This window comes from Curtobacterium sp. DN_7.5 (assembly GCF_022655355.1).
Lineage (GTDB): Bacteria > Actinomycetota > Actinomycetes > Actinomycetales > Microbacteriaceae > Curtobacterium > Curtobacterium luteum.
Map to the genome: position 1 here is coordinate 1,485,569 of NZ_CP093378.1, position 54,297 is coordinate 1,539,865.

Sequence of the window (54,297 nt, forward strand, 5' to 3'; positions counted from 1 at the left end):
GCACGGTCGTGGTCGCGGGCGTCCACGAGGAGAGCACGAGCACCACCAGGACGACGCCGAACGCCGCTCCGGCGACCCCGGCACCGATGAGCCGGAGGCGACCCGCCTCGTCGATCATCCCGATGCCCTGCACGGAGTCGACCGTACCCGTCGTCGCCGAGCCCCACCAGGACGCGCGCAGGGCCCAGATGCTGCGACCGACGCGCGTGGGGCGTACCGTGCCGGCATGGAGTGCTTCGCGAGCTGGCGTACCCGCCGCTGAGACGACGGCCCCGGTCGACTGCATCAGGCCGACCGTGCATGGCCGTCGCACCACTCCCGACCGCGGACGTCGCCGTCGGGAACCCTCAGCACGCGTACGGACCCGAAGGAACCCCATGCTCATCCGCGACTGCACCCCGGCAGACCTGCCTGCCCTGACCGACCTCACCATCGAGGTGTTCCGCCCGCTCTTCACGGAGTCGCTGCCGACTGCCCGCCCCGCCGTCACCGCGCACGACCACGGCCGGTGGGAGGACGACTACCGTGCCGAGGTGCCCGCCCTGCTCGCCCCGGCGGAGGACCGCTTCATCACCCTCGCCGAGGGGGACGGACTCCTGCTCGGCTACGTCGGCTGGACCGTGACGGGCGGCACCTCGGGCCGACTCGAGATGGTCGCCGTCCACCCCGGCGCACGACGTCGCGGGGTCGGACGAGCGCTCTGCACCTCCGTCGTCGACCGGCTCCGCGCCCGCGGCGTCCGCGTCGTCCACATCGGCACGGGCGGCGACGCATTCCACGCGTCCGCCCGCGCGCTCTACGAGTCGCTCGGCTTCGTCGGCTACCCGACGGTCGACTACGCCCGCGCGCTCTGACGCGAGTGATGCTCGGACGCGACCACGGGTCGCAGGTCCGCACAGGTCGGACGGGAGGCACGGTGCAAGCCCGCACCGTACCTCCCGTCCGGCGCGTGCGCGCGTCCCGGCGACACAACGCGCCCCGCCACGGACGTCGCGCCCCGACATGACGGGGCGCGACGTCCTCCGCGGGGTGCGATCCTGCGCTGCGCAGGATCTGTCAGGCTGCTCACGTGCGCGAACTGACGGAAGTCGCTCCCGGGGTCTTGGTCGCGACGAGCCGGACGATGTCGACGACGTCCACGGTGTTCCACGACGGAGGTCGTGCGTTCCTCGTCGACCCCGCGTGGCTGCCCGACGAACTCGCCGCGCTCGCGGCCACCCTCGGCGGTCGTGGGTTGTCGGTGACGGGCGGCTTCGCGACGCACGCGCACCACGACCACCTCCTCTGGCACCCGGGGTTCGGGGACGTGCCGCGGTTCGCCTCTCCGGCGACCGCTGCGCTCGCGGTGATCGAGCGGCCGGCGTTGGTGGCAGCGCTCGGAGCCGACTTCCCCGGGGACCTCGTCGACCTCATGGGTCGGGTCATCGGCGTCGAGCAGGTCCCCGGAGCGGTGCTCCCGCACGGCACGGTGGTCGAGCTGGTGGTCCATGACGGTCACGCGCCCGGGCACACGGCGCTCTGGCTGCCGGACCAGCGGGTCCTGCTCGCGGGGGACATGCTGAGCGACGTCGAGCTCCCATTGCCGTTCTGGCCCGACGACCTTCCGGCGTACCGTTCCGCCCTGGATCGGCTCACCCGGTACGCCGAGCAGGCAGCCGTCGTGGTCCCCGGCCACGGCGCACCGGGCGCCGACGCCCTCGAGCGGCTCGACGCGGACCGTCGGTTCCTCGACGACGTCGCCGCCGGCCGTGCCCCGGACGATGCGCGGCTCGTCAATCCGGGGATGGCCGAGGTGCTCGAGCACCTGCACCGGATGATGAGGGACTGACGGACGCGGTGGCACCCACGCCGCGGCCCGCTCAGCGATCGGCGATGCCGCCGAGCATCCCCGAGATGAACCGCTTCTGCAGGAAGAAGTAGAGGAGCACGATCGGGAGTGCCACGATCACCCCCGCTGCGGACAGCAGCGAGAAGTCCGTCAGGTGCGCGCCCTTGAAGAACGCGAGCCCGAGCGGCGCGGTGCGGTGGTCCTCGCTCGTGATGAGCACGAGGGGGAGCAGGAACTCGTTCCACGTCCACATCGTGATGAGCAGCGCCATCGTCATGATCGGTGCGACCGAGGACGGCACGATCACCTGCCAGAGCAGCCGCACGTCCCGGGCGCCGTCGAGCCGGGCGGCCTCGATGACCTCGCCCGGGAAGCTCCGGAACTGGTTCCGCATCCAGAAGATCCCGAACGCCAGCGACTGCGCGGTCTGCGGCAGGATCAGGCTCGTGTAGGTGTCGGTCAGGCCGACCGAGCGCAGGTTGAAGTACAGCGGGATGATGAACGCCTCCGCCGGCAGCATCAGCCCCGCGAGCATCACGAAGAAGATCACGTTCGAGCCGAAGAAGTCGAGCCGGGCGAACGCGAAGCCGGCGAACACCGCGAGCACGGCGGTCAGCACCACCACGGAGACCGTCACGAGGACGCTCGAGAACATGTACGACGCGAAGTGGCCCTGGTTCCACGCGGCGCCGAAGTTGCCGAGGTCGATCGTGGTCGGCACCGTGAACCCGCCGGAGTTCTCCGCCGACGGGGTCACGGACGACAGCAGGACCCCGACGAGCGGGATGATCGCGAACAGCGCGAAGAGCGACAGGATGACGTAGTCGACGGTCTTCTCCCGGACCGAGAGCCTCATGCGACGTCCTTCGGCTGGAGACGGCTGATGAGCGCCGTCACGATCATGATCACCACGGTGAGCGACACCGCGACGGCGGCTGCCGACCCGACCTGCCCCGTCTGGAACGCCCGGTTGTACGCCTCGAACGCCGGCACCGACGTCGAGTTGCCCGGACCGCCGCTCGTCGTCACGTAGACGAGGTCGAACGTCTTCAACGCCGAGACCACGGTCAGCGTGAGCGCGGCGGCGATCTGCCCGCGGAGCGAGGGGAGCGTGATCGAGAAGAACTCCCGGACCGCCCCGGCGCCGTCGATGCGCGCCGCCTCGAACAGGCTCGGGTGGATGTTCCCGACACCCGACAGGAACAGCACCAGGCACAGGCCGACGTTGAGCCACGTGCCGACGAACCCGATCGCGGGCAGCGCCGTGTCGTAGCCACCGAGCCACACCTGCGCGAACTGCCCGAGCCCGACCAGGCGCAGCGCGTCGTTGACCAACCCGTCCGCCGAGTAGATCGACACCCAGATCGTCGCCACGACCACCGACGCGATCACCTGCGGCAGGAACAGCACGGTGCGGAAGAACGACATGCCCCGCAGCCCGTTCGCCCGCGAGATCAACGCCGTGAGGAACAGCGCCAGGGCCACCGGCACCGCGGCGTAGAACACCATCAACACCAGCGCGTGCCCGAACGATGCGCGGAGCTGCGCGTCGGTGAACACGTCGAGGTAGTTCGCGAAGCCCGCCCACGTCGCGACCGACAGGCCGTCCCAGTCGTAGAACGAGTACTGGATGCTCTGCAGGAACGGCACCCCGAGGAACACCGCGAAGACGATGAACGCCGGGAGGACGTAGAGGTACGCGACGAGGCTCCGCCGCCGCTTGCGGACGCTGCCGGTCGCCCGACGCGTCCGGCCACGGCGGGCGCTGCGGTCGGCAGCGCTCGCCGTGGTGCCGGTGAACTGGGTCACGGGTGCTCCTGCCTACTGCTTCACGAAGCCGGCGTAGTCGTCCTGGAGCGTCTTCGTGTACTGCTCCGGGGTGGCCTTGCCCGCGACGAGGTCCTGCATCGCCGCCGTGATGGTGTCGTAGAACGTCGGGGTCGCGTAGTCGAGGTACGGCGTGATGCTGTTCGACGACGAGATCGACTCGTACTCGCTCGTGATGTCACCGGCGATCGTGCCCGACGCGGGGGAGTCGCCGTCCGGCACGACGGTCGGCAGGTTGCCCTTGTCGACGAGCACCTTCGCGGCGTCCTTGTTCGTGACGAAGTCGATGTACGCGGCGGCGGCGTTCGCGTTCCCCGTCTTCGACGTGATCGCCCACGCGAGGCCCTCACCACCCATCGTGACCGGGCCGCTGGCGCCGTCCGGGGTGAGGGCGGTGAACCCGATGTCCTTCGCCGAGGCGGCCGCCTCGAGTGTGGCCTGGTACCAGGTGCCGGTGATGAGGAAGGCGGACTGGCCCTTCCCGAACGCGGCGACGGCGTCGTCACGCGAGACACCGTTGGCGCCCTCGGTGACGTAGCCCTTGTCGACCCAGCCCGTGATCGTCTTCGCGGCCTGCACCTCGTCGGAACCGGTCCAGCTGCCGGACTTGCCCGCGACGAGGTCGTTCACCGCGTCGTGCCCGGCGAGGGCGGAGAGCACGAGCCCGTAGAGGTGGATGCCCGGGCTCTTCTCGACGTCGCCGTAGCTGAGCGGCAGCGTGCCCGACGCCTTGACCTGCTGCATGTCCTCGGTGAGCTCAGCGACCGTCTTCGGGGGCGAGTCGATGCCCGCCTTCCGCAGGACCGCCTTGTTGTAGTAGAGGCCCACGAGTTCGCCGGTCTGCGAGACGCCGTAGAGGTCGTCACCCTGCCACGTCTTCCCGTCCGACGAGAACGAGTTCAGCTTGAGGAGGCTCGACGGGTAGTACGAGTCCCAGCCGTACAGCTTCGCGTAGTCGTCGACCGGGCGGAGGAACCCCGCCTTCACGAAGGCACCCATGTCCGGGTACCCCTGGTTCGCCTGGACGACGTCCGGCGGGTTGTTGCCGGAGAGCGCGAGCTTGAGCGTCGTCTTGAGGTCGGCGAAGGACCGCGACACCCGCTTGATGGTGATGTTCGGGTGCGCCTTCTCGAACTCGTCGTTGAGCTCCTGCTGCGCGTCGTTGATGCCTGTGTCGGTGTTCTGGTCCCACACGGTCAGCGTGGTCTTCCCCGATCCGACGTCCTTCGACACCGGTCCGAGGCTCTGGGACGCGGCCGGGGCAGCCGATCCGCCCGGGGTGCAGCCGGTCAGGCCGATGGCCACGGCCGCCGCGACGCCGAGGAGGAGCGTCGCCTTGCTGGAGTGCTTCATGGTGGTCCGTTCTGCGAGGGAAGGGATGCGAGGGGAGGGATGCGAGGGAGGGGACGGGACGGGTCAGGCTCCAGCGAGCGCGACCGGGTCGAGGAACGACCAGTCGTCGTCGGGAGCGGCCCGCTGCAGGAACGCGCGGAGCTGCGCGGGGTGCGGGGCGCTCGCCGCACCGCCGAGCCCGGTGACGGCGAACGCGGCGGAGGCGGCACCGAACCGGAGCCGCGTGGCGAGGTCCCAGCCGTGGTGCGCTCCGGCCATGAACGCCGCGACGAACACGTCACCGGCGCCCGTGGGGTCCACCACGTCGACGGGGATCGTGCTCGCGGTGACGACGCCGCGCTCCGAGTCCACCGCGACAACGCCGTCCGCACCGCGGGTGACGACGGCGAGCGGGACGCGCTCGGCGAGGGCCTTCGCCGCGTCGAGGGCGGTGTCGGTGCGGGTGTAGCGCATGGCCTCGACGTCGTTCGGGACGAAGACGTCGATCTCGGCGAGCCGGTCGAGCACGTCGCCGGACCACTCGCCCGTGTGGTCCCACCCGACGCCGCCGACCACGGTGGTGCCGGTGGCGCGGAGTGCGGCGACCCAGGCCGGGAGCGGTCGCGCGATGCCGACGTGCGTCGCGGACACCGGGCCGAGGTCGTCGGGCACCACGAGCGGACCGAGGTGCTCCTCGTACGTGATGAAGCTCCGGTCCTCGGGACCGGTCAGTGCCACGGACACCGGGCTCTGGTGCCCGGCGACGAGCTCGAGCAGGCTCGTGTCGAGGAACGGTTCCTCGGTGAGGACCCGGTGCACGTGGCGTCCGAGGACGTCGTCGCCGAGTCGGCTGAGCAACCGGGTCGGTGCGCCGGCGCGTGCGGCCGCGACCGCGCGGTTCGCGACCCCACCCGGCGTCACCGTGAAGGCGTCGGCGTAGACCTCGGCGCCCTGCTCCGGCGCGGTCACCCCCGCGAACACGAGGTCGCAGTAGACGTCGCCCGCGAAGAGCAGCGCTCCTCGGGCCGGCATCGGGTCGGTACGGGTCACGGCTGCTCCTCGTCGTCGCGGATCAGGGGACGACCGCGGTTGCTCAAGCCTGCGCGATCGGTGTTGCGGCGACGTTACTCGATTGCACCAGATTTGTTAAGTGTGCTCGTTTCGGCCCGGAGGACTGTGCACTCTTGCGCGATCGTGCGCGAGTCGCGCTACAGTGGCGGCATGATCCTGCGCGAGCGGCAGAACCGCATCATCAAGGCGTTGCACGACGACGGTGCCGCCTCCGTGCAGGAGCTCGCCGCCGCGCTCGCGGTCAGCGCTGCGACGATCAGGCGTGACCTCGAGATGCTCGACCGCAACGGCGAGCTCGTGCGCACCTGGGGTGGCGCCGTCCTCGCGCCGCGTCAGACGGCCCGCGACGAACCCCGGGCGACCGAGGACGACGAGGTGGTGGAGGCGCCGTTCGAGGCGGCCGGCGACTACGACCTCAAGCACCGCATGGCCGTGGCCGCGGCCGCGATGGTGCAGGACGGGCAGGTGGTCATCCTCGACATCGGCACGACGACGCCGCTCGTCGCTGAGCTGCTCCGCGGGCGCGACATCACCGTGATCACGACGAACCTCGCCGTCTTCGACGTGCTCCGCGACGACGAGGCCGTCCGGCTCGTCCTGCTCGGCGGTGTCGTGCGGCGCAACTACCGCACGCTCGTCGGCTCGCTCGCCGAGGCCGCACTCGACCAGGTCAGCGCGGACGTGCTGTTCCTGTCGTGCACGGGCGTCCGCGCGAACGGTCACGTCGTGGACAACATGGCGGTCGAGGCGCCGATCAAGCAGTCGATGATCGCGGCGGCCGAACGCGTCGTGCTCCTCGCCTCCGAAGCGAAGTTCCCCGGGACAGGCGCGCTCCGGCTCTGTTCCCTCGCCGACGTCGACGTGCTGATCACCACGACCGGCGCACCCGACGACACACTCGCCCACAGCCGGAACGCCGGCGGAGAGGTCATCACCACATGAAGCTCTGCATCCTCGGAGGCGGCGGGTTCCGCACGCCGTACGTGTACCAGGCACTGCTCCGCGACACCGGTTCCCCCCGCGTCGAGCGGGTCGCGCTCTACGACGTCGACGAAGTCCGACTGCACGCGATGGTCGCGATCCTCACGGAGCTCGCCGCCGACTTCCCGGACGCACCGGTCCTCGAACCGACCACCGACCTGCACCGTGCCGTCGAGGGCAGTGACCACGTGTTCGCGGCGCTCCGCGTCGGGGGGCTCGAAGGACGCCGCTGTGACGAGCACGTCGCACTCGACCTGAACGTCCTCGGGCAGGAGACCACCGGTCCCGGCGGTCTGGCCTACGCGATCCGCACCGTCCCGGTCATGGTCGAGGCGGCGAAGGTCATCAAGGACCTCGCACCGAACGCCTACGTCATGAACTTCACGAACCCGGCCGGCATCATCACCGAGGCGATGCAGTCCGTCCTCGGGGACCGCGTGCTCGGCATCTGCGACACCCCGTCCGGCCTCGGTCGCCGCGTCGCCGGGATGCTCGGACTCGACCACACCCGCGTCCAGATGGACTACGTCGGGCTGAACCACCTCGGCTGGATGCGACGGGTCATGTACGACGGCCGTGACGTGCTGCCCGAGCTGATGGCCGACGACGACCGCCTCGGCGCGATGGAGGAGGGCCACGTCTTCGGCCTCGAATGGATCCGGTCCCTCGGGTCGATCCCGAACGAGTACCTGTTCTACTACTACTTCAACCGCGACGCCGTGCGCTCCATCATCGGCTCCGGGAAGACGCGCGGTGACTTCCTCGCCGAGAGCCAGTCGGCGTTCTACGACCGCGCGAGCGCCGCGGGCGACGGTGTCGCCGAGCTCTGGCGCGAGACCGTCGAGCGGCGGAGCGCCTCGTACATGGCGGAGGCGAAGGGCGGCACCCAGGACGAGCCGCTCGACCCGAAGGAGCGCGAGACCGACCCGTCGCACCAGGGGTACGCCGGCGTCGCACTCGGCGTGATGGCGGCGATCAGCCGGAACGAGCGCCAGACGATGATCCTCAACGTCCGGAACAACGGCACCATCGCCGGGCTGCCCCGTGACGCCGTCGTCGAGGTCCCGACGATGGTGGACGCGAACGGCGTGCACCCGATGACGACCGACCAGCCCGACCTGCACCAGATCGGACTCATGTCGCAGGTCAAGGCCGTCGAGCGGCACACCATCGCCGCGGCGCTCACCGGGTCGAAGGACGAGGCGGTGAAGGCGTTCGCGCTGCACCCGCTCGTCGACAGCGTGTCCGTCGCCCGTGACCTCGTGCGCGGGTACGTCGACCGCATCCCGGAGGTCGCGGCGGTGCTCACGAAGTAGCGCTGGCCCGGGCCGGAACCGGACCACCAGCGAGACCCCGAGGAGCCGGAGCCGCGACCGCGGCCCCCACGACCGCGGTCGCGGACGACCGGATTCCCCTCACCGAGACCAGCATGGCCCGGCGCGCGGAGCGCGCGCATCATCCGGAGGGATGAAGAACTGAAGTGCGCTCACCGCCCTGCCGGGCCGTGCCGGCCTGGAGGCGCGGGGCGGGCCCGTCCCGTGCCTCCAGGCCGGTCGTCGTCGGCTCAGGGACCGGTCACCGGCTGCGCCGGGTGGTCGGGTGCCGGCCGTCGTCGCCGTCCGCGCTCCACGCTCGTCCACGCCACCGCGCCCGTGAGCACCACCAGCAGGCAGAGACTGACCATGCCCGTCCCGACGTCCAGCCCGCCGCGGTCCCGGGGGACCGCGACCCAGTCCGCGAAGGACGCGCCGACCGGTCGGGTCAGGACGTAGGCGGTCCAGAACCCCGCGACCTGACCGAGCACCCGGACGCCGGCGGCGAGCGCCACGAGCAGGACGAGGCCGGCGAAGAGGAGGCCGCCGCCGAGGTAGCCGAGACCGAACCCGCCCGCGGCGAGGTCGCCGGCAGCGGTCCCCATCGCGAACGTCGCCACCACGGCGGCCCAGTAGAACAGCTGGCGCCGCGTGCTCGTGACTCGGTGGACGTCGAGGGTGCCCTCGACACGGCGCCACACGACGAAGACCGCGACCAGGGCGATCAGGAAGATCGGCGTGGAGACCGTGTAGGGCACGCCGAGCGCCACGTGGACCACGTCAGCGACCATCGTGCCGAACACGCCGACCATCGACACGGCACCCCAGTACAGCCAGGGGCGGTACCGGTCGGTGCGGAGCTGGACAGCGAGGACCATGCCGAACACGGCCGCGGTGAGGAGCACGGTCGGCACCGGGTCGAACCGGGTGACGAGGAAGTCCGAGAGCGCTTCGCCCATGGCCGTGGTGAGGACCTTGGTCACCCAGAACGAGACGGACGGGTCGGGGACGCGGTTCCGCAGCGGACCGGTGGCGGTCACCGCTCGTCGCCCGCTGCCGCGCGGGCCTGCGCGTCCGTCGGGACGCCCCGGCCCGCCTGCTCGTCGCGTCGGGTGCGGCGGGCGACGTGCCGGCGACGCAGCGCACCGATCACGATCGGCAGGACCGAGACGACGACGATCACGATCATCAGCGCGTCGATGTTGTGCGAGACCAGCGGGATGCCGCCGAGGAGGACGCCGACGACCGTGAGCCCGACCGCCCAGGAGATCGCTCCGATCAGGTTGAACAGCAGGAAGCGCCGGTAGTGCATCCGCGCGGTCCCGGCGGCGAGCGGCACGTAGGTGCGGACGATGGGGACGAAGCGACCGAGCACCAGGCTCAGGCCGCCCCACCGTGTGAAGAACGCCTCGGCCTCCTCCAGCCGCGCCGTGGTGAGGATCCGCGCGTCGTCCCGGAAGAGACGCCGGCCGTACCGTTTCCCGAGCCAGTACCCGACCTGGTCACCCGCGACCGCGGCGACGGACGCGACGATCGCGACCTGCCACGGCGCGATGCCGAGGGTGCCACTGATGATCGCAGCGGTGACGAGCAGCGAGTCCCCGGGCAGGAACGGGAAGAGCACCCCGGACTCGATGAAGATCAGGACGGCGATGCCGGCGAGGACGTCGGGACCGAAGGCGTGGAGCACGGACGCTGCGTCGAAGAGGCTCACGGCGAGCGGGACTGAGGAGAGCACGAGGGTCCTTCCGGGGACGAGCAGGACGAGCGGGACGAGCAGGACGGGCTCAGACGCCGGGCTGCGGGCGTGCGGTGTCGTCGCGGCGCATGCGGACCATGAGCCAGCTGATGATGGCGACGATCACCACGAGGAACACGATGCTCGTCGTGATGGTCCCGACGCCCAAGCCGCCGTCCTGTACCGGGGAGGACAGGAGGTCGCCCGTCGACGCACCGAGCGGACGGGTGAGGATGTAGGCGATCCAGAAGCAGACGACGGGGCCCCGCCGGCCGACCGCCCACGCGGCAGCGGTCACCGCGATGGCACCCGCGAAGAGCAGCAGGGCCGGGAAGTAGCCGAGCCCGGTCTGTTCCGCGATGAGGTCCCCGGCAGCGGTGCCGAGCGCGAACGTGAACAGGATGGCGAGCCAGTAGAACGATTCGCGGCGGACCGTGTCGATGCTGTGGATCGACAGGGTGCCCTCGACGCGGTACCAGACGACGAAGACCGCGAGCAGCGCGATTCCGAACACCGCCGTGCTCACCACGAGCGGGACCCCGAGTCCGTCGGTCAGGTTGTCGGTGACGCAGGTGCCGACGATGCTGATGAGCACCACCGTGACCCAGTACAGCACCGGACGGTAGGTCCGAGCGCGGAACTGCAGGACGAGGAACACCACGAGCGCGACCGCCATGATGAGCGTCGTCAGGGGGAGACCGAGTCCGACCGTGTCGCTGAGCAGGTCCGCCGCGGTCTCGCCGACGGTCGTGGCGAGCACCTTGATGATCCAGAAGGACGCGGTCGGGTCCGGGACCTTGTTCCGTCGTGATCGAGCGGCGACGGGCACTGCGGGCGAGTGGGACACGGCGTTCTCCTCATCGGTCGGTGGTGTCGCGGTCGGTGCGGCACGGGGGATCACGACGGTAGGGAGCGCGCCGCAAGACTTCGCCAAGAAACCGCACCTCGTCACGGCGATCCGCCGACGAACGACCCAGACGAGGTCGGCTGCCGTCGGGACCTCTCGGGGACAGACGGTCGGCGATGTCGGCCTGGAGGCACGGGGCGGGCCCGACCCGCGCCTCCAGACCGGCACATCCCTCGTCGGCCTCTTCGCGGCAGCGCATGTGTGTCCGCGCGTCCGCGGCGGCGAGCGCCGCCGCGTGCCCCGATCCGCTCCCGCAGTCCGGGGAGCCCCGCTAGCCTTCGGCGATGGAGCAGTGGATCCTCTACGACGTCGGTGGCGTCCTCGAACTCGTCGACGACGACCGGTGGCCCGACGTCCTCCGGGAGACCTGGGGCGCCCGCTTCGGGCTGACGGTCGACGAGGTGCGGACCCGGCTGCGCGACGCCGATCTCCCCGACACGGCGCTGCGGACGGGCGTCGCAGACGAGTACTGGCGGAAGCTCGGTGCCGCGCTCGGGGCGACCCCGACCGAGGTCGTGACGATGCACGCGGAGTTCTGGGACGCCTACTGCGGCGTGGCGAACGTGGAGCTCCTCGAGCACGCCCGGTCGTTGCGCGACCGGGCGAAGCTGGCGATCCTGTCGAACTCCGGCGACGGTGCCCGTGAGGAGGAAGAGCGCCGCTTCGGCTTCTCGAGCGTCTTCGATCCGATCTGCTACAGCCACGAGCAGGGCGTGGCGAAGCCGGACCCGGGTGCCTACACCACGGCCCTCGCGCGGATGGGTGCCTCGCCCGAGCAGGTCCTCTTCGTCGACGACAACGAGCGCCCGGTCCTCGGCGCGGAGCGGTGCGGCATCCGCGCAGTGCTGCACGTCCGCAACGAGGAGACCATCGCCGCGATCGAGGGTTTCCTCGCCGGCTGACGGGTAGCGCGGATGTTCGAACGTGTGTTCGAATCCATGGCAGCAAGGAGGCCATGGGTCAGAACCGACGGTACGGAACGTTCTGTGCGAAGTTGCGTCCGGTGCGAGTTGACCGTCGGCGTTGATATGCGAAGTTCTCCTGATCACCGTCGGGCAGGCTAGTCGTGCTTGACCTCGAGCCTGGATTTCGCGTTTGATGCATGATGTGTGCATTGCACGGAGCAGATGCTGTGGTGCGAGAGCGGTACGGTTCGGCGGAGCTGCATCTGCTTTCCGGAGTGCTGCTGCTCAATGAGGACGCAGCCGTGTTCGACGCGATGCTCGACGGGTGGTGTTCGCAGATGGTCGGGGGCCGGAGCTTGCGGATGCCCACCGTGACGAACCGAATCCAGGTGGTGCGACAGTTCCAGCGGCACGCAGGGGAGTGGCCGTGGACGTGGTCCGCGGCGATGCTCGACGAGTGGATGACCGACCTGATCGCGACGCACCGGCTCGCGGCGTCGACGCTGCGCCGCTATCAGGACACGATCCGGCAGTTCTGCGACTTCGTCTGCTCGCCGCACTACGGGTGGGTCGCAGAATGCGAGACCCGGTTCGGAACCACCCGGTCCAGATTTGTCACGAGTGGGACACTCCGGCGCACGTGCAGGAATCCGAGGCAAATCCTGCACGGCGGCCGCTCACCCGCGACGAGCTGCAGGCTGTGTTCGATCGGGCCGACGAGGAAGTCAGTCGGCGCCTCGACGCTGGCCGCAAGGGCGCCATCGCCGCGTACCATGACGCCACGATGCTCAAGGTCGCGCACGGCTGGGGGCGCCGAGCGAACGAAGCCGTCATGCTCGAGGTGCACGACTTCTACCGGAACCCCAAGGTGCCGATCTTCGATGGGTTCGGGTTCCTTCGCGTCCGTTCCGGGAAGGCGTCCCGTGGCTCGCCACCGAAACCGCGTGCCGTCGCGACCGTGATGCCATGGGCGGTTGACGCGGTCCGCGACTACCTCGACAACGTCCTGCCGATGATGCGAGGGGCTACCTCGACAACGTCCTGCCGATGATGCGAGGGGCTACCTCGACACGTGCGCTGTGGCTATCCGAGCGTGGCGAGCGGGTAGGGAAGCGCGCGCTCGGCGACCGCTTCGCGCAGTACCGCGATGAGCTCGGGTTGGATCGGGCGTTGACACCGCATTGCCTCCGGCACAGTTACGCGACGCACCTGATCGAGGACGGTCACGACCCGATGTTCGTGCAGCGGCAGCTCGGACACGCGTACCAGTCGACGACGGGGATCTACACGCACGTCTCGGGCGAGTTCGCCAACCGAATCCTGCGGGATGCACTCGATCGTGTGTCGCATCTCCACAGCTTGAAAGGAACCCCGTGACTCATCAGCTCAGCTACGAATGGCGGCTGCGCGAGCAGATGGCTGCCGCCGGCATGTTCAGCACGACGAAACTCATCCCGCTGCTTGCCGAGCGTGGGATCACGCTTTCTGCGAGCCAGGTCTCACGCAGGTCCCATCGGCTGTCGTCGCACGTGTGCTCGGCGTCAGCATCGCGACCGCGTCGACGTGGGCCCGCCTGGCGGGTACCCGACCGGGCGGCCCGGTGTCTCGGGAGTTCGATTGAGCTCACGGATCTCGCGGCGTGCGGTAGGTCGGCGTGCGCATGTCCGCGGCGCTCGATCGTGCTCGTGCCGCTCAGATGCCGGTTCGGTTGCTGCGCCGTTCGATGAGGACGTTGTCGCGCCACTGGCCGGCCCAGGGCCCGGACATCATCAGCCCGACGCGTTCCCGGGTGCCGATTTCCCGGAAGCCGTGCCGAGCGTGGAGTGCACGGGATGCGGTGTTCTCGGGGAAGATCCCGGACTGGATCGTCCAGATCCCCGCGGCTTCGGTTGACGCGATCAGGGCGTCGAGGAGGACGTGCCCGACGCCTCGGCGGCGGGCTGCTGCGGCGACGTAGACGGAGTGCTCGACGACACCCCGGTACACCGGCCGGGCGGAGGTCGGGGAGACCGCCACCCAGCCGAGGACTTCATCACCGTCGACGGCGACGAACCGATGCTCGGGCAGCTTTGCGGCGTCGAACGCCGCCCAGGTCGGCGGCTCCGTTTCGAACGTCGCGTTCCCGGTGGCGATGCCCTCCCGGTAGGTCGCCTCGACACTGGGCCAGTCCGCGGCGACCATCGGCCGGATGGCGACCGGGGTGTCGTCGGTCATGGGTGCAGCAGCTCGTCCTGGATGCGGGCGGCGACGGCGTCGCGCATGGGGCGGACGTCGTCGGGGGACCAAGACTCCGGGTCCGGGAACGACCACTGCAACACCGTCCCGCGGGGCGTCGCGGGCAGGTCGAGGCCGGGCTTCATCAGCACGACGACGTCGGCCTGATCCAGCAGCTCCGGGGTGACCCTCCGCGGGGTGTGGTCGCTGATGTCGAGGCCGAGTTCCGCGACGGTCGCGGCGATCGACGGGTTCACCTCGTCGGCGGGAGCGATTCCCGCGGAGGTGGCGGTGTAGCGGTCGTCGGCGGCGAGTTCGAGAAGGGCGGCGCCGAGTTGGGAACGGCCGGCATTGTGCTTGCAGATGAACAGCACGGTGGGCTTGTCGGTCATGCGGGGTCCGGTTCAGTTCGTGCAGCAGGAGCTGCTGGCGGGCGGAGCGGCCGACACGGGCGCCGCGCAGCACGACGACCCCTCGGCCGCTTCGGTCGTAGCGGGAACACCGCAGGAGGATGAGCCGCCGACATCGGTGGCGCAGACGCCCGTCTCGGGGAGCACGAGCTGCACGTCGCGGGCGGCCTGGTGGTCGCCAGCGAGTTCCGCGGCGATGGAGCGGACCTGCTCGTAGCCGGTGAGGAGCAGGAACGTGGGGGCGCGGCCGTAGGACTTCATCCCGGCGATGAAGAAGTTCGGCTCCGGGTGCGCCAGCTCCGCGACACCGTGTGGGGGGACGGAGCCGCAGGAGTGCAGGTTCGGGTCGATCAGCGGCGCGAGCGCCCGGGGCGCTTCGACGATGTCGTCCAGGCCAAGGCGGATCTCGCGGAGCATGTCGAGGTCGGGCCGGAACCCGGTCGCGTTCACCACAACGTCGACCGTGACGGTGAACGGCTCCCCGGCGCGGCGGCCGATGACGGTGACCTGGTCGCCGTCGGGGCGGACGTCGTCGATCTCGAACGAGGCGAGCTGCTCGACCTGCCCGGACTCGACGAGGCCGTGCACGTTGGAGCCGAGCTGCCCGCGGGCGGCGAGCCCGTCGGGGGCGTCCGCACCGAGGCGAGCGGTGCCGGCGTTCCGGATCGCCCACAGCAGCGTCGTGCCCGGTTCGTCCTTCGCGAGGGCGGCGAGCTTGATGAGCGTGTTCGCGGCCGAGTGCCCGGCCCCGACGACGAGGACCCGCTTCCCGGCGAACCGTGCCCGGTCCGCACCAAGCACGTCCGGGAGAGCGTGCATCACCCGGTCCCCGAGGTCCGCGGCGGGGGCGAGGCCCGCGGCGGTGAGCGGGTTCGGGGACGTGTACGTGCCGGACGTGTCGACGACGGCGCGGGCGGTGACGTCCTCGACACCGTCGGCCGCGTGGAGGCGGAGGAGGAACGGGGTGTCGGCGCGGCCGGTGGAGCGCGTGCGGTCCATGCCCTGCCGGGACACCGCCTTCACGCGGACGCCGTACCGCATCACCGGCGCCAGCTCCGGCGTCTGGACGAGGGGTTCGAGGTACTGCTCGACGAGGTCGTGCCCGGTCGGCAGCGACGACCGGCGGGGCTCGGTCCAGCCAGTGGGTTCGAGGAGGCGGCGGGCGGCGTCGTCGATGACGTACCGCCACGGGGAGAACAGCCTGGTGTGCCCCCACGCACGGACAGACGTACCAACCGTGTCGCCGGCTTCGTAGACGACGACGGGCAGGCCCTGCTCGAGCAGGTGCGCGGCGGCGGCGAGTCCGACGGGGCCGGCGCCGATGACTGCGACGGGGAGCCCGGTGAGGCGGTCCGCGTCGGCCCGGGGTGGGACGGTGAGGGTGAGGGTCATGGGGGTGGTCCTTCCGGTGGTCAGGCGGATGCTTCGGTGGGCAGCAGCTCGGCCAGGAGCGCCTGCACGCGGGTCTTGATCTCGTCGCGGATGGGGCGGACGTCGTCGATGCCCTTCCCGGCGGGGTCGGTGAGGTCCCAGTCCTCGTACCGTTTGCCGGGGAAGACCGGGCACGCGTCGCCGCAGCCCATCGTGATCACCGCGTCGGACTCGCGGACAGCGTCGGTGGTGAGGATCTTCGGCTGGTTCGAGGCGATGTCGACGCCGTCCTCCGCCATCGCCTGGATCGCGACGGGGTTGATCTGGTCCTTCGGTGCGCTGCCGGCGGAGAGGACCTGGACGCGGTCGCCGCCGAGGGCCTTCGCGTAGCCGGCGGCCATCTGGGAGCGGCCGGCGTTGTGGACGCAGACGAACAGGATCGTGGGGGTCGCGGTCATGGCGGTGCTTTCGGTTCGGGCGGTCATCGGATGAGGGTGAGCCAGCCGGCGAGGGCTGTCAGGGTGACGGCGAGGACGGGGACGGTCAGCACGATGCCGGTGCGGAAGTACTGCCCCCAGCCGATGTGGATGCCCTTCCGATCGAGCACGTGCAACCACAGCAGCGTCGCCAGCGACCCGATCGGGGTGATCTTCGGCCCGAGGTCGGAACCGATGACGTTGGCGTAGATCATCACCTCATGGGTCAGCCCGGTCGCACCGGCTCCGCCGATCGCGAGGGCGGCGATGAGGACGGTCGGCATGTTGTTCATCAGCGACGCGAGGATCGCGATCACGAACCCGACCCCGAGCGCGGTGACGAGGACCCCGTGGTCCCCGAACACATCGAACAGCTTCGCGAGGTAGTCGGTGAGGCCCTGGTTCTGCAGCCCGTAGACGACGAGGTACATGCCGATCGAGAACAGCACGATCTGCCACGGCGCCTCCCGGATCGTCTTCCACACCGGAATCACCCGCCCCGACCCGCCACCGGTGCCACTACTGCCAGCGGTGACGGCGGCGGTGCCGCCGGTCGTGACGAGGACCGGGGACGCAGCCTGGCGGGCGAAGAGGAACGCGGGTTGCCGGGCGGCAACGAGAACGATCACGACCGCGCCGACACCCGCGACCGCGGCGAGGGGCACCCCGACGGGGTCGGCGGCGAAGTAGCCGACCAGCAGCACGGCGAGGACCACCCAGCCGGCTCGGAATGTCGCCCGGTCCTTCACCGCGGCGGCCGGACGGGTGAGAGCGAGGACGTCGTACCACTTCGGGATGCTCCTACCGAAGTACGCCAGCAGCATCCCGAGAGACGCCAGCACGGACACGATGCCGACGGGCACCATGACGGCGGCGTACTCGGCGAACCCGAGGCCGAAGTAGTCGGCGGAGACGATGTTGACCAGGTTCGACACCACCAGCGGCAGGCTGCCGGTGTCGGCGATGAACCCGGTGGCGAGGATGAACCCCAGCGCCGCCTTCGCCGGCATGTTCAACGCGCGGAGCATCCCGACGACGATCGGAGTGAGGATCAGCGCGGCCCCGTCGTTGGCGAACACGGCCGCGATGACCGCGCCGAGGCCGACGATCAGCACGAACAGCAGCCGACCGTTCCCGCGACCCCACCGGGCCACGTGGAGCGCTGCCCACTCGAAGAAGCCGGCCTCGTCGAGGATCAACGAGATCAGCACCACCGCGACGAACGTCAGCGTCGCGTTCCACACGATCCCGACCACCGTCGGCACGTCCCCGAGCCCGACGACCGTGGTCGCGAGGGCGACGACCGCGCCGATGAGGGCGGTGTAGCCGATCGGGAAGCCCTTGGGCTGCCAGATCACCACCACGAGCGTCGCGACGAAGATCGCCGCGGCGACGACCGCCAGCACCATCAGACGCCCACCCCGGCCTGGTTCGCTGCCGCGGCGGCGCGCTCCCAGCCCTGCGCGGCGACCTGCACGGCATCCCACGGGGACCCGAGCGGCGGCGTGTAGGACAGGTCCAGGTCGATGACGTCGTCGACCGACAGGCCGGCGTGCAGGGCGGTGGCGAACGTGTCGATGCGCTTGCTGATCTCCGCAGACCGCTCCCCGACGATCTGCGCCCCGAGGAGCCGCCCGGACGGCTGGTCGGCGGTGACACTGATCGTCAACGGCACCGCACCCGGGTAGTACCGCTTGTGGTCATCCGCGACCGTCACCCGGGTCAACGGGGACACGTCCAGCGGTGCTGTTTCGTGGTGGCGGAGGCCGGTGCGGGCGGCGACCAGGTCGAACACCTTCACCACCTGCGTCCCCACCGAACCGGCGAAGGTCCGGGACCCACCGAGCATGTTCTCCCCGGCGACACGGCCCTGCTTGTGCGCCGTCGTCCCGAGGGGGAGCCACGTCGTGCCGAGGAGCCGGTGATGCGTCACGACGCAGTCACCAGCCGCCCACACGTGCGGCACCCCGGTACGCATCTGCTCGTCGACGACGATCGCGCCGGCCCGCCCGAGCTGCGCGCCTGCCGCAGCCGCGAGGTCCGTCACGGGCCGTACGCCGACGCAGACCACCACGAGCGCGAACGTGCCCTCCGCATCCCCGGCAGCCGTCGTCGTCGCCACCCGCCACTGCCCAGCTCCGGCCGGGGTGATGCCGGTGACCGTCGCCCCGGTCAGCACGGTTGCACCATGTCGGCGGACCTCCGCGGTGACGAGGGAACCGAGTTCCGGGTCGAGGGTGGAGAGCACTTCCTGTCCGCGCTGGATCAGCGTCGTGTCGAAGCCGCGGGCGACAAGGCCTTCGGTCATCTCGAGGCCGATGTAGCCGGCGCCGACGACCGCGACACGGCTGCCGGCAGGCAGAAGGTCCAGGGCGGCAACGAGATGCTCCGCGTCGGTCATCGAGTGCAGCAGGTGAATGCCCGGCTCACCGAACGGGATCCCAGCCGGACGGACCGGCTCCGCGCCAGTCCCGATCAGCAGCTCGTCGTAGGCGATCTGCTCCTCACCAGCCGGGCCGGTGACAGAGAGCAGCTGGCGGTCGACGTCGACGGCGGAGGCCCATGTCGAGGAGCGGACCGTCATCCCGACGGCTTCCAGGTCAGCGCGGGTGCGGTGCGCGAGAGACGCCTCCGCGGTAACGTCGCCCGAGACCCAGTACGGGATGCCGCAGATGGAGAAGTTCGGGAACTCGTCGGCGAGAACCACCGTCACGTCGGTCGACGGGTCCAGCTCACGGGCGCGCAGCGCCGCGGCGATACCGGCGTCACTGCCCCCAACGGCAACAAGGTGAGTCATCGGAGTCGGTCCTCTGCAGGTCGATCGGAAGTCGAACAGGAACATCGAAGCACGTCGATATAGATGAACGCAAATATAGACGCGTGTCGAAGTCCGTGGGATGATGATGCGATGACGACGATCGAGCTGCTTCCCATCCAGGACGTCACTGCGTGCTGCTCGCCCGTCACAACCGAAGCGATGACGCAGGAGTCCGCCGAGGTCCTCGCGAAGTCGTTGAAAGCGATCGCAGACCCCGCTCGCCTGCGACTGATCTCGATGGTGGCCGCGCATGACGGCGCCGAAGCCTGTGTCTGTGACCTGCAGGAACCGCTCGGGCTGTCCCAGCCGACCGTGTCGCATCATCTCAAGGTGCTCGTCGATGCCGGCATCCTGCACCGCGAGAAGCGGGGCACCTGGGCCTACTTCTCCCTCGTCCCCGGCGCCCTCGAATCGGTCGGTGCGCTCATCGGGGGAGTCTCGACCGTTCGGTAGAGCGACGTAGCGTGTCGGCCGGTTCGTTCATGCTGAGCTCATGACTGACGGAGGTCGGCAAACGTCTCGACGGCATCACACCGTGCCGAGGTTCTACCTGCGCGGCTTCGCGGACGGTGACACGCTCCTGACGGTCCCGCTGCCCGGGGAACGGCGGTACAAGCAGTCCGTGAACAGTGCTGCCGTTGAGACCGACTTCTACGCCCTGCCGGGGCATGACGATGGCGATGACGTCCTCGAGCGGGCGCTTGCGGAAGTCGAGGCCCCGACGGCTGCGATCATCGCGCAGATCGCGTCAGGCGTGTGGCCGCTCCCATCGGCGGACCGTCAGACGCTCGCCTTCTTCATCGCGTTGCAAAGCACTCGCACACAGACGCAGCGCCGCACCGTGGATTCACTCGAAGCACAGCTGGCGCGTCTGCAAATCGGTGTCGGCGGACGCGAGCTCTTCAAGCAGCAGCTCCAACGAGCGGACCCGCAAGTCACGAACGACACCGTCGATCGGATGTGGGCCGAAGCGATACGCCCCGAAGGGCCGCCCTTGCAGGTGAGCAGCATCGAGTTCGCCGACCAGATGCTCTCCAGCGCGACCCAGATCCTCCCGTGCATCCTCGGACGTCCGTGGACGCTCGTCCGGTTCGATCGCAGATCGCTCGTGACCTCTGATCATCCCGTGTCCCTCGTCACGCCAGCCGATGCGTCCCCCTGGGAAGGTGTCGGCTACGCCACTGCAGCAGGCATCATCATGCCGCTGACGCGCAAGCTCGGCCTGGTGATGGGGGACCCGATGGTCTTCGCCGAGCACATCTCGGTCGATCGCGTGGCAGCTGGCGAGCTCGACATGACACTCCCGCTCGGGAGCACTCAGATGGAGCGCTTCTTCAACGAACGCACCGTGGGATTCGCGAGCAAATGGCTCTTCCTCCATCCGAAGGACGAGCGATTCCTTCCCGAGGGCCTGCCCGAGCCGAACCCGACTCGGATGGAGATGGGGAGCCAGGCCTGGGAGTTCAACGGGGAGCCCTGGGGCCGTGCGAGCGCGGGTGGTCGTGACGACTCAGTTCCCGCTCGGTCTATCATTCGAACACACGTTCGATTGGAGATGCCATGAGTCGACGCCGCGCCGACCGCTGGCCGAGCAGCGAACTCCGCACAGGCGAATACCGCACAGTGCCGGCAGATGTCTCGCGGGCTGCGGTCAACGAGTTCCTGACCCGTCCGTACCCGGTGAGCCTCACGCGCGAGGAGATCGGCCCGGATGCACCCGTCCCGGTCTCGGACGGGGACACCGTCGACGTCTGGCTGCGGTTCGTCGAGGTGCGCGTGCAGGAGCGGGCGGTCGTCGTCGCGTACACGGACCGGGCGGTGCAGGTGGAGGTCATCCGGCGGGACGGATCGCGGTACCGGGTGTGGGTGTGGCAGGGCGCGGTGACGATGCCGGGTCGGGAGCGTTGACGATGGACGACAGCGCCTGGGCGATCCACAGGAGACCGAACGAACGGTTCATGGTCAGGTGCGCGAGGGCTGCGTGGGGAGGAGCGGTCCTCGAGCTCGCTCCGCGACGCCGCGTTCCCCGTGAGCCCCGGATCACCGCGTCCAGAACTCCTCGGGCCTACGCCCCGCCCGGAACCCGAACGACTCGAGCATCGCCGTCGCCTCGGGGAACCCCGTGGCGAGGGCGTCCGCGGTGTGCGCATCGCTCCCGAACGTGACCGCCCGGCCGCCTTCCTCCGCCCACCACTGCGGGACCCACGACCAGAGCCGTCGGGTGTTCATCTCGAGGGCCCGACCGGACGAGGCGATCGCGCGCATCCCCGCGCGGAACCCCTCCTCGAACTCGCGGGGGTCGAACGGGCCGGCGGTGGCGCTCGGCCAGGAACGGACGGCGTAGTCGATGTGGGTGAAGACCGCGAAGGAGTCCGAGCCGGCGACCATGCGCGGGATCTCGGCGAGGTACGCCCACATGACGTCGGCAGGCGGCCGGTACCGGTAGAGCGTCGACGGTTCGGTCCGGGCCCCGGCATCGTGTGCGGCACCTCGAGCAGCGCCGTCCGCGCCCGATCCTGCACCCGCGTCACCCTCTTCGAACGGCAGCATGTGCAGCGACCCGTTGACCCGGTCGACCCGGCGGACGACGTCGGCCGCCGCGGCGTCCCACAGGTGCGGTTGCCCGAACTCGACGCCGGTCAGGATCGTGAGCTCCGGGAAGTCGTACCGACAGCGGTCGATGGCGGCGAGGTACCCGTCGAGGTCGAGCGGCGGCAACCGCACCCGGCCGTCCACACCCACCAGGCTGCGGGCGTGCGATCCGAGGTCCTCCGGCCCGGCGACCCAGTGGTCCTCGAGGTCGAGGTGCTCGGTGAACACGAGGGCCGGCAGTCCGATGCGCACCGCCCGCTCGCAGGTCCGCCGCATCGAGCCGACGGACGACGGGTCCGATCCGGCGTCCCATGAGAACTCGCTGTGCACGTGCGCGTCGGCGGGCAGCGTCATGGAACCGACCCTGCCACCGGGCAGCACCGGCGGCAAGGCCGGTCACGACACCGGAGCGCCGCAGAACACCGGTGACGCCGGGACCGCGGATGCGGCTGTCTCGTCAGCGCCGGCGGCGGACGCCTCCGCGCACGGCGGTGATCGCGGCGCCGCCGAGGAGCAGGCCTGCTGCCCAGGGCAGGAGGCCCAGCGCGTCCGAACCGGTGTAGGCGAGCTCGGTGCGGGTCGTCGTCGGGACGGTCCGTACGGTCGTGACCGCGGTGGGTCGCACGGCGACGGTGAACGCCGTGGCGAAGTCCTGCGCCGACACCGTCAGTCGGTGGGTCGACGCCTGCGGGAACGTCACGTCGGCCCGGCCGGTCCACTCCTCGTCCGGCGCGATGACGTCCGAGGCGTGGTCGGAGGTCACGGTCACCGGCGTGGGCGTCCAGTCGTCGGCGTGCACGGCGTTGCCGAACCGGTCGACGAGGTCGCCGCCGACGAGGAGGGTGCCGCCCTGGTCGATCGTCGGCTGGCCGCCCTCGAAACCGGACCCGAACGTGATGTAGCCGTCGCCGTCACGGGTCGTCTCGTTCTGGAACGTCCACACGGTGCCGTCGCGCTCGATGACCCAGCTGGTCGAGTGTGCGGTGAGGACGGTGGACCGGTCCTCGGCGGTGACCTCGATGCCGAGCGGTGCCCCAGGGATGGTCGTGAGGTGGACGTACTGCGACACGCTCGTGTTGCCGTCGGTCGCGACGATCCGGAAGGCGTACGTCCCGGCGTAGTCCGAGGTGCCGGACAGGATGCCGGTCGTGTGGTCGAGGGTGATCCCGTACGGCAGGAAGGACGAGTCGTCGCCGTCGGACTCCTCGGGCGACGCGTCGGCGTCCCAGTACTGCACGGAGTACGTCGGAGCAGGGAACCCGGTGGTGGCGAACGCGTGGCGGAACCGTTCGCCGGCGCCGGTGGTCAGCGTGACCGGGTCGTCCGGGGTCGACTGGTCGTCGAACGCGGGCGGCGCCGTCACCCGGGTGGTGCTCGCCGACCGTGGGTCGTCGGTGAGGGAGGCGACGGTGACCGTGATGACCTGGCCCGCGTCCGCGCGGGTCGGCGTGTAGGAGTCTCCTTCGGCCGCGAGGGTGGTGTCCCCGGCGCGCCAGGAGTACGTGACGGGGCCGGTGAACCCCGTCGCACGCGCGGTCAGCGTGGCGCCGACCGTCGGCGCGCCGTCGATCGTCACGGCGGTCGCGTCGGCGGTGGGGGACGCGGTGTCGGACGGGTCCGGGGACGACGAGGCCGCGGGTGTGGTCGGGTCCGAGGTCGCGGGAGTGCCGGCCGCGGTCCCGGCATCCGCAGGCGTCGCTGCATCCGAGCCGGCGGCACCCGAGCCGGCGGCACCCGTGCCGGCAGCACCCGAGTCGGCGGCGCCCGAGCCAGCGGCGCCGGTGTCGCTCGCCGCTCCTGCGTCTGCCGCTGCCCCGCCGGAGCTCCCCGTGTCCGCGGCAGCCGGGTCCGCCTGCTGCCCGACCACCGCGACGTCCGCGTCAGTCCCGGAGGTCGTGTCTGCGGCGACTGCGGCAGCGGGGCCCGCCACCCCGAGCAGGCCACCGAGCGTGATGACGGCGACGAGTGTCCCCGCCGTGCAGGCGCGACGACGGTTCGGAGTGCGGTTCGGCAACGGGATTCCCCCTCGGTCATCGGACACCAGGCGTTGCTGTCCGTTCGCGAAGCATAGGGGTCCTCGGGGCTCCGGTCCGTGCCACACGTTCGAGGGGGGAGTCGAGAAAGCCCTGGTCAGCGAGACGCACCGCCCCGATCACTGAACGACTCTTCAGATGGAGTGTCGAACGAAGGGTCCGCGGCGGCCCCCTAGGATGGTCGAACAGGGGCTCTTAGCTCAGTTGGTAGAGCGCTTCGTTTACACCGAAGATGTCGGCGGTTCGAGTCCGTCAGGGCCCACCCCGCGGGGACCGCTCCGCAGAGCCAGAGCCAGAGACAGAGCCAGAGCCCACCCCAGCGAGCGGAGGTGCGACCGGTGCGCACCACCCCGTCGCCCCGGACCGGCCTGGTCGCCGTCGTCGTCACCGCGGTCCTCTGGGGCACCACCGGCACCGCCGCCGCGACCGCCGCGGTCGGCCCGCTCGCCATCGGTGCGGCCGCACTGGGGATCGGCGGACTCCTCCAGGCCGCCGTCGCCGTCGGGCCGCTCCAGAGGGCGCGGCCGGTGCTCCGCCGCCACCTCGGTCTGGTCCTGATGGGCGGCATCGCGGTCGCGGTGTACCCGCTCGCGTTCTACAGCTCCATGCACACCGCGGGCGTCGCGATCGGTTCCGTGGTCTCGCTCGCGTCCGCCCCGCTGGCGTCGGGCGTGCTCGAACGCGTGGTCGACCGCCGACCACTCGGACGTGCGTGGGTGGCCGCCGCGGCGCTCGGGGTCCTCGGCAGCACCGTGCTCTGCCTGTCCGGCGTCGACAGCGGGCAGGCCCCGACCGACGCGCCCGCCGGCACCGACATCGGGTCGGGCGGCACGGTCCTCGGGATCCTCCTCGGACTCGTCGCCGGCGTCACGTACGCGGTGTACTCGTGGGCGGCCCACCGGCTGATGGTCGTCGGCGCGGGCCGTGCGGCGTCGATGGGGGCGGTCTTCGGCACGGGTGGCGTCCTGCTGCTGCCGGTCCTGGTCCTGACGGGCGGCGCGTTCCTGACCTCGTGGACGAACGTGCTGGCGGGACTGTACCTGGCGCTCGTCCCGATGTTCCTCGGCTACCTGCTCTTCGGCATCGGCCTCGCGACGATCCGCCCGAGCACAGCCACGACGGTGACGCTCCTCGAACCGGCGGTCGCGACGGTCCTCGCGGTGCTCGTCGTGGGGGAGCGGCTCACCGCCCCCGGATGGGCGGGACTCGCGTGCATCGGGGTCGCGCTGGTGCTCCTGGTGGTCGCGCCCGTCGCGCGGCCGGCGCGGTCCTGACCAGGGCGGCCACGGCCTGGAGGCGCGGTGCGCGTCCGACGTGCACCGCGCCTCCCGGCTGCTGGTCGCGATGACGGGCGGTCGCCGCCGTCGGAGCGGCGCCCTGCGCGAGGTCGCGGACCCGGATCCCCGTGGTCCCGCTGCGTTCAGCCGACGGGCACGTCCTCGCGGCGCTTCTGCCGCCACGGCTCCGCAGGCTGGTCGGGCCCGTTCCACACCTGCACGACGCCCCACACCGCGGCGAGGAGCGGCACCGAGATGATCGCGCCGAACACGCCACCGAGGACGGTCCCGGCGGTGAGGCCGACGAGGATGACCAGCCCGTGCAGGCTCAGGGTCTTGCCCATCAGCACCGGCTGGAGCAGGTTGCCCTCGACCTGGTTCACCAGCACGACGATGCCGACGACGACGACCGCCTGCACCGGCCCGACGGACACCAGGGTGACGAGCGCGGCGAGGGTGCCGGCGATGGGCGCGCCGATCATCGGGATGAACGAGGTGACGAACGCGACGACCGCCAGCGGGATCGTCAGCGGCACCCCGAGGACCGCCAGACCGGTGCCGATGGCGAGCGCGTCGAACGCGGCGATCGCGGCGGTCCCGCGGACGTAGCCGCCGAGTGTCTGCACGACGCGGTCCCCGACGCGACGAGCGCGGGCGTACTGCGCGCCGGTGAAGGGTCGGAGCAGGAACTCCCAGAGTGCCGGACCGTCCTTGAGGAAGAAGAACAGGATCACCGCCATCAGCACGGCCCCGGTCACGAAGTTCGTCACGGCGGAGATGCCGGCGATGGCACCGGAGCCGAACTGCGGGCTCGTCACGAAGGACACCACGCCGTCGACCGCGTCGTCGATCTGGCCGTCCGTGACGTGCACCGGGAGGTCGTGCAGCACGTCCTGCAGCTGCTGCAGGCCGTCGACCGCGGAGGACTGGAGGCTCGACCACTGGTTCGCGACCGCCGCGATGAGCAGCCACGTGACGCCGGCCATCACGGCCAGCACGGCGAGGAAGCACGCGATCGTCGCGAGGGCCGAGGGCACCCCGTGCCGGCGGAGCCACGACACCAGCGGGTACAGCGCCGACGCCACGATGAGCGCGAGCAGCACCGGGATCGACACGAGGCTCAGGCGCACCGTCGCGAGGACCACCACGGCCGCCACGACGAGGACGACCGACACCTGCAGGCAGCGCACGGCCAGCCGCCCGAAGCCGTCGGACCACACCGACCCCCGGCCGTCGATCGGAGCGGGGGAGCGGTGCAGGAAGGGCATGACGTCCTCGGGGTCGTGGGCGGTGGAACGGGCCGGACCCCGTCGTCACCGCACCGACGCTACCGACGGGGCGGCGGTCGTGCTCAGCGGAGGGCGGTCGTCGGCGGCGCGCGGCGGTTCCTGAGAGGCCACGTGGCAGTCCCGGTGCACGAACGTCGAGGATCGTGCACCGGGACTGCCAGCTGCGGAATCGAGGAGCGCTCCGCGTCAGGGCGTGACCATGCCGCCGTTCACGTTGAGCGTCTCGCCGGCGACGTAGCTCGACTCCTGCGACGCGAGGAAGACGTACGCGGGCGCCAGCTCGGCCGGCTGCGCGGCCCGGCCCATGGGTGACTCGCTCGACCCGAACTCCGGCAGCGTCGACGGGTCCACCCCGCCGCTCGGCTGCAGCACCGTCCACGTCGGCCCGGGGGCGACGACGTTCACGCGGATGCCCCGCTCGACGAGCAGCTGCGACAACCCCTTCGAGAAGTTGTTGATCGCGCCCTTCGACGCGGCGTAGTCGAGGCGGTCGGGTGCGGGCTTGTACGCCTCCATGGAGGCCGTGGTCGTGATCGTCGAGCCCGGGCGCAGGTGGGGGAGTGCCGCCTTCACGAGCCGGAACAGGCCGAACACGTTGACGTCGAACGTCGCCTCGAACTGCTCGTCGGTGATGTCGAGCAGGTCCGGCTGCCACCGCTGCTTGCCGGCGACGCTGACGAGCGCGTCGAGCCCGCCGAGTCCCGCGACCGCCCGCTCGACGAGATCGTTCGCGTAGGCCCGGTCGCGGAGGTCGCCCGGGATCGCGACGGCGGTGCGTCCGGCCGCCTCGACCTGCTCGATGACGTGGTCGGCGTCCGACTGCTCGTCGGGCAGGTACGCGAGCGCGACGTCCGCGCCCTCCCGGGCGAACGCGATCGCGACGGCTGCGCCGATGCCCGAGTCCGCGCCGGTGACGAGGGCCTTCCGGCCCGCCAGCCGACCGGTCCCGCGGTAGCTCGACTCGCCGAGGTCGGGGACCGGGTCCATCTGCGACTGCAGCCCCGGTTCCTCCTGGGTCTGCGGTTCGGGGGAGACGTCGGGGTACCGGCTCCGCGGGTCGCCGAAGGCGTACTGGTCCTCGGGGGCGCTCATCGGGCCGGCTCCAGCTCGACCTTGATCCAGCCTGGCTCGCGGCGGTCGAAGGCCTCGTACGCCTCGATCGCGGAGCCGATCGGCTCGTGCTCCGTGATGAGCGCAGTCGGGTCGAACTGCCCGGCGGCGACCATGTCGATGAGCGGCGGCGTGACCGAGTGGTGGTCGCAGTTGCCCATCCGGATCGTGAGGTTCTTGTTCATGGCCTCGCCGATCGGGTACTGCTGGGCGGTCGGCCCGTAGACGCCGATGATGCCGATCCGGCCGTACTTCGCGACCGCGGCCACCGCCCACTGCGCGACCTGCGAGGGGCCGTCGCCGGGCTTCCACTGCTGCTGGTCGCCGAAGCCGTCCGGGGACGCGTCCGGGGCGACCTGCTGCGCCTCGGCGTCGAACGCCGCGGCGTCCTCGTCGGACACGGCGGCCGGCCCGTGCTTCGGACGTTCGGCGTCGACCCCGACGGCGTCGATGACGCAGTCCGCGCCGATGCCGTTCGTCAGGTCCAGGATCGTCTGCACCGGGTCCTCACGGTTGTAGTCCACGACCTCGCAGTGCTGCGCGAGCGCCGCTGCCAGACGGGTCTCCTCGCCGTCGACGACGATGACCCGTGCGGCACCCAGCTTGTACGCCGATGCCGCCGCGAACTGCCCGACGATCCCGGCACCGAAGACGACCACGACGTCACCGCGGGTGACCCCGGCGAGCTCGGCGCCGAACCAGCCGGTCGGGAAGATGTCCGACAGCAGGATCGCCTGCTCGTCGCTGACGTTCTCGGGCAGCGGGTGCATCGTGTTCCGCGCCCACGGCACCCGGACGTACTCCGCCTGGAGGCCGTTCACCGGACCGGTCGACTGCGGGCCGCCGAAGAAGCTGGTGCCCGCCTGCGGCCCGTTCGGGTTCGCGACGTCGCACTGCGCGGTCTTGCCCATCCGGCAGTACCGGCATGCGCCGCACGAGATGGTCGAGTTGATGACGACCCGGTCGCCGGGGCTGAACCCGCGCACGGCGTCTCCGACCTCGGTGACGACGCCGACGGCCTCGTGCCCCAGGATCGTGCCCTCGTCCATCGGCGCCATCGTGCCGCGGACGAAGTGCAGGTCGGTCCCGCAGATCGCGCTCCGGGTGATTCGGACGATCGCGTCCTCGGGGTGCTGGATGGTCGGTTCCGGGACCTCGTCGAGGCGGATGTCCCCGATGCCGTGCCAGACGACTGCGCGCATGTGTTCCTCTTCCGTCGTGGGTTGCGCGGACCACTCAACGCGGCACCGGCTCCGAAGACCCGGAGCGTCAGTCCGCTCGGCGCACCGGGAGCCGGTCGTCAGGCGGACCGGGTTGGGTCGGGGCATGAGCGACGACCAGAAGGAGATCCGCGACGACTTCGCGGACGCCGTGAACATGACCGCCTCGGAGCTGAAGCAGTGGCTCGACACCGGCGAGTCGAAGGAGGTCGGGCAGAAGTCCGACGGCGGCGGGGAGTCGACCGGGCACGAGAGCGGCCGGCACATCGTGCGGATCCTCGAGAAGAAGCAGGGCGACTACACCGACGACGACTACGCCCACATGAAGAAGGTCGTCGGGTACGTGGCGCGGCACTCGAAGCAGCGGCCGAAGGGCGACGTGCACGACACCAAGTGGCGGTGGTCGCTGATGAACTGGGGCAACGACCCCGAGAAGGACTGAGCCGGCTGCGAGACCCCGGCCCACCCCGGCGTAGCCTCCGGGCCATGCCGAACCAGCTGAAGAAACCGGACATGTACGAGGAACTCCGCGAGGAGGGCGCCTCGAAGGAGAAGGCCGCGCGCATCAGCAACGCCGCGGCTGCCCGAGGGACGAAGGCCGTCGGGAAGAAGGGCGGTGAGTCCGGCTCCTACGACGACTGGACCGTCGCCGACCTGCGGAAGCGCGCGAAGGAACTCGGACTCACCGGCTACTCGTCGAAGCGGAAGAGCGAGCTGATCGCCGCCCTCCGCGACCACTGACGTCGGCCGCTACGCCACGTGGGCGTTGCGGCGGACGGAGGGCAGGCGGTGGTGGTCGCGGACCAGGGACCGGGCCTCGCGCAGGCGGCGGGCGATGCCCCACTTCGTGACCAACGTCAACGACTCCCGCACGATGTTGCCGCTCATCTTCGACACCCCGTGCTCCCGCTCCGTGAACGTGATCGGCGTCTCCACCACGTGCAACCCCGCCTCCAGCGCACGCCAGCACAGGTCGACCTGGAAGCAGTACCCCTTCGACGCGATCCCGTCCAGGTCGATCCGCTCCAACGCGGTCCGGGTGAACACCCGGAACCCGCCCGTGGCGTCCCGCACCGCGATCCCGAGCGCGAGACGGGTGTACAGGTTCCCGCCGCGGGAGAGCGCCTCCCGGTACCACGGCCAGTTCTCGACCTGCCCGCCCTTGACCCACCGGGACCCCAGGACGAGGTCGTTGCTGTCGGCGAGCTCGAGCATCCACGGCAGGTACTCGGGGTGGTGGGAGCCGTCGGCGTCCATCTCCACGAGCCGGTCGTACCCGTGTTCGAGCCCCCACGCGAACCCGGCCAGGTACGCCCCGCCCAGGCCGTCCTTCACGGTGCGGTGCAGCACGTGCACCCGGTCGGTCTCGGACGCGAGCTGCTCGGCGATGTCACCGGTGCCGTCGGGCGAGTTGTCGTCCACGACCAGCACGTGCACCCCGTCGTCCGTGGCCGCGAGGGTGCGCGCCACGATCGGACGGATGTTCTCCGCCTCGTCGTACGTCGGGATGATGACCAGGGACTCGTTCATCACAGGGCTCCAGTTCGGGTCGGTGGGGCTGTCGGTCAGTCGTGCACGAGGGTCGCGAACACGATGAGGTTGTCGGTGTAGTGCCCGGTCGCGGTGTCGAACGTGCCGTCGCACGTGATCAGCCGCAGCGCGGGCGTGGGGGACGTGCCGTACACGTCGCTCGTGGGGAAGGCGGTCTTCGCGGCGCGCTCCGAACGCTGCACCTCGAACACCCGGGTGCTCCCGTCGGACATCGTGACGGTGATCCGGTCGCCGGCGACGAGCTCGTCGAGTCGGTAGAACACCGCGGCGCTCGTGGGGGAGTCGACGTGCCCCGCGATCACGGCGGGGCCGACCTGGCCGGGGACGATGCCGTCGCTGAACCAGCCCGCGCTGTCCCAGTCCTTCGGCGGGTCGAGCTCGCCCGCGGACCCGCGGTGCAGGTCCTCCAGGCCGCTCGACACCCCGATCGCGGGGATCGCGACGCGGACCGGCGTCGCCGTGGAGACCGCTGCCGGGGCAGCGGGGTCCTGGAACCCGTCGGCAGCGGAGGCCGAGCGGCCCGCCGAGTCCGACCGGCCCGCGGAGTCCGACCGGCCCGCCGACGCCGACGCGGCGGCTGGGGCCGACGCGGCACGGTTCTCGTCCCCGTTCGACGCGGCGACGGCCACCCCGGCCACGGCGCCGCCGGCGAGCACCACCGCGACGCCGATCGCGATCGCCAGTGTCCGTCGACGGCCGTGCGTGCGCGGCTCGTCCGGAGTCCGGTGCGACGCCGTCCGGCGGCTCACGAGTCGCTCCCGGAGCTGGTCGCGCACCCGCCGAGGACGTCCGAGGTGAGCATGGTCGCGCCGAGCGCAGCCCATGCGTCCCCGTAGTACGTCGGCGTCGTCGCGGCGGTCCGGTCCGCACGCTCGAGGTCGGCGCGGGCGGCGGAGTCGCTGCCGGCGGCCTGCTCGGCAGCCGCGCGCGCGGCGTAGGCGAGTGCGTTCGTGTCGCCGGTCACGGCGGTCCCGCCGAGGTCGAGCTGCGCCGCGAGCTGGGTCGAGCGCCGGAGCGTCGGGGCGATCGAACCGGCCAGGCGCCGGTCGGCGCTGCTGCACGCCTCGGCGTACCGCAGCGGCAGCCGCATGGCGTCGTAGCCGTAGAGGACCCGCCCGTCGTCGGCCGAGGTCGGCATGGGGTCCACCGACCCGTCGGCGTGCACCTGCGACCAGTCGCTCGGCAGGTCGGTCGCGTCGAGGAGCGAGGCGGTGACGGTGCGCGAGCCCGCCTCGAGCTCGCGCCACCGGTCGTCGCCGGTCGCGCGGGCGAGGATCCGGTACGCGGCGGGCGAGGCGTAGGAGGCGTCGTAGCGGTACGGTTCCTCGTCGGCCCACGGACCCGCGAGGAGGATCCGTCCGGCGTCCGTCTCGACCGTCTCGTGGTCGAGGATCGCGGCGGCGATCCGCTTGCCCGCGGCGGTGTAGCGCGGCTCGTCCCAGGCCTTCCCGGCGAGCACGAGCGCCCGTGCGGCATCGAGGTCGGCGTCGCTCGCGGACTGCTCGTCCGCGACGCCGCCCTTCGGCGTCCACCGCCAGGCGAGGAGGTCGTCGGCGGTCAGCAGGTGTCGGTCGGTCCAGCGCCAGACGTCGTCGAAGGTCGAGCGGTCGCCGGCGGCGTACGCGATGAGCAGACCGTACGCCTGACCCTCGCTGACGGTGTCGCCGCCCTGGTCCTTCCGGACGACGCGCCCGTCCTCGACGTAGCGGTCGAGGAACGCGGTCCGGAGCTGTGCGGCGGAGCGGGTGGTGTCGGGCGCGGTGGTCGAGGTCGGGGTGGACGCCGCCTGCGGCGTCGGCTCGTCCGACCAGGGGTGGACGGCGACGAGCGCCGCGCCGGCGGTGACGGCGACGGCCGCGATCGCGGCGACCGGGATCCAGGTCCTGCGGTGCACGGGGCCTGCCTCTCGTTGGGTGTCGGGTCGGGGTTCGGACTGGAGGCGCGGTGCGGGTGAGCTGGTCCGCTCACCGGTGGCGCGCCTCCAGGCCGTCAGCCGAAGATGCTGCGGAACGCAGCGACGAGCGCGTGGAACGCGTCGGTGACGGGGCGGTCGGCGGCCGTGCCGCCGCCGCCGGTCTGCACGCCGCCCTTCGGGGTGGCGGCGGTGGCCGCGGCGTCGGTCACGGGCACGACGGTGAGGTCGCCCTTGCTGTCGTCGAGGACGAAGAGCGTCGAGACGGTGTTGCCGGCGAGGTCGACCTTCGCCGTGCCGCGCTGTCCGCTGCCGGAGACGTCGAGCGTCCACTTGCCGGACTTGACCGTCGCGTAACCCGTCGCGGTACCGAACGTCGCGTCCTCCGCCACGGCGGTGCCGGTCGAGGTGGAGACGTCGACGCGCTTGGCCGTGGCGGCGGCCTGGACGAGCCGGAGCTTGGCCTTGCCGTCGCCGGGCTGCTGGAGGTCGTCCTTGAACGCGGTGGTCTTGAGGTCCGAGTTCTTGCCGTACGCGACCACCGTGCCGGCGTCGCCCGCGCTCACGGTGACGTCCGTGGAGATCACCGGGGTGGAGTCGGGGGCGTCGGCGGCCCGCATCGAGAGGACGTAGGTGCCGACCGGCAGCTCCTGGTACGGGCTGACCTGGCCGTAGGTGACGTCGTCGAGCTCGAAGACCTTCTTGCCACCCGACAGGCTCGACAGTTCGACGTCGACGCCCTTCGTGTCCGGCGAGAGGTGGCCGACGCGGAGCCAGCCGTCCTGCGGGGTCGCGGCCGAGGCCGCCTGCGGGGCGAGGCCGACGGAGGCGGCGACGAGGGCCGCGGCGAGGGTGCCGACGACGATGGGACGTGCGGTGCGGGGACGTGCGGTCATGGTGGTGCTCCTTCGGATGGAGGTGCGGTTCGGGTTCGTGCTGGGGCGGCAGCCCGGCGCGCCGCGGTCGGCGACGCACCGGGCTGCCCGGCGCCGGGTCAGGCGGCGGTGGGCGCCGTGGTCGGGTCGATCGGTGCGTAGGTCACGACGAGTTCGGTGCCGTGCCGTTCGACGGTCGACGGCCGGTAGGTGTCGGACATCGCGTCGAGGATGCGCTCGACCCGGGTCGCTTGGGCGGCGTTGCCGGCGTGCAGGACCACGCGACGGAACACCTGACCGGTCTCGCCGGTGAGCGGGGTGAACCGGTCGACGGCGACCCGCTGGTCGGCGAGCACCTGCCCGAGCGCGATCATCGCCCGGCTGTCGACCTGGCCGGCGCGGAACTGCGACCGGGTGCCGGCGTCCGCCTCGAGCGCGGGGTTGGCGGCGAGCTCGGTGCCCATCGCCTTGCGCTGGTCGGCGGCCTTCGTGATCGCCTGCTCGGCGGCCGTCTCGCCCTCGGAGTGGATGCGTCGGACGTCGACCTGCTGGTCGCCGGTCCCGAACACCGCCACGGAGGTCGAGTTGCGGATGGCCTCGGCGACGTCCGTCGAGGAGTTCCCGCCGGTGCGCATCGAGTCGGTGGTCACGACGTAGTCGGAGTCCTTCCAGCCGTTCGGCGACTGGCGTTCCACGGCGGCGTCGGTGTCGAGCTTGTAGTACCAGACGACGTTGTCGCGGGCGAAGCCGGCCTTGACGAGGTCGACCCACATCGCGTCGTCGACGAGCAGTCGGGACGACTTCGGGACGTTGTCGCCGACCCACCGCTCGGCCTGCTGCATCGGCTGGTCGAGGTCGCTGCTGAGGAAGCCGCGGAGCTGACCGGTCCAGAGGGGCGCGGCGACGGCGAGGGCGACGACCGTGACGGCGGCCCACGCGATCCCGAAGGTGCGACGGACGCCGCCGGGGAGGCGGCTCCGGCTGCGGGACCACCCGGCGATCACGAGGACGGCACGCTCGGCGGTGTACGCGACGAGCAGCGCCGCGAACGGCACGAGCATGATCACGTACGGGACGGGCAGGTACCCGTTCGGTCGGAACATGAACACGAGCAGGAACACGAGCATGGCGGCGATCGGCCGGACCCGGCGCAGGAACAGGCCGACCAGGGCCGCTGCGCTCCCGAGCACGATGAACACCGGGTCGAGCGCCCACCACTGTGCCGCGGCCTGGTGCGCGAGGCTGCCGCCGTCGAACACCGACCCCGACGCGGTGCGGGAGCCCAGCTGGTAGGTGATGCCCTGGAAGAGGCTCACCCGTCCCGCCCCGGGGAGGAGCTCGCCCTTGACCGCGGCGAGCAGCAGGTAGCCACCGCCGATGACCGTGAGCACGGCACCGGCGACGCTCAGCGTGTAGCGGCGGGTGCTCTTGTCGGCCCGACGGACGGCGATCCAGATCAGGAACGGCAGCGCGAGGAGGTAGGTCTCCTTCGAGAGCACCGCGATGCCGAGGCATGCGGCAGCGCCGGCGAACCCGGCGAGCTGCTGGCGGCGGCTGAGGACGAGCACGAACGCGGCGAGGAGCCACGGCGTCGCGACGTTGTCGATGTAGACGGTGCGGTGGTACTGCAGCGCGAGCGGGGACAGGGCGAACACGAGCACGGCGATCGCCGCGGTGGGACGGGCGGTGCCGAGTCGGCGCGCGAGCACGAAGAGCAGCACGCTCGAGACGGCGGTGAAGAACACCATCGACTCGCGCGCCGCCTCGACGGCGAACGGGTAGCGGGCGAACGCGCCCGTCACGGACGTGTACGCCGCGATCTGGATCCAGCCCAGCGGCGGGTGGTCGTACCAGTACGTGTAGTGCGTGAGCTCGCCGAGGTTCGTGATGGCCCAGGCCTGAGCGGTGTAGGTCCCCTCGTCGTCGATGCGCTGCGGCGTCCCGGACATGTTCCACAGCTGCACGGCCGCGGCGACGGCGAGGACGGGGAGCAGCCAGGCGAGGCTGACCGCGTGACGGCGGACCCAGCCGGCCGCGCCGCTGCGGGCGACGGCGCCCCGGATCGGGATGCCGGTGGTGTTCGTCATGCTGGCGGTCATCGGGTTCCTCCGGTGGTCTGCAGCTCACGGGCGTCGGCGGACTCGGTCGCCGTCTCGGTCACGGCGCTGGGGAAGCCGACGACCTCGGGAGCGGGCGTGCGGTGCTGCCCGGTGTGCTCCGTCTTCTCCCAGCCGTTCTGGCCCTGGACGTGCCGGACGACGGCGCGGACGGCCGCCGCGGCGAGGAACACCTGGTACGGGATCAGGCCGAGGACGAGCTTCACGTAGTCGCGGACCCGGACCTTCTCCTTGTAGAGCCGCCCGAACTCACCGAGGCCGACGATCTCGACGGCCAGCAGCATGAGGGTCGGGGCGAGCGGGATGAACGAGATGAGGGCGATCGACGTCGGGACCTTGACGAACGCGATCATCAGGACGCTCAGCGGGATCAGCAGACCGGTCGCGGCCTGGATGAAGGGCATCGTGAGCAGGTAGCGCGCGAAGAAGCGCTGCTTGCGGGTCGGGAGCTTCTTCCACTCGCCCTTGCCGAGCACCTGGAGGAAGCCCTGGTTCCACCGCGTCCGCTGCTTGAGCAGGGACGCGAAGGTCGGCGGGGTCTCCTCGCGGGTGACGGCCTCCGGCGAGTACGCGACGACGACCTTGGCGTTGTCGGCGCTCAGGCGGACACCCAGCTCGCAGTCCTCGGCGAGGCAGTGCGCGTCCCAGCCGTTCGACCACTCGAGGCGCTCGCGGGTCACGAAGACCGTGTTGCCGCCGAGCGGGATGAACTTCGACTCGGCGTGGAAGTGCAGGCGCGAGCGGAACCAGAAGTAGTACTCGAGCACGTTCCGGAGCGACCACCAGCTCGACTTGAAGTTCATGAGCTGCACGCCGCCCTGCACGACGTCCGCGCCGGTCTCCTGGAAGCGGGAGTCGACGAGCGTCAGCAGGTGCGGGTAGACCTCGTCCTCGGCGTCGAACACGCCGACGATGTCGCCCGTGGCGTACTGGAGGGCGAGGTTCATCGCCTTCGGCTTGTTCTTCGGCGCGGTGTCGTCCACGACGACCCGGATGAGCTCGGGGTGGCGCGCGGCGGCGGCGCGGACGACCGCGTCGGTCTCCGGGTCGTCCTCGCCGACGATCGCGATGATCTCGAAGTCGGGGTGGTCCTGGGTGGCGAGCATGTCGAGCGTCTGGCCCATCACGTCCTGCTCGTGCCGACCCGGCACCAGCAGCGTGAAGCGGTGCGCCGCGGGCCGCGGCGTCTCGCTGAAGCGGGTGGCCTTGAGCGCGTCGCGCGAGCGCCAGGCGTGCAGCATCCACCACAGGGTCGACAGCGCGACCAGCGTGAGGAGCACGGAGACGACGATCAGGGCGGAGTACCCGATCCACTCGCCCAGCGACCAGGCGGCGTGCGGGAGCTGACCCGAGCCTCCCGTCGGGACGTTCGTGGTGCCGCGGTTCGGCACGGTGCCGGACGTGGCGGGGGAGCCGGGCTGCAGGAGCGGACCGGCGGCGGTGACCAGCGCGGCGGAGAGGGTGGTCGTCATCAGGCCGAAGCCTCCTTCGTGGGACGAGCGTCAGTGGAACGGAAGACGAGGGCCTTGTACGCGGCGAAGCGGAACGCTGTGCCGAGGACCAGGCCGACCCCGTTGCCGGCGACGTTGTCGGCGAGGGTGGATCGGAACCCGAGGACGTAGTGCGAGACGAACAGGCAGGCGGCCGCGATGAAGAGGCCGACGAGGTTCGCGAGGGCGAAGAGCAGCCCCTCGCGGACGGTGGCGCGGCGGTCGACGCCGCGCTCGGAACGGAAGGTGATGGACCGGTTCGCGAGCCACGCGACCGCCGTCGAGACCACCGCCGACACGACCTTCGCCCAGATCGGGCTGTCGGGCAGGACGGTGGCGCGGAGGACGTTGTACACGGCGAGGTCGATGACGAAGCAGACGGCGCCGATGGTGCCGAAGGACGCCAGTTGGCGCCCGAGGGTGAGCAGGCGCGCTGCGCGGGCAGCACGGACCGGAGTGGGGGCCTCGGTCTCGGGTGACACCAGAACGGGGGTATCGGTCGAGGTCATGCCCCCGATTCGGGGGACTCGTCGGGACCGGTTTGGTCCGGTCCCGACGATGCCAGGTCTTTGCCAGGTTGGCGACACCTGCCGTTCACATGGGGTACGAACGGCCCGACCGGTCTGTGCACCGCCCGCCCCTCGGCGGGTCGCGTCCCGGTCGATCGTGCGCGAGGATGGTCCGGTGAGCTTCACCGGCATGCCCCGCTTCCGCAAGTTCTGGTCGACCGTGCAGGTCGCCGTGCTCTCCGCGGCCGTGCTGTTCTGCATCGTCATGCTCGTGATCGGCCAGGGCAAGCTCGACCGGGTGTACGCGGTCGCGGCGATCTTCTTCGGCCTGGCGCTCGCCGGGCACGCCACGTACCTCTGGCTCACGGCCCGGGCCGCGCGCGACGGGCGCTGACCGGTCGCGGTCGCACTGTCCGTCTGCCATCGCGGGCGCGGTGCTCGGCCGGGTTGTGGCCGGGATCGCCATCACCTACTATCTGCGTATGCACGTAGACAAGCAGGTGTGCGGTCTCGACCCCGAGTCCGAGTACGTCGAACTCGCGGTCGAGGTCTTCGCGATGCTCGCCGACGCCACCCGCGTCAAGATCGTCCTCGCGCTCCGGAACGCGGAGGAGATGAGCGTCAACCACCTCGCCGACGTGGTGGACAAGAGCCCGGCTGCGGTCTCGCAGCACCTCGCGAAGCTGCGGCTCGCGCGCATGGTGTCCACCCGGCGCGAGGGGACGACCGTCTTCTACCGCCTCACCGACGAGCACGCCTCCGAACTCGTGATCGACGCCGTGAAGCAGGCCGAGCACGTCGTCGGCGCGGCACCGCACCACCGCACGCGCGCATGACGCAGCGACCGGATCACGAGCACCCGCACTCGCACTCGCACGGCAGCGCGGAGCACGACGGGCACGAGCACGACGGCCACGACCACCCCCACGGCGGCGTCCGCGGCTTCCTCTTCGACCTCTTCGTCCCGCACACCCACGACGCCGCCGACTCCATCGACGACGCCCTCGAGGCCAGCACCGCCGGTGTCCGCGCCCTCAAGGTCAGCCTCGTCGTGCTCCTCGCCACGACGGTCGTGCAAGCCGTCATCGTGGCGTTCACCGGCTCGGTGGCGCTCCTGGCGGACACGATCCACAACTTCGCGGACGCCCTCACCGCCGTGCCGCTCTGGGTCGCGTTCGTCCTCGGGCGGCGGGTCGCCACACGCCGGTACACGTACGGGTACGGCCGCGCCGAGGACCTCGCGGGCATGTTCATCGTCGTGGTGGTGGCCCTGTCCGCGGTCGTCGCAGCCTGGGAGGCGATCGACCGCTTCGTCCATCCCCGACCGGTCGAGCAGCCGTGGCTCCTCGTCGCCGCCGGGCTCATCGGCTTCGCGGGCAACGAGGCCGTCGCGGTCTACCGGATCCGGGTCGGCCGCCGCATCGGATCGGCGGCGCTCGTCGCGGACGGAGTGCACGCCCGCCTCGACGGCTTCACGTCCCTCTCCGTGGTGCTCGGCGCGGTCGGCGTGCTCGTGGGACTGCCGATCGCCGACCCGATCATCGGGCTGCTCATCGCCGTGTCGATCCTCGCCCTGCTGTGGGGCACGGTGCGGGCGATCGGCGCGCGGCTCATGGACGCGGTCGAGCCGGGGTTGGTCGACCGCGTCGAGCACGTCCTCCTCGACTCGGACCGGGTCGTCGAGGTCCGCACGCTGCGGCTCCGATGGGTCGGGCACCGGCTCGTCGGCGCGGCCACGGTCCTCGTGGACGCCACCGACCTCGCGGCGGCCTCGCACCTCGCAGAGCACGCGGCCGCCCACGTCCGCACCGCCGTCGGCAACGTCGACGACTTCACCGTGACGCCGGCACCCGTCGGCGTCGCACCCCGATGAGAGGAACACCATGTCCGTCGTCAAGATCAACGCCATCGCCGTGCCCGAGGGGCGGGGTGCCGACCTCGAGGCCCGCTTCGCCGGTCGCGCCCACGACATCGAGTCGCAGGCGGGCTTCGAGGGCTTCCAGCTCCTCCGCCCCGTCGCCGGGGAGACCCGCTACTTCGTGGTGAGCACCTGGGCCGACGAAGAGTCCTACCAGGCCTGGCGCACCGGCCAGGCCGGCGCGCACCACGGCGGTCCGAACCCCGTCGCGACCGGGGCCGAGCTCCTCGAGTTCGAGGTCGTCGCCCTCGACTGAGCGACGGCGGGCCGGACGGGAGGCCCGTGGCGGCGCCGCCACGGGCCTCCCGTCCGGCCCCGCTCCGGTCGGACGCCGACCGTCAGTACCGGAGGCCGTGCCCGAACCGGAACACCGGGTCCTCGGTGGAGAACGGGGCGTCGCTCGGGGGGCTCCCGACCACGGCGGCACTCGACCGCGGCAGGCAGCATCGGAATTGACCACTTGGTAAAGAACAGAGCGGACGTGGAGCAGGACCTCCCCAGGAGTGCGCGCGGTCGGGCTCGTCGCGCCGCGATCCTCGACGCGGCCGGACTGCTCGTCGGGCGCCGCGGCTACGACGGCGTGACGCTCCGCGACATCGCGACGGCGGCGGGCACCACGCACCCGCTGCTGCTCCACTACTTCCGCACGAAGGACGAGCTGCTCCTCGCCGTCGTCGACACCTGGCGGGAGCGTGCGGAGGACCTCGGGTTCGGACGCGACGACGACCTCGACACGGTCCCCGAGCGGGTGGTCCGGCTCGCCGAGCAGAACGCCGCGACGCCGGGCTACATCGCCCTCTTCACGACGCTGTCCAGCGCGGCGTCGTCCCCCGAGCACCCGCTGCACGACCACTTCACCGAGCGCTACCGCACCGTGCTCGAAGGGCTCCGCCGGTACTTCCGACACGCGGAGGCCACGGGCGGGCTCGTGCCCGGGGTGGACCCGGACGCTGCCGCGCAGAGCATCGTGGCGCTGCAGGACGGTGCGCAGGTGCAGTGGTTGTACGCGCCGGACGAGGTGGACGTGCCCGGGCTGCTCCGGGGCGCGTTCGGGCGACTGCTCGTCGACCAGCCGGGGTGACGACCTCCCGGTGTCCCGGCCTGGAGGTGCGTGGCGGGCCCGCCACGCGCCTCCAGGCCGGCCGACCAGCGCGATCCGCGTGCCGCTGGCGCGTCACCGATGAGCGGGCGCACCAGGCCGTCGTCAGTCGAGCTGGGAGACGCGCACCCAGTCGACGAGCATCTGCTGTGGGAACCGCGTGGTCGCGTCCGGCGACCCGGGCCAGCCGCCGCCGACCGCCACGTTGAGGATGACGAAGAACGGACCGTCGAACACCCAGGGGTTCGACCCGACGTCCGCACGGGTCACCGTGCGGTAGGCGGTGCCGTCGACGGTCCAGGTGATCGAGTCGGGACGCCAGTCGACGCCGAAGACGTGGAAGTCGTCGGCGAAGGCGGCCCCGGACGGGTTGCGGTACGTCGCGGAGATGCCGTTCGCACCCGAGTACCCGGGTCCGTGCACGGTGCCGTGCACGAGCGCGGGTTCGTAGCCGACGTTCTCCATGACGTCGATCTCGCCGCACGCCGGCCAGCCGACCTGTCCGATGTCGGCGCCGAGCATCCAGAACGCCGGCCAGATGCCCTGGCCCCGGGGGATCTTGATGCGCGCCTCGACGCGGCCGTACTGCGCCGTGTAGGTCCCCTCGGACTTCAGGCGGGCGGACGTGTAGGTGCCGTCGGCCTCGCGCCGGGCGGTGATGACCAGGTTGCCCGTGCCGTCGAGCTGCGAGTTCCGGCGGGAGTCCGTGTACGTCTCGAGTTCGCCGTTGCCCCACCCGCCGGCGCCGAGGTCGAAGCGCCAGATCCCGGGGTTCGGAGCGCTTCCGGCGGCGCCGTCGAACTCGTCGGCAGCGAGGAGCGTGCCGGCGGCGGTCGCGGCCCGTGCGGTGGCCGTGCCCGGCAGGAGGGCGGAGGTGGCGGCGGCCGCGGTCGCGGCGGCACCGGTGAGACCGAGCGTCACGAAGCGACGTCGGTCGAAGGCTGGTCCCTGATCCATGTGCGAGATTGTGCGGTGCAACGTCCGCGGACACCAGCATTGCGCCGGAATCCGCAGGTTCGTCGGGCTGCAGTGTTCGGCAGGGTCCGCGTCGCGCGGTGACGGTCTGCGTCGGTCGGTGAGCACGTGGGCTGGTGGTCGGTGTGGCGACCTGTCTGCAGGCCCGTGGATCAGTGGGTCAGGTGCCAGACCAGGGGGAGGATGAGACCGGCCACCCACGCGGCGACGACGAGCAGCCCGCCGACCGCGATCCACCGGCGCCGCCTGCGGAGCTTCGGGCTGCGGTCCTCGCCCCACATCTGGGCGCGGACGAGGACGCGGTTCGCCTGGTCGACGACCTTCCGGACCTCGGGGTCGTCGAGGGGGAGCGACCCGGACCGGGCGTGCTCGGCGATGGCCGTCGCTTCCTCGACGGTCAGGTCGTCCTTGCGCATGGGCCCATCGTCGCACTCAGCGGGGTCGTCGTGCCCGGTGTGGTCTCCGCGCGCGGTGCGGCTTCCGTGCCAGACGGGTTCGCCTCGTACCGGACCGCCACCTCGTACGGCAGCGACGCGCTGAGCTCGTCGACGCGCGGGTCGTGCAGCGTCCGGCCGTCCGCGGTGGGGAGGTCGAGGTAGCTGCGGCGCACCACGTGCCGGTACACGCCGGCACCGGAGGTCCGCCCGACGTGCAGCCGCCACCGCTCGGGATGCCGACGGAGTGACCGGGCCTCGACCGCGGTGGCCGGATCGGTCGCGAGCACCGCCCACAGCTCGTCGTCCGTCGCTGCGGCGAGCCCGGCGTCGTCGAGCAGGCCGCCGGTCACGGCGCGCGACACCAGGGCGCGCAGCACCGTCACCGGCACCAGGTTCGCGGGCGACCGCTGTGCGCGGGCCTCTCGGACGGCGAGGTCGACGAGTTCGGCGGCGTCGTCCGGGTCGGCGTCCACGGCGCCGTCGACCAGCCGGAGACGTCGGAGCAGCTCGTGCGGGGGCGTGGTCGTGCGGCCGTGCGCCTGCCCGCTCCGCAGGAAGGAGTCGAGGTGGTCGAGCTTGAGGCCGCCGTGCGCCGGGGTCAGCACCGACGGGCGGCGGCCGTCGTCGATCGCGATGACGCGTTCGGGGTCGACCGGGTACGACCGGGCGAGGTCGTGGACCGCTTCCCGCCCGAGGGTGTGGTGGTCGAGGCCGGCGATGCCCTCGAGCGTGTGGCTGAACGGCAGGTGCCCGACGTCGTGCAGGAGGGCGGTCACCCGGGCGTCGTGGTCGTCCGGGGCGAAGTGCGCGACGAGCGCGAGGACGCCGAGGGAGTGCTCGAGGCGCGAGTACGCCTGGACGGTGGTGATCGACGCGGCACCGGCGTGGGCGACGAACGCGAGACGTCGGACCGGCCACGCGGTGAGCAGCGAACGCTCCGTGGCGGTGAGCACGACCTCGACACGCCAGAGCGGGTCGAACCACACTCCGTCGTGGCCCAGGGTGTCCACCGCGTCGACGTGCACGGCCTCACGCTAGCGGGCGCCACCGACGCACAGCCCCGGGGCAGCTGGGCGGGCGTGTCGGCGGTCGCGTCGCGGCGCTCATCCGACCCGGGCCGGCCGGCCGGCGTCGCACCGAGGCCTTCCTGTGACCCGACGGACCGGTGGGCGGGTAGCACCGGGGGCATGGCACATCGGTTCCGCGGTCAGGTCGTCGTCGTCACAGGAGCATCGAGCGGCATCGGGAGGGCCGCCGCACACGAGTTCGCCCGGCAGGGGGCGACGCTCGTCCTGGCCGCGCGGTCGCACGAGAGCCTCGAGGCCGCCGCGGCCGAGTGCCGACGGCTCGGGGCCGAAGCCGTCGCGATCCCGACCGACGTGTCCGACGAGCACGCCGTGCGCGACCTCGTCGGGACGACGACGTCGCGGTTCGGCCGCATCGACGTGTTCGTCGGCAACGCCGCCCTGTTCGTCTACGGGTTGTTCGAGCAGACCCCGACCGAGTCGTTCAAGCGTGTGGTCGACACGAACCTCTACGGGCACCTCAACGCGATCACGGCCCTCCTGCCGCACTGGAAGCAGCGGGGGAGCGGCACCTACGTGCTGGTCGGGTCCATCCAGTCGCTGCTCAGCGCGCCGTACCAGTCGGCGTACGTGACGAGCAAGCACGCCGCGCTCGGGCTCGTCGACGTCCTCGGCGACGAGTACGCGGGGACGGGCATCCGGTTCACGTCGCTGCTGCCCTCGACGATCGACACCCCGATCTACCAGAACGGTGCGAACTACACCGGCAAGGCGTCGCACCCGCTGCCGCCCACGGTCTCGGTCGGGCGGGCCGGGCGCGCGGTCGTCCGCGCAGCGCTGCACCCGAAGCGTTACCGCTACGTGGGCCGGGTGCAGGCGTCGCTCGTGCCGCTGCAGTACGTCTTCCCGGGACTCTTCCACCGGATCACGAAGCCGATGGTGGAGACGTTCGCGCTCCGCGGGCGGCAGGAGCCCACGGACGGCAACCTGCACGTCCCGGCCGACGCCGGGAACGCGACGGACGGCGGCTGGGTGGCGAAGCGCCGGAGGGTGACCCGCCCGCTGGTGTGGGGCGGGGTCGCCGCTGTCGTCGGAGCCGTGGTGCTGCGAGGCCGCGCCCGACGCTGATCGCGCAGGGCGCTCGTCGGATTACGCATGGCGCTCGTCGGATCGCGCTGCAGCCGCGCCGGCACGGGCGATCCCGGAGACCTTGTGTGACGCCCGGGTCGCACGCGCCCGCCGCCCGTCGTACGGTCGAGCCATGACGACCTCGACGACCGCCGCCGACCGCACCGCCGCCTGGACGGCCTGGCACGACGCGCACGAGGCCGCGCGCGCCGACGAGCACGGCTTCCTCGCGATCACGAGCATCCGGTGGCTCGGGGCCGAGCCGGAGCGCTTCGACGACGCTCCGGGCACCTGGTCGACGTCGGCGGACGGCCCGGTGGCCGTGCTCGACGACGGTCAGTCGATCGTGGTGGACGGTGTCGAGGTGACCGGCACCCACCGGTTCGGGCCGCTGCCGGAACGCTCGGGCACGGACGTCGTGTGGCAGGACGGCGACGAGACCGTCGTGATCGAGGTCGCGCGGCGCGGCGGCAGCGACGTCGTCCGCCCGCGGCACCCGGGCAACCCGACACGGACCGGCTACACGGGCACCCCGGCGTACGAGCCGACGCCCGACTTCGTGGTCGAGGCGCACTTCGAGCCGTTCGACGAGCCGCGCTCGGTCACGGTCGGGTCCGTCGTCGACGGGCTGCAGCACGTGTACGAGGCGCCGGGCGTCCTCACCTTCGACCTCGACGGGCCGCGGTCGCTCCTGGCGTTCAACGGGTACGGCGGCGGTCTGCTCGTGCTGTTCCGCGACCGCACCTCCGGCGTGACGACGTACGCCGCGAACCGGAGCCTCGACGTGCCGGCGCCCGACGCGGACGGGCGGACGACCATCGACTTCAACCGGGCGACCAACCTGCCGTGCGCGTACACGCCCCACGCGACCTGCCCGCTGCCGCCGGCCGAGAACCACCTCGACGTCGCGGTCGAGGCAGGGGAGCGCCTGCCCGCGTAGCCCGCCGTCACGCCGTCACGCCGGGAGCGGGAGCCGCTTCCAGCCGCTCAGCAGCCGCCACGACACCGGGTCGAGCGTCAGCACGCTGCCCATCCCCGGCTGCTCGTGGGTCCTGGCGACCGGCTCGCCGGTGAGCGAGGCGAGCAGCAGCGCCCCCACCGCGCCGTGCGACACGAGCACGACGCCGCCTCCGGCCCCGGGACCGGCACCGGGACCGGCGAGCGCCCGCACCGCCTCGACGATCCGCTCCTGGGCGTCGACGGCGCGCTCCCAGCCCCGGACGGACTCGGTCGGCCGGTCGAAGAACGCGTCCACGACGGCATCGAACTCGTCGAACGGCAGGTACCCGGTCGCACTCCGGTCGACCTCGATGAGCGCCGGGTCCTGCTCGACCGAACCGCCGCCGGCGACGAGTTCCGCGGTTTCGACGGCCTTCCGCTCGGGGCTCGCGATGACGCGCGCGACCGGCGCCCGCCAGGCTGCCGCCCGGGCTCGCCCGACGGCCGAGAGGCCCCACGAGCCGATCGGCCGACGGGGCTCGACGACGGGTTCCGCGTGCGTGACGAACCAGACGGTCATCGGGACACCCTGCCACGCCGTGTCCGGGCGTCCCCTCGTGACCGCTGCACGTCGCTCCGACGTCACACGACGCAACGTTCGTTCACGGCCCGCAACACCCGTCGTGCGTGGGTCGGGATCGCCGTACGGTCGGCGCATGACCGAGTACCTCGACCGCGAGCAGGACAAGACCTACACGAAGGTCTACAAGCAGCAGACCCCCGACATCCTCGCCGCCTTCGCGCAGTTCGACGAGTCGGTGTTCCGGGCCGAGGGACGCGAGATCCCGCTGCGGTACCGCGAGCTCATCGCCCTGGCCGTCGGCATCACGACGCAGTGCGTGTACTGCATCGACGCCCACAGCCAGCGTGCGGTCGCGGCCGGCGCGAACGAGGCCGAGCTCGCCGAAGCCGCGTGGGTCGCGACCGCGATCCGCGCCGGTGGCGGCTTCGCCCACGGCCGCCTCGGCTTCAAGTTCGGTGCCGAGGCTGCCTCCGCGCCGGGCGCCGCCCCCGCGCCGGGCGCCGCCCCCGCGCCGGGCGCCGCTCCCGCGCCTGGTGCCGCCTCCGCGCACGAGGCCGCCCACACCCACTCCCACTGACCGCACCGACACGAGACGGGACCCGGCACATGTCCGACCGCACCATCCTCGTCACCGCGCTGCAGGGCGCCGGATGGCACCCCGCGGCGCGGCGCGTCGCCGGGTCGGCCGCCCGGCGGCTCAGCAGCCTCGGCCACTGGCGCGACGTCGTCGTCGAGCAGGACCGGCTCGGCGTCGACGCAGTCACCATCGAGGACTCGTTCACCGCCGGACCGGTCGACGCCCGCGGCGACCTCGACACCCGCAGCGTCGTCGGACGGCTCGACGTCCTGCTCGTCGCGAACGCGGTCGCCCCGGCGACCCGCGCGCTCGGACTGGTGCCGACCGTCTCGGTGACCCACACCGAACCGTTCCACGTCGCCACGGGCCTCCAGACCCTCGACCACGTCTCGCACGGCCGGGCCGGGTGGCGGGTCCAGGTGAGCCCGACGCCCCGCGAAGCAGCGCTCTTCGGGCGCCGTCCCGGCGGCGACGAAGCGTCCGTCCTCTTCGACGAGGCCCGGGAGGTCGCCGAGGTCGTCTCCCGTCTCTGGGACAGCTGGGACGACGACGCGATCATCCGCGACGTGACGACCGGCCGCTTCATCGACCGCGACCGCATCCACAACGCCGAGTTCGAGGGGTCCTTCGTCTCGGTCCACGGCGCATCGATCGTCCCGCGGTCGCCGCAGGGACGTCCCCCGGTGTTCTCGCTGGCGCACCGCGCCGACGCAGCCGCCTTCGCGGTGGACGTCGCGGACGTCGTGCTGGTCACCCCGGGCTCCGCCGGCCAGGAGGCGCAGGACCTGCTCGACGAGGTCCGTCACCTCGAGCAGGTGGCCGGGTCGGACGTCCGCCGTCCGGTCCTCGCCGACCTCGCGGTGCTCATCGGCTCCTCGGTGGCGGAGGCGAGGGACGACCTCGCCGCGCTCGACGCCGCCGCCGGTACGCCCTACGCCGTCGGCACCGGTTCGGACACCTCGGTCCTCGCGACGACCATCGCGGACCTCGTCGAGCTGATCGGCGACCTGCGCGGGCTCGGCTACGTCGGCGTCCGGCTGCGGCCGCTGCGGATCCCGGTCGACAGCACCGCGATCGCCCGGCAGCTCGTGCCGGCGCTCGTCACCGCGGGACTCCGCGCTGACGTCGCGTCCCGTCCCACCGCCGACCTGCGCACGCGGCTCGGCCTCGCCCCGGCCGTCAGCCGGTACGTCCGCACCACCGCTGCCCAGGGGGTCCCAGCATGAGCACGAAGCGTCAGGTCCACCTCGCCGCCCACTTCCCGGGGGTCAACAACACCACCGTGTGGAGCGACGACCGTGCCGAGAGCCAGATCGCGTTCTCGTCGTTCGAGCACTTCGCGAAGAACGCCGAGCGCGGGTTCTTCGACTTCCTCTTCCTCGCCGAGGGGCTCCGGCTCCGCGAGCAGAAGGGCCGGATCCACGACCTCGACGTCGTCGGACGCCCGAACACCCTCGCGATCCTCGCCGCCCTGGCCGGGGTCACGGAGCACATCGGTCTGGTCGGGACCCTGCAGACGACGTTCAACGAGCCGCTGGAACTGGCGAAGCAGCTCGCGTCGCTCGACCACCTGACCGACGGGCGCGCCGGCTGGAACGTCGTGACGAGCTCCGACGCCTTCCACGGCGCCAACTTCCGCCGCGGTGGCTTCCTCGACCACGCGGACCGCTACACGCGCGCAGCCGAGTTCATCGAGCTGTCCCGCGAGTTCTGGGACTCATGGGAGCCGGACGCCGTCGTCGCCGATCCCGCGTCGGGCACCTACGTGGACCGTTCGCGCATCCGGGACGTCGACCACCACGGACCCCAGTTCGACGTCACCGGGACCTTCCCGGTGCCGCGCAGCCCGCAGGGGCACCCCGTCATCGTGCAGGCGGGCGACTCCGACGAGGGTCGCGACCTCGCCGCCGCGCACGCCGAGGTGATCTTCTCGCTGCACACCGAGTTCGACGACGCGAGGGCGTTCTCGGACGACGTCACGGCGCGGCTCGCGCGGCACGGCCGGAGCCGGGACGAGCTGCTCATCCTCCCGGGCGCCACGTTCACCATCGGCGACACCGCGGAGGAGGCCCAGGAGCGCTCGCGCGCGATCCGTCGTGCACAGGTCAGCCCCGCCACGGCGATCGCGTTCCTCGAGCAGGTCTGGAACCGCGACCTCTCCGGCCACGACGTCGACGGCCCGCTGCCCGACGTCGAACCGGACGTGGACGCCGACGCGATCACCCGAGGGCGCGTGCGACACCTCCGGGACCCGCGCAGCACCGTCGCTGCGTGGCGCGCGCGTGCCGCGAGCGACCACCTCTCGACCCGGGACCTCGTGATCGAGGTGTCGACCCGGGGCGGGTTCGTGGGGACACCGGAGCACCTGGCGGCGGAGATCGACCGCTTCGTGCAGGCCGGTGCAACGGACGGCTTCGTCGTCGTGCCGCACACCAACCCGCACGGTCTCGACGAGTTCGTGGACCGGGTGGTACCGCTCCTCCAGGAACGCGGGGTGTACCGGGACAGCCACGACGAGGGCGCGACGCTCCGCCAGACCCTCGGGCTGCCCGATCGGGTCCGCGACCGTCAGGCGGCCACGGCATGAGCGCCGTCCCGCTCTCGGTCCTCGACCTCGTCCCGGTCAGCAGTGGTTCCACTGCCGCGGCGGCACTGCACGCCACCGTCGACCTCGCCCAGCGCGCCGAACGTGCCGGGTACGCCCGGTACTGGCTCGCCGAGCACCACCTGAACCCCGGGGTCGCCGGCAGCGCGCCGACCGTCGTGATCGGTGCCGTGGCCGCCGCCACCTCCTCGATCCGGGTCGGCAGCGCCGCGACCCTCGTCGGCAACGTGCGCGGGCTGCAGATCGCCGAGACCTTCGGGACCCTCGCCGCCCTGCACGGTCCGCGCATCGACCTCGGGCTCGGACGGTCCGGTGCCCCGGCTCCCGGTACACCCAAGCCGCCGTCGCTCGCACCGCGGGCGGACGAGGTCGTCGACGGTCTGCTCGTGCCCGCGCCCTTCGACTTCCGGATCGCCGCCGGGTCGCGCTTCGCCCTACAGGGGGAACTCCTCGACCGGGTGCCCGGCGACGTCGACCGGTTCGAGGGGGACCTCGAGCTCGTCCGTGCGCTGTTCGCCGGCACCTGGACGCGTGACGGGGCGCTCGTCGAGGCGCCGCCGGCGACCGGCGCTCCCGTCGAGCTCTGGATCCACGGCTCGACCGGCGGCGAGAGCGCGCGCGTCGCGGGTGCCCTCGGCCTGCCGTACGGGGCGAACTACCACACGTCGCCCGGCACGGTCCTGGCGTCCGTCGAGGCCTACCGCGAGGCGTTCCGCCCCGGCGTCCTCGACGCGCCGCACGTCATCGTGTCGGCGGACGTCGTGGTCGGGCGGACCGCGGACGAAGCGTCCGAGCTCGCGCTCGGCTACGGCCAGTGGGTGTGGTCGATCCGCTCCGGGGTCGGGGCGATCGCGTACCCGACCCCGGACGAGGCCAGGGCGCGGCCCCTCGACGACGAGGCGGCCGCGGCCGTCGCCGACCGGCTGGCGACCCGGTTCGTCGGGGATGCGTCGCACGTCGCCGACCGGTTGGAGACCCTCCGTCGGGTCACGGGAGCGGACGAGCTCCTCGTCACGACGATCACGCACGACCACGAGGCCCGCGTGCGCTCGTACGAGCTGCTCGCGGACGAGTGGGCGCGGCGGGCCGAGCAGGAGGTGCCGGCCGCGGTCTGAGTCGCGACCGAGCGCGCTGCCGTCGCGAGACGTCATCGTCGACGTCGTGCGACGTCGGCTGTGTCGCAAGCTGGCGGCGGCGGGATGCCCGCGTGAGCAACGAGCGACGTCGCCGGTGTCGCACGACGACGGCCGCGTCGTTCGACATCGACGCTGAAGCTGGACGAACGACGCCCCCGCTGCCGGTCGGCAGCGGGGGCGTCGTCCTGCGTGACGGACGTCAGCTGTTGTCGAGCGGGAGCCCCTCCGGGTTCACCTCGGACGTCTTCACGGCCTCGTTCGACAGGTTGTACGCCTCGAGCCACTTCGCGTACGTGCCGTCCTCGATGAGCTCGTTGATCGCCGCCGCCACGGGCTTCGCGATCCCGCTGCCCTTCTTGGTGGTCGCCGCGATGAGGCCCTGGAGCGACGACCCAGCGCCGGAGTAGGTGCCGGCCGTCTTCGTCGGCTCGGCCGTGTCCTTGCTCTGCGTGTTCTGGTACGCGATCGTCGGGTTCGGCCCGAAGTACGCGTCGATCTTCCCGGAGTCGAGGGCGAGCTTGACGGCGTTGCCGTCCGGGTAGTACTTGATCGTGAAGTCCTCGCCCTTCGCCTGGAGCTCCTTCTGCCACTCGAGGAGGATCTTCTCCTGGTTCGTGCCCGAGCTGACCGACAGGGTCGTGCCGGCGAGCACCGACGGGTCGCCGTCGAACGTGAACGAGCTGGTGGACAGGACCTGGAACGCGAGGTTGTCCTGCCGGTAGGAGGCGAAGTCGTACTTCTCCTTGCGCTGTTCGGTCACCGTGACGTTCGAGAAGCCGGCGTCGTACTTCCCGCTGTCGATGCCGACGAAGAGGTTGTCCCACGTGGCGTTCTGCACGTCGGCCTCCAGCCCGAGCTTCGCCGCGACGAGGCGGCCGAGGTCGGGTTCCGAACCGGTCAGGGTCTTCTGGTCGTCGCCGGTGAACGCGAGGGGCGGGAACCCCGAGGGCAGCGCACCGACGCCGATGGTGAGCTTGCCGGAGTCGCGGACGTCGGCCGGCAGGGCGTCGTGGAGCTCGGTGTCCTCGGTGACCTGCACCGTCGTCTCGGTCGCTGCGCCGTTCGAGTGCGCGCCGATCGTGACCGTCCCGTCGGCGGTGCCGGACGTGTCGGCGGACGCGTTCGCGGCGCAGCCGGCCAGGGCGACGACGACTCCGGCGGCGAGGACGAGGGCGCCGGCGCGGTGACGCCAGCGGATGGGGGTGATCGTGGACATGGTGCTCCTGTGTCGGGTGTGGGTGAGGGGAGGGGAGGTCAGCGCACGCGGGCGAGGAAGTCGCGGGTCCGGGCGTGCTGCGGGGTGTCGATGACCTGGGCCGGCGGCCCCTGTTCGACGATGCGCCCGTGGTCGAGGAAGACGACGTGGTCGGCGACCTCGCGGGCGAACGCGACCTCGTGCGTGACGATGACGAGCGTGGTGCCCGAGTCGGCGAGGGACCGGATGACGCCGAGGACCTCACCGACGAGCTCCGGGTCGAGTGCGGAGGTCGGCTCGTCGAGGAGCACCACGGACGGCTCCAGCGCGAGCGCCCGTGCGATCGCGACGCGCTGCTGCTGCCCGCCGGACAGCTGGCGGGGTCGTGCCACGGCGCGGTCGCCGAGCCCGACGCGTTCGAGCAGGTCCTGCGCCCGCCGGAGGGCCACCGGCCGCGACACCCCGGCGGCCACGGGACCCTCGGCGACGTTCTCGAGCGCGGTGAGGTGCGGGAACAGGTTGAAGTGCTGGAACACGAACCCGATGCGGGACCGCTGCCGGAGGATCTGCCGTTCGGGCAGCTCCTTGTACCGCTGCGTCCCGTCGCGTCCGGTCCGCAGCCGGACGCCGATGGTCTCGCCGCCGATCGTGACGACGCCCCGGTCGAGCGGCTCGAGGTGGTTGATCGCCCGGAGGAGGGTGGACTTGCCCGACCCGGAGGGGCCGAGGACCACGGTGACGCTCCCGGCCGCCAGTTCGAGGTCGATCCCGTCGATGACGCGCTGGTCGCCGAAAGACTTCACGGCACCGGCGACGGCGATGGACGCGCTCACGAGACAGCCTTCCCGTCGTGCTCGCCGGACGCGACCACGCGCCGGGCGCTGGCGACCTGTGCGGCGCGGTCCGTGCCTCCAGGCCGGGTCCGGCGCGCCGCAGCGCGCAGCCGCTGGAACGGCGTCGGCGGGAGTGCCCGCGCGGAGCCGCGTGACGTCCACCGCTCGACGTAGTACTGCGCGACCGACACCGCGCTGGTGAGGGCGAGGTACCAGACGGTCGCCACGACGAGGAGCGGGATGATGTCGGTCGGGTACGTGCTCGACAGGTTCTGCACCACGCCGAACAGGTCGAGCAGCGACACGTAGAACAGCAGCGAGGACGCCTTGAGCAGCCCGACGATCTGGTTGACGAACGCCGGGACGATCGAGCGGAGCGCCTGGGGGAGCACGACGCGGCTGAACTGCCGGCGCCGCGAGAGACCGAGCGCCTGCGCCGCCTCGAGCTGCCCGTGGTCGACCGCCAGGACGCCGGCGCGGACGATCTCCGATGCGTAGGCGATCTCACTGAGGCTCAGGCCGATCACGCCGATGGCGAGGTCGCCGAGGACGTTCGCGGTCGGCACCTCCCACTGCGGGCCGAACGGGATCCCGATGCCGATCGTCGGGGAGAGCGAGCCGAGGTTGTAGAGGAAGACGAGCACGAGGATGAGCGGCACCGACCGGAACAACCACACGTAGCCCCACGCCAGCCCGGACAGCACCGGGTTCTGCGACAGCCGGGCCACGGCGACGACGACCCCGCCGACGAAGCTGATGACGGCGCTCAGCGCAGTCGCGACGAGCGTCAGCTGCAGGCCGGTGAGGATGGCCGGGCTGAACAGCCACTTCCCGACAGCCGGCCAGCCCCAGGCCTCGTTCGTGAACAGCGTCTCGACGAAGTTCAGCAGGACGACGAGCGCGAGTGCGGCGGCCACCCAGCGGACGGGGTGGAGCAGCGGGACGACCGGTCGGTCGAGGGCAGCACGGCCGGCAGCGGTGACCGCGTCGGCGCCGCTGTGCGGGCCGGTCGCGTCCGCACCCGTCCTGGAGGCGCGGTGCGCGTCCGACGTGGAGCCAGCGTCCGGGACGCCGGTCGCGTCCCGTACGGGGACCCGGGTGGTGTTGGTCATGCGGCGACCGTAGGAGGCGCCGCACGCGCTGCCAACGACCCGCGCAACAGACCGGCACACGACGGAACGTGCTGTCACGCAGGCCGGTCGGTGCGTCCTCGTGTGACGTCGTGGAGCGTGGGGCGGGGGTTCTGTGACGCCGTGTGCAGCACTACCGTGAGCGCATGACCGGACACCGCGTGACCGTTCCCGAGCCGCCCGCCGACGGTGCGAAGCCGAAGGGGCCGCAGTCGTACTTCCCGAGCATCGAGGCGAAGTACGGCCGTCCGGTGCAGGAGTGGCTCGACCTCGTCGCGGACCGGCTCGACGGAGACGGGCACATGGAGGTGGTCGGCTGGCTCAAGGAGGAGCACGGCATGGGCCACGGCCACGCGAACGCGCTCGTCGCGTTCGTGCGGCGGGCGCTGGGGGACTGAGGCAGCGCCTCTCCAGGGTCGTCGTGCCGCTGTGGCGCCGGGCAGCCGTGCCGCTGTGGCGCCGGGCAGCCGTGCCGCCGGGCCGTCGTGCCGCCGGGCTGCCGGCCGCCGTCAGGGGCGCAAGACCTGTGCGAGGTGGGCGAACGTCGCCGTGTCCTCGTGTGCGCCGCCGCCCTCGTGCCCGTTGTACTCCCAGACGGTCATGTCCTTCGGCCCCGCGTACGCGTTGAACGCGGCGTACACGGTGGAGGGCGGGCAGATCGGGTCCATCAGCGCCGTCGAGAACCACGCCGGGGCCGTCGCACGTGCGGCGTGCAGCACCCCGTCGAAGTAGGCGAGGGTGCGGAACACCTCGTCACGGCGGTCCCGGTGCACGGTGAGGTACCGCGCGATCTCGTGGTACGGGTCGGCGTCGGTGATGACCGTCGCCCGCGGGAAGTCGCAGAGGAACGGCACGCGCGGGAACACTCCGGCGAGGTCGTCGACGAGCCCGGCGACGGCGATCGCCAGCCCGCCGCCCTGGCTGCCGCCCAGGACGGCCACGCGCTCCGGGTCGACGAGGCCGACCGCGCGGGCGGCGTCGACGGCGCGGACCGCGTCGACGGTGAGCCGACGGTAGTAGTAGGTCTCGCGCGACTCGATGCCGCGGGTCATCACGCCGGGGACGGCGGGGCCGCTGCCGTCCGGGTCGGGGGTGTCGCCGACCGACCAGCCGGAGCCCTGCCCTCGCGTGTCCATCACCAGGTGCGCGTAGCCCGCGGACGCCCAGAGCAGGTGCTCCGTTGCGAGACCGCGCCCGCCGCCGTACCCGATGTACTCGACCACCGCGGGCAGCGGTGCGTCGGCCGTCGTCCCCGCGGGGACGCTGAGCCACCCACGGACCCGTTGGCCGTCCCACCCGGCGAACGAGACGTCGTACACGTCGAGCGTCGTCAGGCCGCTGTCGACGAGCGTCGTCTCGACCGCGACGGGGTGCTGCCGCGCGGCCGTCAGGGTCTCGCGCCAGAATGCATCGAAGTCGTCCGGTTCGACGGCGGTGCCGCGGTGGGCGAGGAGTTCGGGTCCGGTGATGTCGGTGTACACGCTCTCGACCCTGGCACGGCCCGGCGACGCCCGCCAGGACCGTCGTCCGCCGGTGGACAGACCACGGCCG

At 71.7% G+C, this 54,297-nt stretch carries 59 protein-coding genes and 1 tRNA gene (1 of these 60 running past the window's edge); 26 read left to right on the forward strand and 34 right to left on the reverse strand.

Translation table 11 applies throughout. The annotated features are described in order from the left end of the window. Positions 1–133: the start of a hypothetical protein gene (locus tag MON03_RS06880; RefSeq protein WP_148286280.1), read on the reverse strand. 395 nt of this gene lie to the left of the window's left edge; 133 of the gene's 528 nt are visible here — the first part of the coding sequence; its start codon is at positions 131–133; its stop codon lies beyond the left edge, outside the window. A 244-nt stretch (positions 134–377) separates the two neighbouring features. Between MON03_RS06880 and MON03_RS06885 the strand changes: the two genes are divergently transcribed. Both MON03_RS06885 and MON03_RS06890 read left to right on the forward strand, forming a co-directional pair. After that, on the forward strand, positions 378–854 hold the full coding sequence (locus MON03_RS06885; protein WP_022904743.1) for a GNAT family N-acetyltransferase: 477 nt from the start codon (positions 378–380) through the stop codon (positions 852–854). A gap of 215 nt (positions 855–1,069) precedes the next feature. After that, positions 1,070–1,828 (forward strand): MBL fold metallo-hydrolase, encoded by a 759-nt coding sequence (locus MON03_RS06890; protein ID WP_242091234.1) that lies wholly within the window; start codon positions 1,070–1,072, stop codon positions 1,826–1,828. A gap of 31 nt (positions 1,829–1,859) precedes the next feature. Here MON03_RS06890 and MON03_RS06895 read toward each other — a convergent pair whose 3' ends face one another. The 4 genes from MON03_RS06895 to MON03_RS06910 form a co-directional block, all read right to left on the reverse strand. Continuing rightward, a complete protein-coding gene (locus MON03_RS06895; RefSeq protein WP_022904744.1) occupies positions 1,860–2,684 on the reverse strand; it encodes a carbohydrate ABC transporter permease in 825 nt (274 codons plus the stop codon). After that, a complete protein-coding gene (locus MON03_RS06900; RefSeq protein ID WP_022904745.1) occupies positions 2,681–3,637 on the reverse strand; it encodes a carbohydrate ABC transporter permease in 957 nt (318 codons plus the stop codon). Before MON03_RS06900 ends, MON03_RS06895 begins: the two co-directional genes overlap by 4 nt. A gap of 12 nt (positions 3,638–3,649) precedes the next feature. Then, complete coding sequence (locus MON03_RS06905; protein ID WP_242091235.1) at positions 3,650–5,008, reverse strand: extracellular solute-binding protein; 1,359 nt, start codon at positions 5,006–5,008, stop codon at positions 3,650–3,652. Positions 5,009–5,071: 63 nt separating this feature from the next. After that, complete coding sequence (locus tag MON03_RS06910) at positions 5,072–6,037, reverse strand: carbohydrate kinase family protein (protein ID WP_242091236.1); 966 nt, start codon at positions 6,035–6,037, stop codon at positions 5,072–5,074. A 171-nt stretch (positions 6,038–6,208) separates the two neighbouring features. On the opposite strand from MON03_RS06910, the gene MON03_RS06915 reads away from it, so the two are divergent. Both MON03_RS06915 and MON03_RS06920 read left to right on the forward strand, forming a co-directional pair. Next, positions 6,209–7,000, forward strand: coding sequence for a DeoR/GlpR family DNA-binding transcription regulator (locus tag MON03_RS06915; RefSeq protein WP_242091237.1), 792 nt, complete (start codon positions 6,209–6,211; stop codon positions 6,998–7,000). Further along, a complete protein-coding gene (locus MON03_RS06920) occupies positions 6,997–8,355 on the forward strand; it encodes a 6-phospho-beta-glucosidase (RefSeq protein ID WP_242091238.1) in 1,359 nt (452 codons plus the stop codon). The genes MON03_RS06915 and MON03_RS06920 overlap by 4 nt, the downstream gene beginning before the upstream one ends. A gap of 248 nt (positions 8,356–8,603) precedes the next feature. Here the strand turns inward: MON03_RS06920 and MON03_RS06925 are convergent, their stop codons facing one another. Genes MON03_RS06925 through MON03_RS06935 form a run of 3 tightly spaced genes read right to left on the reverse strand, consistent with a single transcriptional unit; the run spans position 8,604 to position 10,937 of the window. Further along, positions 8,604–9,392, reverse strand: a complete 789-nt coding sequence (locus tag MON03_RS06925; RefSeq protein WP_242091239.1) for a COG4705 family protein — start codon at positions 9,390–9,392, stop codon at positions 8,604–8,606. Next, positions 9,389–10,090, reverse strand: a complete 702-nt coding sequence (locus tag MON03_RS06930) for a DedA family protein (protein WP_148286281.1) — start codon at positions 10,088–10,090, stop codon at positions 9,389–9,391. The genes MON03_RS06925 and MON03_RS06930 overlap by 4 nt, the downstream gene beginning before the upstream one ends. 49 nt (positions 10,091–10,139) lie before the next feature. Next, complete coding sequence (locus MON03_RS06935; RefSeq protein ID WP_242091240.1) at positions 10,140–10,937, reverse strand: COG4705 family protein; 798 nt, start codon at positions 10,935–10,937, stop codon at positions 10,140–10,142. 344 nt (positions 10,938–11,281) lie between these two features. On the opposite strand from MON03_RS06935, the gene MON03_RS06940 reads away from it, so the two are divergent. The 3 genes from MON03_RS06940 to MON03_RS06950 all read left to right on the forward strand — a co-directional run bounded on the left by MON03_RS06940 (position 11,282) and on the right by MON03_RS06950 (position 13,279). Then, positions 11,282–11,899, forward strand: a complete 618-nt coding sequence (locus tag MON03_RS06940; RefSeq protein ID WP_242091241.1) for an HAD-IA family hydrolase — start codon at positions 11,282–11,284, stop codon at positions 11,897–11,899. 643 nt (positions 11,900–12,542) lie between these two features. Next, the gene (locus tag MON03_RS06945) at positions 12,543–12,953 is read left to right on the forward strand and encodes a site-specific integrase (RefSeq protein WP_242091242.1); all 411 of its coding nucleotides are present in this window, start codon (positions 12,543–12,545) and stop codon (positions 12,951–12,953) included. Then, the gene (locus MON03_RS06950; protein WP_242091243.1) at positions 12,950–13,279 is read left to right on the forward strand and encodes a tyrosine-type recombinase/integrase; all 330 of its coding nucleotides are present in this window, start codon (positions 12,950–12,952) and stop codon (positions 13,277–13,279) included. The genes MON03_RS06945 and MON03_RS06950 overlap by 4 nt, the downstream gene beginning before the upstream one ends. Positions 13,280–13,594: 315 nt before the next feature. Here MON03_RS06950 and MON03_RS06960 read toward each other — a convergent pair whose 3' ends face one another. Genes MON03_RS06960 through MON03_RS06985 form a run of 6 tightly spaced genes read right to left on the reverse strand, consistent with a single transcriptional unit; the run spans position 13,595 to position 19,215 of the window. After that, positions 13,595–14,116, reverse strand: coding sequence for a GNAT family N-acetyltransferase (locus tag MON03_RS06960; protein ID WP_242091244.1), 522 nt, complete (start codon positions 14,114–14,116; stop codon positions 13,595–13,597). After that, positions 14,113–14,508, reverse strand: a complete 396-nt coding sequence (locus MON03_RS06965) for an arsenate-mycothiol transferase ArsC (protein ID WP_022904118.1) — start codon at positions 14,506–14,508, stop codon at positions 14,113–14,115. The genes MON03_RS06960 and MON03_RS06965 overlap by 4 nt, the downstream gene beginning before the upstream one ends. Positions 14,509–14,520: 12 nt before the next feature. After that, positions 14,521–15,918, reverse strand: coding sequence for an FAD-dependent oxidoreductase (locus tag MON03_RS06970; RefSeq protein WP_242091245.1), 1,398 nt, complete (start codon positions 15,916–15,918; stop codon positions 14,521–14,523). A gap of 20 nt (positions 15,919–15,938) precedes the next feature. Continuing rightward, the gene (locus MON03_RS06975) at positions 15,939–16,355 is read right to left on the reverse strand and encodes an arsenate reductase ArsC (protein ID WP_175327829.1); all 417 of its coding nucleotides are present in this window, start codon (positions 16,353–16,355) and stop codon (positions 15,939–15,941) included. Positions 16,356–16,378: 23 nt separating this feature from the next. After that, on the reverse strand, positions 16,379–17,782 hold the full coding sequence (locus tag MON03_RS06980; protein WP_175327817.1) for an arsenic transporter: 1,404 nt from the start codon (positions 17,780–17,782) through the stop codon (positions 16,379–16,381). Beyond that, positions 17,782–19,215 (reverse strand): FAD-dependent oxidoreductase, encoded by a 1,434-nt coding sequence (locus MON03_RS06985; protein WP_242091246.1) that lies wholly within the window; start codon positions 19,213–19,215, stop codon positions 17,782–17,784. The genes MON03_RS06980 and MON03_RS06985 overlap by 1 nt, the downstream gene beginning before the upstream one ends. Before the next feature lie 66 nt (positions 19,216–19,281). On the opposite strand from MON03_RS06985, the gene MON03_RS06990 reads away from it, so the two are divergent. Genes MON03_RS06990 through MON03_RS07000 form a run of 3 tightly spaced genes read left to right on the forward strand, consistent with a single transcriptional unit; the run spans position 19,282 to position 21,099 of the window. After that, positions 19,282–19,644, forward strand: a complete 363-nt coding sequence (locus tag MON03_RS06990; RefSeq protein ID WP_175327819.1) for an ArsR/SmtB family transcription factor — start codon at positions 19,282–19,284, stop codon at positions 19,642–19,644. 40 nt (positions 19,645–19,684) lie between these two features. Then, positions 19,685–20,755 carry a DUF4238 domain-containing protein gene (locus MON03_RS06995; protein WP_242091247.1) on the forward strand — a complete coding sequence of 357 codons (1,071 nt, stop codon included), beginning with the start codon at positions 19,685–19,687 and terminating at the stop codon, positions 20,753–20,755. Continuing rightward, positions 20,752–21,099, forward strand: coding sequence for a hypothetical protein (locus tag MON03_RS07000; protein WP_148286173.1), 348 nt, complete (start codon positions 20,752–20,754; stop codon positions 21,097–21,099). The genes MON03_RS06995 and MON03_RS07000 overlap by 4 nt, the downstream gene beginning before the upstream one ends. A gap of 132 nt (positions 21,100–21,231) precedes the next feature. Here MON03_RS07000 and MON03_RS07005 read toward each other — a convergent pair whose 3' ends face one another. Then, positions 21,232–22,137: a PHP domain-containing protein gene (locus MON03_RS07005; protein ID WP_242091248.1), complete on the reverse strand. Its 906-nt coding sequence runs from the start codon at positions 22,135–22,137 to the stop codon at positions 21,232–21,234. 103 nt (positions 22,138–22,240) lie between these two features. Continuing rightward, positions 22,241–23,797, reverse strand: coding sequence for a hypothetical protein (locus tag MON03_RS07010; protein WP_242091249.1), 1,557 nt, complete (start codon positions 23,795–23,797; stop codon positions 22,241–22,243). A gap of 208 nt (positions 23,798–24,005) precedes the next feature. Between MON03_RS07010 and MON03_RS07015 the strand changes: the two genes are divergently transcribed. Next, positions 24,006–24,078 (forward strand) — tRNA-Val (locus tag MON03_RS07015). Between the two features lie 76 nt (positions 24,079–24,154). Further along, positions 24,155–25,090 (forward strand): DMT family transporter, encoded by a 936-nt coding sequence (locus MON03_RS07020; protein ID WP_242091250.1) that lies wholly within the window; start codon positions 24,155–24,157, stop codon positions 25,088–25,090. A 146-nt stretch (positions 25,091–25,236) separates the two neighbouring features. Here MON03_RS07020 and MON03_RS07025 read toward each other — a convergent pair whose 3' ends face one another. From MON03_RS07025 to MON03_RS07035, 3 genes are all read right to left on the reverse strand, one after another. Then, on the reverse strand, positions 25,237–26,361 hold the full coding sequence (locus MON03_RS07025; protein WP_022903878.1) for an AI-2E family transporter: 1,125 nt from the start codon (positions 26,359–26,361) through the stop codon (positions 25,237–25,239). A 207-nt stretch (positions 26,362–26,568) separates the two neighbouring features. Beyond that, positions 26,569–27,474 (reverse strand): SDR family oxidoreductase, encoded by a 906-nt coding sequence (locus MON03_RS07030; protein ID WP_022903879.1) that lies wholly within the window; start codon positions 27,472–27,474, stop codon positions 26,569–26,571. Beyond that, a complete protein-coding gene (locus tag MON03_RS07035; protein ID WP_242091251.1) occupies positions 27,471–28,694 on the reverse strand; it encodes an alcohol dehydrogenase catalytic domain-containing protein in 1,224 nt (407 codons plus the stop codon). The genes MON03_RS07030 and MON03_RS07035 overlap by 4 nt, the downstream gene beginning before the upstream one ends. Before the next feature lie 124 nt (positions 28,695–28,818). Here MON03_RS07035 and MON03_RS07040 point away from each other — a divergent pair, with 124 nt between their 5' ends. Both MON03_RS07040 and MON03_RS07045 read left to right on the forward strand, forming a co-directional pair. After that, the gene (locus MON03_RS07040; RefSeq protein ID WP_242091252.1) at positions 28,819–29,154 is read left to right on the forward strand and encodes a DUF3140 domain-containing protein; all 336 of its coding nucleotides are present in this window, start codon (positions 28,819–28,821) and stop codon (positions 29,152–29,154) included. A 44-nt stretch (positions 29,155–29,198) separates the two neighbouring features. Further along, entirely contained in the window at positions 29,199–29,453 is a 255-nt protein-coding gene (locus MON03_RS07045; RefSeq protein ID WP_022903882.1) for a DUF7218 family protein, read from the forward strand. A 9-nt stretch (positions 29,454–29,462) separates the two neighbouring features. On the opposite strand, the gene MON03_RS07050 is transcribed toward MON03_RS07045, so the two are convergent. The 7 genes from MON03_RS07050 to MON03_RS07080 form a co-directional block, all read right to left on the reverse strand. Then, a complete protein-coding gene (locus tag MON03_RS07050) occupies positions 29,463–30,242 on the reverse strand; it encodes a polyprenol monophosphomannose synthase (RefSeq protein ID WP_204620513.1) in 780 nt (259 codons plus the stop codon). Between the two features lie 35 nt (positions 30,243–30,277). Next, positions 30,278–31,012 carry a class F sortase gene (locus tag MON03_RS07055; RefSeq protein ID WP_242091253.1) on the reverse strand — a complete coding sequence of 245 codons (735 nt, stop codon included), beginning with the start codon at positions 31,010–31,012 and terminating at the stop codon, positions 30,278–30,280. Beyond that, complete coding sequence (locus MON03_RS07060; RefSeq protein ID WP_242091254.1) at positions 31,009–32,157, reverse strand: family 8 glycosyl hydrolase; 1,149 nt, start codon at positions 32,155–32,157, stop codon at positions 31,009–31,011. Before MON03_RS07060 ends, MON03_RS07055 begins: the two co-directional genes overlap by 4 nt. 95 nt (positions 32,158–32,252) lie before the next feature. After that, entirely contained in the window at positions 32,253–33,071 is an 819-nt protein-coding gene (locus MON03_RS07065) for a DUF4397 domain-containing protein (protein ID WP_242091255.1), read from the reverse strand. Between the two features lie 98 nt (positions 33,072–33,169). Then, complete coding sequence (locus MON03_RS07070; RefSeq protein ID WP_242091256.1) at positions 33,170–35,149, reverse strand: ArnT family glycosyltransferase; 1,980 nt, start codon at positions 35,147–35,149, stop codon at positions 33,170–33,172. Continuing rightward, complete coding sequence (locus MON03_RS07075; protein ID WP_083882148.1) at positions 35,146–36,639, reverse strand: glycosyltransferase; 1,494 nt, start codon at positions 36,637–36,639, stop codon at positions 35,146–35,148. Before MON03_RS07075 ends, MON03_RS07070 begins: the two co-directional genes overlap by 4 nt. Then, positions 36,639–37,139, reverse strand: a complete 501-nt coding sequence (locus MON03_RS07080) for a GtrA family protein (RefSeq protein WP_229727828.1) — start codon at positions 37,137–37,139, stop codon at positions 36,639–36,641. Before MON03_RS07080 ends, MON03_RS07075 begins: the two co-directional genes overlap by 1 nt. A 202-nt stretch (positions 37,140–37,341) precedes the next feature. On the opposite strand from MON03_RS07080, the gene MON03_RS07085 reads away from it, so the two are divergent. The 5 genes from MON03_RS07085 to MON03_RS07105 all read left to right on the forward strand — a co-directional run bounded on the left by MON03_RS07085 (position 37,342) and on the right by MON03_RS07105 (position 40,165). After that, the gene (locus MON03_RS07085) at positions 37,342–37,560 is read left to right on the forward strand and encodes a hypothetical protein (protein ID WP_022904372.1); all 219 of its coding nucleotides are present in this window, start codon (positions 37,342–37,344) and stop codon (positions 37,558–37,560) included. 88 nt (positions 37,561–37,648) lie between these two features. Next, the gene (locus MON03_RS07090; protein ID WP_031273840.1) at positions 37,649–38,002 is read left to right on the forward strand and encodes an ArsR/SmtB family transcription factor; all 354 of its coding nucleotides are present in this window, start codon (positions 37,649–37,651) and stop codon (positions 38,000–38,002) included. Next, on the forward strand, positions 37,999–39,039 hold the full coding sequence (locus MON03_RS07095) for a cation diffusion facilitator family transporter (protein WP_242091257.1): 1,041 nt from the start codon (positions 37,999–38,001) through the stop codon (positions 39,037–39,039). Before MON03_RS07090 ends, MON03_RS07095 begins: the two co-directional genes overlap by 4 nt. 10 nt (positions 39,040–39,049) lie before the next feature. Further along, positions 39,050–39,340, forward strand: coding sequence for an antibiotic biosynthesis monooxygenase family protein (locus MON03_RS07100; protein WP_175327363.1), 291 nt, complete (start codon positions 39,050–39,052; stop codon positions 39,338–39,340). A gap of 225 nt (positions 39,341–39,565) precedes the next feature. Then, the gene (locus MON03_RS07105) at positions 39,566–40,165 is read left to right on the forward strand and encodes a TetR/AcrR family transcriptional regulator (RefSeq protein WP_242091258.1); all 600 of its coding nucleotides are present in this window, start codon (positions 39,566–39,568) and stop codon (positions 40,163–40,165) included. Between the two features lie 123 nt (positions 40,166–40,288). On the opposite strand, the gene MON03_RS07110 is transcribed toward MON03_RS07105, so the two are convergent. From MON03_RS07110 to MON03_RS07120, 3 genes are all read right to left on the reverse strand, one after another. Further along, positions 40,289–41,140 (reverse strand): glycoside hydrolase family 16 protein, encoded by an 852-nt coding sequence (locus MON03_RS07110; RefSeq protein ID WP_022902118.1) that lies wholly within the window; start codon positions 41,138–41,140, stop codon positions 40,289–40,291. A 170-nt stretch (positions 41,141–41,310) separates the two neighbouring features. Continuing rightward, entirely contained in the window at positions 41,311–41,574 is a 264-nt protein-coding gene (locus tag MON03_RS07115) for a hypothetical protein (RefSeq protein WP_022902119.1), read from the reverse strand. Beyond that, positions 41,556–42,620: an HD domain-containing protein gene (locus tag MON03_RS07120; protein WP_242091259.1), complete on the reverse strand. Its 1,065-nt coding sequence runs from the start codon at positions 42,618–42,620 to the stop codon at positions 41,556–41,558. Before MON03_RS07120 ends, MON03_RS07115 begins: the two co-directional genes overlap by 19 nt. A gap of 162 nt (positions 42,621–42,782) precedes the next feature. Between MON03_RS07120 and MON03_RS07125 the strand changes: the two genes are divergently transcribed. Together MON03_RS07125 and MON03_RS07130 are read left to right on the forward strand one after the other, a co-directional pair. Then, positions 42,783–43,748, forward strand: coding sequence for an SDR family NAD(P)-dependent oxidoreductase (locus MON03_RS07125; RefSeq protein ID WP_242091260.1), 966 nt, complete (start codon positions 42,783–42,785; stop codon positions 43,746–43,748). A 133-nt stretch (positions 43,749–43,881) separates the two neighbouring features. Then, complete coding sequence (locus MON03_RS07130; protein WP_242091261.1) at positions 43,882–44,688, forward strand: DUF1684 domain-containing protein; 807 nt, start codon at positions 43,882–43,884, stop codon at positions 44,686–44,688. A gap of 15 nt (positions 44,689–44,703) precedes the next feature. Here MON03_RS07130 and MON03_RS07135 read toward each other — a convergent pair whose 3' ends face one another. Continuing rightward, the gene (locus MON03_RS07135) at positions 44,704–45,267 is read right to left on the reverse strand and encodes a histidine phosphatase family protein (RefSeq protein ID WP_242091262.1); all 564 of its coding nucleotides are present in this window, start codon (positions 45,265–45,267) and stop codon (positions 44,704–44,706) included. Positions 45,268–45,403: 136 nt separating this feature from the next. On the opposite strand from MON03_RS07135, the gene MON03_RS07140 reads away from it, so the two are divergent. From MON03_RS07140 to MON03_RS07155, 4 genes are read left to right on the forward strand one after another with little or no spacing between them, the layout of a single operon-like run. Then, positions 45,404–45,847, forward strand: a complete 444-nt coding sequence (locus MON03_RS07140) for a carboxymuconolactone decarboxylase family protein (RefSeq protein ID WP_242091263.1) — start codon at positions 45,404–45,406, stop codon at positions 45,845–45,847. 29 nt (positions 45,848–45,876) lie between these two features. Then, a complete protein-coding gene (locus MON03_RS07145; RefSeq protein ID WP_242091264.1) occupies positions 45,877–47,073 on the forward strand; it encodes an LLM class flavin-dependent oxidoreductase in 1,197 nt (398 codons plus the stop codon). Further along, complete coding sequence (locus tag MON03_RS07150) at positions 47,070–48,434, forward strand: NtaA/DmoA family FMN-dependent monooxygenase (protein ID WP_242091265.1); 1,365 nt, start codon at positions 47,070–47,072, stop codon at positions 48,432–48,434. Before MON03_RS07145 ends, MON03_RS07150 begins: the two co-directional genes overlap by 4 nt. Continuing rightward, entirely contained in the window at positions 48,431–49,567 is a 1,137-nt protein-coding gene (locus MON03_RS07155) for an LLM class flavin-dependent oxidoreductase (RefSeq protein ID WP_242091266.1), read from the forward strand. Before MON03_RS07150 ends, MON03_RS07155 begins: the two co-directional genes overlap by 4 nt. Positions 49,568–49,787: 220 nt before the next feature. Here the strand turns inward: MON03_RS07155 and MON03_RS07160 are convergent, their stop codons facing one another. The 3 genes from MON03_RS07160 to MON03_RS07170 are packed head-to-tail and all read right to left on the reverse strand — an operon-like array spanning position 49,788 to position 52,728. Continuing rightward, positions 49,788–50,804, reverse strand: coding sequence for a transporter substrate-binding domain-containing protein (locus MON03_RS07160; RefSeq protein WP_022903120.1), 1,017 nt, complete (start codon positions 50,802–50,804; stop codon positions 49,788–49,790). A 38-nt stretch (positions 50,805–50,842) separates the two neighbouring features. Then, on the reverse strand, positions 50,843–51,616 hold the full coding sequence (locus MON03_RS07165; RefSeq protein ID WP_242091267.1) for an amino acid ABC transporter ATP-binding protein: 774 nt from the start codon (positions 51,614–51,616) through the stop codon (positions 50,843–50,845). After that, positions 51,613–52,728 carry an amino acid ABC transporter permease gene (locus MON03_RS07170; protein WP_242091268.1) on the reverse strand — a complete coding sequence of 372 codons (1,116 nt, stop codon included), beginning with the start codon at positions 52,726–52,728 and terminating at the stop codon, positions 51,613–51,615. Before MON03_RS07170 ends, MON03_RS07165 begins: the two co-directional genes overlap by 4 nt. Before the next feature lie 164 nt (positions 52,729–52,892). On the opposite strand from MON03_RS07170, the gene MON03_RS07175 reads away from it, so the two are divergent. Then, the gene (locus MON03_RS07175) at positions 52,893–53,144 is read left to right on the forward strand and encodes a DUF4287 domain-containing protein (RefSeq protein WP_042726522.1); all 252 of its coding nucleotides are present in this window, start codon (positions 52,893–52,895) and stop codon (positions 53,142–53,144) included. A gap of 111 nt (positions 53,145–53,255) precedes the next feature. Here the strand turns inward: MON03_RS07175 and MON03_RS07180 are convergent, their stop codons facing one another. After that, the gene (locus tag MON03_RS07180; protein ID WP_175327712.1) at positions 53,256–54,227 is read right to left on the reverse strand and encodes an acetylxylan esterase; all 972 of its coding nucleotides are present in this window, start codon (positions 54,225–54,227) and stop codon (positions 53,256–53,258) included. Between the last annotated feature and the right edge of the window lie 70 nt (positions 54,228–54,297).

Excerpts from the sequence above, each read along its gene's own strand:
- MON03_RS06885 (WP_022904743.1), top strand. The coding sequence starts at position 378 with ATGCTCATCCGCGACTGCACCCCGGCAGACCTGCCTGCCCTGACCGAC.
- MON03_RS06895 (WP_022904744.1), bottom strand. The coding sequence starts at position 2,684 with ATGAGGCTCTCGGTCCGGGAGAAGACCGTCGACTACGTCATCCTGTCG.
- MON03_RS06905 (WP_242091235.1), bottom strand. The coding sequence starts at position 5,008 with ATGAAGCACTCCAGCAAGGCGACGCTCCTCCTCGGCGTCGCGGCGGCC.
- MON03_RS06915 (WP_242091237.1), top strand. The coding sequence starts at position 6,209 with ATGATCCTGCGCGAGCGGCAGAACCGCATCATCAAGGCGTTGCACGAC.
- MON03_RS06920 (WP_242091238.1), top strand. The coding sequence starts at position 6,997 with ATGAAGCTCTGCATCCTCGGAGGCGGCGGGTTCCGCACGCCGTACGTG.
- MON03_RS06940 (WP_242091241.1), top strand. The coding sequence starts at position 11,282 with ATGGAGCAGTGGATCCTCTACGACGTCGGTGGCGTCCTCGAACTCGTC.
- MON03_RS06950 (WP_242091243.1), top strand. The coding sequence starts at position 12,950 with ATGATGCGAGGGGCTACCTCGACACGTGCGCTGTGGCTATCCGAGCGT.
- MON03_RS06960 (WP_242091244.1), bottom strand. The coding sequence starts at position 14,116 with ATGACCGACGACACCCCGGTCGCCATCCGGCCGATGGTCGCCGCGGAC.
- MON03_RS06965 (WP_022904118.1), bottom strand. The coding sequence starts at position 14,508 with ATGACCGACAAGCCCACCGTGCTGTTCATCTGCAAGCACAATGCCGGC.
- MON03_RS06970 (WP_242091245.1), bottom strand. The coding sequence starts at position 15,918 with ATGACCCTCACCCTCACCGTCCCACCCCGGGCCGACGCGGACCGCCTC.
- MON03_RS06975 (WP_175327829.1), bottom strand. The coding sequence starts at position 16,355 with ATGACCGCGACCCCCACGATCCTGTTCGTCTGCGTCCACAACGCCGGC.
- MON03_RS06980 (WP_175327817.1), bottom strand. The coding sequence starts at position 17,782 with ATGGTGCTGGCGGTCGTCGCCGCGGCGATCTTCGTCGCGACGCTCGTG.
- MON03_RS06985 (WP_242091246.1), bottom strand. The coding sequence starts at position 19,215 with ATGTTCCTGTTCGACTTCCGATCGACCTGCAGAGGACCGACTCCGATG.
- MON03_RS06990 (WP_175327819.1), top strand. The coding sequence starts at position 19,282 with ATGACGACGATCGAGCTGCTTCCCATCCAGGACGTCACTGCGTGCTGC.
- MON03_RS06995 (WP_242091247.1), top strand. The coding sequence starts at position 19,685 with ATGACTGACGGAGGTCGGCAAACGTCTCGACGGCATCACACCGTGCCG.
- MON03_RS07000 (WP_148286173.1), top strand. The coding sequence starts at position 20,752 with ATGAGTCGACGCCGCGCCGACCGCTGGCCGAGCAGCGAACTCCGCACA.
- MON03_RS07005 (WP_242091248.1), bottom strand. The coding sequence starts at position 22,137 with ATGACGCTGCCCGCCGACGCGCACGTGCACAGCGAGTTCTCATGGGAC.
- MON03_RS07025 (WP_022903878.1), bottom strand. The coding sequence starts at position 26,361 with ATGCCCTTCCTGCACCGCTCCCCCGCTCCGATCGACGGCCGGGGGTCG.
- MON03_RS07030 (WP_022903879.1), bottom strand. The coding sequence starts at position 27,474 with ATGAGCGCCCCCGAGGACCAGTACGCCTTCGGCGACCCGCGGAGCCGG.
- MON03_RS07035 (WP_242091251.1), bottom strand. The coding sequence starts at position 28,694 with ATGCGCGCAGTCGTCTGGCACGGCATCGGGGACATCCGCCTCGACGAG.
- MON03_RS07040 (WP_242091252.1), top strand. The coding sequence starts at position 28,819 with ATGAGCGACGACCAGAAGGAGATCCGCGACGACTTCGCGGACGCCGTG.
- MON03_RS07045 (WP_022903882.1), top strand. The coding sequence starts at position 29,199 with ATGCCGAACCAGCTGAAGAAACCGGACATGTACGAGGAACTCCGCGAG.
- MON03_RS07050 (WP_204620513.1), bottom strand. The coding sequence starts at position 30,242 with ATGAACGAGTCCCTGGTCATCATCCCGACGTACGACGAGGCGGAGAAC.
- MON03_RS07065 (WP_242091255.1), bottom strand. The coding sequence starts at position 33,071 with ATGACCGCACGTCCCCGCACCGCACGTCCCATCGTCGTCGGCACCCTC.
- MON03_RS07070 (WP_242091256.1), bottom strand. The coding sequence starts at position 35,149 with ATGACCGCCAGCATGACGAACACCACCGGCATCCCGATCCGGGGCGCC.
- MON03_RS07075 (WP_083882148.1), bottom strand. The coding sequence starts at position 36,639 with ATGACGACCACCCTCTCCGCCGCGCTGGTCACCGCCGCCGGTCCGCTC.
- MON03_RS07090 (WP_031273840.1), top strand. The coding sequence starts at position 37,649 with ATGCACGTAGACAAGCAGGTGTGCGGTCTCGACCCCGAGTCCGAGTAC.
- MON03_RS07095 (WP_242091257.1), top strand. The coding sequence starts at position 37,999 with ATGACGCAGCGACCGGATCACGAGCACCCGCACTCGCACTCGCACGGC.
- MON03_RS07100 (WP_175327363.1), top strand. The coding sequence starts at position 39,050 with ATGTCCGTCGTCAAGATCAACGCCATCGCCGTGCCCGAGGGGCGGGGT.
- MON03_RS07110 (WP_022902118.1), bottom strand. The coding sequence starts at position 41,140 with ATGGATCAGGGACCAGCCTTCGACCGACGTCGCTTCGTGACGCTCGGT.
- MON03_RS07115 (WP_022902119.1), bottom strand. The coding sequence starts at position 41,574 with ATGCGCAAGGACGACCTGACCGTCGAGGAAGCGACGGCCATCGCCGAG.
- MON03_RS07125 (WP_242091260.1), top strand. The coding sequence starts at position 42,783 with ATGGCACATCGGTTCCGCGGTCAGGTCGTCGTCGTCACAGGAGCATCG.
- MON03_RS07130 (WP_242091261.1), top strand. The coding sequence starts at position 43,882 with ATGACGACCTCGACGACCGCCGCCGACCGCACCGCCGCCTGGACGGCC.
- MON03_RS07135 (WP_242091262.1), bottom strand. The coding sequence starts at position 45,267 with ATGACCGTCTGGTTCGTCACGCACGCGGAACCCGTCGTCGAGCCCCGT.
- MON03_RS07140 (WP_242091263.1), top strand. The coding sequence starts at position 45,404 with ATGACCGAGTACCTCGACCGCGAGCAGGACAAGACCTACACGAAGGTC.
- MON03_RS07145 (WP_242091264.1), top strand. The coding sequence starts at position 45,877 with ATGTCCGACCGCACCATCCTCGTCACCGCGCTGCAGGGCGCCGGATGG.
- MON03_RS07150 (WP_242091265.1), top strand. The coding sequence starts at position 47,070 with ATGAGCACGAAGCGTCAGGTCCACCTCGCCGCCCACTTCCCGGGGGTC.
- MON03_RS07155 (WP_242091266.1), top strand. The coding sequence starts at position 48,431 with ATGAGCGCCGTCCCGCTCTCGGTCCTCGACCTCGTCCCGGTCAGCAGT.
- MON03_RS07160 (WP_022903120.1), bottom strand. The coding sequence starts at position 50,804 with ATGTCCACGATCACCCCCATCCGCTGGCGTCACCGCGCCGGCGCCCTC.
- MON03_RS07170 (WP_242091268.1), bottom strand. The coding sequence starts at position 52,728 with ATGACCAACACCACCCGGGTCCCCGTACGGGACGCGACCGGCGTCCCG.
- MON03_RS07175 (WP_042726522.1), top strand. The coding sequence starts at position 52,893 with ATGACCGGACACCGCGTGACCGTTCCCGAGCCGCCCGCCGACGGTGCG.